The sequence below is a fragment of the Helicobacter apodemus genome (assembly GCF_003097575.1).
Taxonomy (GTDB): Bacteria; Campylobacterota; Campylobacteria; order Campylobacterales; family Helicobacteraceae; genus Helicobacter_D; species Helicobacter_D apodemus.
In genome coordinates, this window is record NZ_CP021886.1 from 57672 (window position 1) to 113009 (window position 55338).

The 55338-nt window shown below is 33.0% G+C and carries 70 protein-coding genes and 2 pseudogenes (2 of these 72 running past the window's edge); 63 read left to right on the forward strand and 9 right to left on the reverse strand.

Annotated elements, in window-relative coordinates; all coding sequences use genetic code 11:
• Together ilvD and CDV25_RS00250 are read left to right on the forward strand one after the other, a co-directional pair.
• Positions 1–653, forward strand: partial view of a dihydroxy-acid dehydratase gene (gene ilvD / locus CDV25_RS00245; protein WP_108910276.1) — the end only. 1120 nt of this gene lie to the left of the window's left edge; the window shows 653 of its 1773 coding nt (coding positions 1121–1773); its start codon lies off the left edge, out of view; its stop codon occupies positions 651–653.
• Between the two features lie 137 nt (positions 654–790).
• Complete coding sequence (locus tag CDV25_RS00250; RefSeq protein ID WP_108910277.1) at positions 791–4573, forward strand: autotransporter outer membrane beta-barrel domain-containing protein; 3783 nt, start codon at positions 791–793, stop codon at positions 4571–4573.
• A gap of 47 nt (positions 4574–4620) precedes the next feature.
• On the opposite strand, the gene CDV25_RS00255 is transcribed toward CDV25_RS00250, so the two are convergent.
• Positions 4621–5682, reverse strand: a complete 1062-nt coding sequence (locus tag CDV25_RS00255; RefSeq protein WP_108910278.1) for an ATP-binding protein — start codon at positions 5680–5682, stop codon at positions 4621–4623.
• 173 nt (positions 5683–5855) lie between these two features.
• Here CDV25_RS00255 and rpsJ point away from each other — a divergent pair, with 173 nt between their 5' ends.
• The 35 genes and pseudogenes from rpsJ (at position 5856) to CDV25_RS00430 (ending at position 24656) form a co-directional block, all read left to right on the forward strand.
• Entirely contained in the window at positions 5856–6167 is a 312-nt protein-coding gene (gene rpsJ / locus CDV25_RS00260; protein ID WP_108910279.1) for a 30S ribosomal protein S10, read from the forward strand.
• A 9-nt stretch (positions 6168–6176) separates the two neighbouring features.
• Positions 6177–6755 (forward strand): 50S ribosomal protein L3, encoded by a 579-nt coding sequence (gene rplC, locus CDV25_RS00265; RefSeq protein ID WP_108910280.1) that lies wholly within the window; start codon positions 6177–6179, stop codon positions 6753–6755.
• A gap of 10 nt (positions 6756–6765) precedes the next feature.
• Complete coding sequence (rplD, locus tag CDV25_RS00270; protein WP_034552065.1) at positions 6766–7380, forward strand: 50S ribosomal protein L4; 615 nt, start codon at positions 6766–6768, stop codon at positions 7378–7380.
• Positions 7381–7382: 2 nt separating this feature from the next.
• On the forward strand, positions 7383–7664 hold the full coding sequence (locus tag CDV25_RS00275) for a 50S ribosomal protein L23 (RefSeq protein ID WP_034552063.1): 282 nt from the start codon (positions 7383–7385) through the stop codon (positions 7662–7664).
• A 10-nt stretch (positions 7665–7674) separates the two neighbouring features.
• The gene (gene rplB, locus CDV25_RS00280) at positions 7675–8502 is read left to right on the forward strand and encodes a 50S ribosomal protein L2 (RefSeq protein WP_034552061.1); all 828 of its coding nucleotides are present in this window, start codon (positions 7675–7677) and stop codon (positions 8500–8502) included.
• A gap of 10 nt (positions 8503–8512) precedes the next feature.
• The gene (gene rpsS, locus CDV25_RS00285) at positions 8513–8794 is read left to right on the forward strand and encodes a 30S ribosomal protein S19 (RefSeq protein ID WP_108910281.1); all 282 of its coding nucleotides are present in this window, start codon (positions 8513–8515) and stop codon (positions 8792–8794) included.
• A gap of 9 nt (positions 8795–8803) precedes the next feature.
• Positions 8804–9133 carry a 50S ribosomal protein L22 gene (rplV, locus tag CDV25_RS00290; protein WP_108910282.1) on the forward strand — a complete coding sequence of 110 codons (330 nt, stop codon included), beginning with the start codon at positions 8804–8806 and terminating at the stop codon, positions 9131–9133.
• The gene (gene rpsC / locus CDV25_RS00295; RefSeq protein WP_034552053.1) at positions 9133–9837 is read left to right on the forward strand and encodes a 30S ribosomal protein S3; all 705 of its coding nucleotides are present in this window, start codon (positions 9133–9135) and stop codon (positions 9835–9837) included. The genes rplV and rpsC overlap by 1 nt, the downstream gene beginning before the upstream one ends.
• A gap of 2 nt (positions 9838–9839) precedes the next feature.
• Positions 9840–10265 carry a 50S ribosomal protein L16 gene (gene rplP, locus CDV25_RS00300; RefSeq protein ID WP_034552051.1) on the forward strand — a complete coding sequence of 142 codons (426 nt, stop codon included), beginning with the start codon at positions 9840–9842 and terminating at the stop codon, positions 10263–10265.
• Positions 10252–10449 (forward strand): 50S ribosomal protein L29, encoded by a 198-nt coding sequence (gene rpmC / locus CDV25_RS00305; protein WP_108910283.1) that lies wholly within the window; start codon positions 10252–10254, stop codon positions 10447–10449. The genes rplP and rpmC overlap by 14 nt, the downstream gene beginning before the upstream one ends.
• Positions 10446–10712: a 30S ribosomal protein S17 gene (gene rpsQ, locus CDV25_RS00310; RefSeq protein WP_034552047.1), complete on the forward strand. Its 267-nt coding sequence runs from the start codon at positions 10446–10448 to the stop codon at positions 10710–10712. Before rpmC ends, rpsQ begins: the two co-directional genes overlap by 4 nt.
• Positions 10709–11077: a 50S ribosomal protein L14 gene (gene rplN / locus CDV25_RS00315; RefSeq protein WP_034552044.1), complete on the forward strand. Its 369-nt coding sequence runs from the start codon at positions 10709–10711 to the stop codon at positions 11075–11077. The genes rpsQ and rplN overlap by 4 nt, the downstream gene beginning before the upstream one ends.
• Positions 11077–11307, forward strand: coding sequence for a 50S ribosomal protein L24 (gene rplX, locus CDV25_RS00320; protein WP_034552042.1), 231 nt, complete (start codon positions 11077–11079; stop codon positions 11305–11307). The genes rplN and rplX overlap by 1 nt, the downstream gene beginning before the upstream one ends.
• A gap of 3 nt (positions 11308–11310) precedes the next feature.
• Entirely contained in the window at positions 11311–11865 is a 555-nt protein-coding gene (gene rplE, locus CDV25_RS00325; RefSeq protein WP_034552040.1) for a 50S ribosomal protein L5, read from the forward strand.
• Positions 11858–12043 (forward strand): type Z 30S ribosomal protein S14, encoded by a 186-nt coding sequence (locus CDV25_RS00330; protein ID WP_034552038.1) that lies wholly within the window; start codon positions 11858–11860, stop codon positions 12041–12043. Before rplE ends, CDV25_RS00330 begins: the two co-directional genes overlap by 8 nt.
• A 10-nt stretch (positions 12044–12053) precedes the next feature.
• On the forward strand, positions 12054–12449 hold the full coding sequence (gene rpsH, locus CDV25_RS00335; protein WP_108910284.1) for a 30S ribosomal protein S8: 396 nt from the start codon (positions 12054–12056) through the stop codon (positions 12447–12449).
• 9 nt (positions 12450–12458) lie between these two features.
• On the forward strand, positions 12459–12995 hold the full coding sequence (gene rplF / locus CDV25_RS00340) for a 50S ribosomal protein L6 (RefSeq protein WP_108910285.1): 537 nt from the start codon (positions 12459–12461) through the stop codon (positions 12993–12995).
• Positions 12996–13004: 9 nt separating this feature from the next.
• Positions 13005–13361 carry a 50S ribosomal protein L18 gene (gene rplR, locus CDV25_RS00345; protein WP_108910286.1) on the forward strand — a complete coding sequence of 119 codons (357 nt, stop codon included), beginning with the start codon at positions 13005–13007 and terminating at the stop codon, positions 13359–13361.
• An 8-nt stretch (positions 13362–13369) separates the two neighbouring features.
• On the forward strand, positions 13370–13810 hold the full coding sequence (gene rpsE / locus CDV25_RS00350) for a 30S ribosomal protein S5 (protein WP_034552029.1): 441 nt from the start codon (positions 13370–13372) through the stop codon (positions 13808–13810).
• Positions 13811–13820: 10 nt separating this feature from the next.
• A complete protein-coding gene (rplO, locus tag CDV25_RS00355) occupies positions 13821–14222 on the forward strand; it encodes a 50S ribosomal protein L15 (RefSeq protein WP_108910287.1) in 402 nt (133 codons plus the stop codon).
• Positions 14222–15480: pseudogene (gene secY, locus CDV25_RS00360) on the forward strand (preprotein translocase subunit SecY). Before rplO ends, secY begins: the two are co-directional and overlap by 1 nt.
• Complete coding sequence (gene map / locus CDV25_RS00365; protein WP_108910288.1) at positions 15480–16238, forward strand: type I methionyl aminopeptidase; 759 nt, start codon at positions 15480–15482, stop codon at positions 16236–16238. Before secY ends, map begins: the two are co-directional and overlap by 1 nt.
• A 2-nt stretch (positions 16239–16240) precedes the next feature.
• The gene (gene infA / locus CDV25_RS00370) at positions 16241–16459 is read left to right on the forward strand and encodes a translation initiation factor IF-1 (protein ID WP_034552019.1); all 219 of its coding nucleotides are present in this window, start codon (positions 16241–16243) and stop codon (positions 16457–16459) included.
• A gap of 217 nt (positions 16460–16676) precedes the next feature.
• Positions 16677–16790 carry a 50S ribosomal protein L36 gene (gene rpmJ / locus CDV25_RS00375; RefSeq protein ID WP_005022299.1) on the forward strand — a complete coding sequence of 38 codons (114 nt, stop codon included), beginning with the start codon at positions 16677–16679 and terminating at the stop codon, positions 16788–16790.
• 12 nt (positions 16791–16802) lie between these two features.
• The gene (gene rpsM / locus CDV25_RS00380; protein WP_034552017.1) at positions 16803–17171 is read left to right on the forward strand and encodes a 30S ribosomal protein S13; all 369 of its coding nucleotides are present in this window, start codon (positions 16803–16805) and stop codon (positions 17169–17171) included.
• Positions 17172–17180: 9 nt separating this feature from the next.
• On the forward strand, positions 17181–17573 hold the full coding sequence (rpsK, locus tag CDV25_RS00385; protein ID WP_108910289.1) for a 30S ribosomal protein S11: 393 nt from the start codon (positions 17181–17183) through the stop codon (positions 17571–17573).
• Between the two features lie 9 nt (positions 17574–17582).
• Positions 17583–18209, forward strand: coding sequence for a 30S ribosomal protein S4 (gene rpsD, locus CDV25_RS00390; protein ID WP_108910290.1), 627 nt, complete (start codon positions 17583–17585; stop codon positions 18207–18209).
• Positions 18210–18229: 20 nt separating this feature from the next.
• Positions 18230–19219 carry a DNA-directed RNA polymerase subunit alpha gene (locus CDV25_RS00395; protein ID WP_034552011.1) on the forward strand — a complete coding sequence of 330 codons (990 nt, stop codon included), beginning with the start codon at positions 18230–18232 and terminating at the stop codon, positions 19217–19219.
• 15 nt (positions 19220–19234) lie between these two features.
• Complete coding sequence (gene rplQ, locus CDV25_RS00400) at positions 19235–19585, forward strand: 50S ribosomal protein L17 (RefSeq protein ID WP_034552008.1); 351 nt, start codon at positions 19235–19237, stop codon at positions 19583–19585.
• A 667-nt stretch (positions 19586–20252) separates the two neighbouring features.
• Entirely contained in the window at positions 20253–20756 is a 504-nt protein-coding gene (petA, locus tag CDV25_RS00405) for a ubiquinol-cytochrome c reductase iron-sulfur subunit (protein WP_108910291.1), read from the forward strand.
• Between the two features lie 10 nt (positions 20757–20766).
• Complete coding sequence (locus CDV25_RS00410; RefSeq protein WP_108910292.1) at positions 20767–21999, forward strand: cytochrome b; 1233 nt, start codon at positions 20767–20769, stop codon at positions 21997–21999.
• A gap of 2 nt (positions 22000–22001) precedes the next feature.
• Positions 22002–22841, forward strand: coding sequence for a c-type cytochrome (locus CDV25_RS00415; RefSeq protein ID WP_108910293.1), 840 nt, complete (start codon positions 22002–22004; stop codon positions 22839–22841).
• Between the two features lie 112 nt (positions 22842–22953).
• Complete coding sequence (fliN, locus tag CDV25_RS00420) at positions 22954–23313, forward strand: flagellar motor switch protein FliN (protein WP_034552004.1); 360 nt, start codon at positions 22954–22956, stop codon at positions 23311–23313.
• Complete coding sequence (locus tag CDV25_RS00425) at positions 23310–23768, forward strand: hypothetical protein (RefSeq protein WP_108910294.1); 459 nt, start codon at positions 23310–23312, stop codon at positions 23766–23768. The genes fliN and CDV25_RS00425 overlap by 4 nt, the downstream gene beginning before the upstream one ends.
• A gap of 54 nt (positions 23769–23822) precedes the next feature.
• Entirely contained in the window at positions 23823–24656 is an 834-nt protein-coding gene (locus CDV25_RS00430) for an energy transducer TonB (protein ID WP_108910295.1), read from the forward strand.
• Here CDV25_RS00430 and CDV25_RS00435 read toward each other — a convergent pair.
• The 8 genes from CDV25_RS00435 to recA are packed head-to-tail and all read right to left on the reverse strand — an operon-like array spanning position 24653 to position 31430.
• Positions 24653–25510 (reverse strand): menaquinone biosynthesis family protein, encoded by an 858-nt coding sequence (locus CDV25_RS00435; protein ID WP_108910296.1) that lies wholly within the window; start codon positions 25508–25510, stop codon positions 24653–24655. The two genes, CDV25_RS00430 and CDV25_RS00435, sit on opposite strands and share 4 nt — an antisense overlap.
• Positions 25511–25539: 29 nt before the next feature.
• Positions 25540–26565: a lipopolysaccharide heptosyltransferase II gene (gene waaF, locus CDV25_RS00440; RefSeq protein ID WP_108910297.1), complete on the reverse strand. Its 1026-nt coding sequence runs from the start codon at positions 26563–26565 to the stop codon at positions 25540–25542.
• Entirely contained in the window at positions 26562–27656 is a 1095-nt protein-coding gene (locus CDV25_RS00445) for a glycosyltransferase family 4 protein (RefSeq protein ID WP_108910298.1), read from the reverse strand. Before CDV25_RS00445 ends, waaF begins: the two co-directional genes overlap by 4 nt.
• On the reverse strand, positions 27653–28144 hold the full coding sequence (locus CDV25_RS00450; protein WP_108910299.1) for a shikimate kinase: 492 nt from the start codon (positions 28142–28144) through the stop codon (positions 27653–27655). The genes CDV25_RS00445 and CDV25_RS00450 overlap by 4 nt, the downstream gene beginning before the upstream one ends.
• On the reverse strand, positions 28131–28847 hold the full coding sequence (locus tag CDV25_RS00455) for an AMIN domain-containing protein (protein WP_108910300.1): 717 nt from the start codon (positions 28845–28847) through the stop codon (positions 28131–28133). Before CDV25_RS00455 ends, CDV25_RS00450 begins: the two co-directional genes overlap by 14 nt.
• Positions 28844–29089 (reverse strand): hypothetical protein, encoded by a 246-nt coding sequence (locus tag CDV25_RS00460; RefSeq protein WP_108910301.1) that lies wholly within the window; start codon positions 29087–29089, stop codon positions 28844–28846. Before CDV25_RS00460 ends, CDV25_RS00455 begins: the two co-directional genes overlap by 4 nt.
• Positions 29086–30366 carry a phosphopyruvate hydratase gene (gene eno, locus CDV25_RS00465; protein WP_108910302.1) on the reverse strand — a complete coding sequence of 427 codons (1281 nt, stop codon included), beginning with the start codon at positions 30364–30366 and terminating at the stop codon, positions 29086–29088. Before eno ends, CDV25_RS00460 begins: the two co-directional genes overlap by 4 nt.
• A gap of 32 nt (positions 30367–30398) precedes the next feature.
• Positions 30399–31430 (reverse strand): recombinase RecA, encoded by a 1032-nt coding sequence (gene recA / locus CDV25_RS00470; protein WP_108910303.1) that lies wholly within the window; start codon positions 31428–31430, stop codon positions 30399–30401.
• 174 nt (positions 31431–31604) lie between these two features.
• Here recA and CDV25_RS00475 point away from each other — a divergent pair, with 174 nt between their 5' ends.
• The 26 genes and pseudogenes from CDV25_RS00475 to CDV25_RS00590 all read left to right on the forward strand — a co-directional run.
• On the forward strand, positions 31605–32891 hold the full coding sequence (locus tag CDV25_RS00475; protein ID WP_108910304.1) for a S41 family peptidase: 1287 nt from the start codon (positions 31605–31607) through the stop codon (positions 32889–32891).
• A gap of 12 nt (positions 32892–32903) precedes the next feature.
• A complete protein-coding gene (gene purC / locus CDV25_RS00480) occupies positions 32904–33626 on the forward strand; it encodes a phosphoribosylaminoimidazolesuccinocarboxamide synthase (protein WP_108910305.1) in 723 nt (240 codons plus the stop codon).
• Positions 33623–33859: a phosphoribosylformylglycinamidine synthase subunit PurS gene (gene purS, locus CDV25_RS00485; RefSeq protein ID WP_108910306.1), complete on the forward strand. Its 237-nt coding sequence runs from the start codon at positions 33623–33625 to the stop codon at positions 33857–33859. The genes purC and purS overlap by 4 nt, the downstream gene beginning before the upstream one ends.
• Position 33860: 1 nt before the next feature.
• Complete coding sequence (gene purQ, locus CDV25_RS00490) at positions 33861–34520, forward strand: phosphoribosylformylglycinamidine synthase subunit PurQ (RefSeq protein ID WP_108910307.1); 660 nt, start codon at positions 33861–33863, stop codon at positions 34518–34520.
• Positions 34517–35818 (forward strand): hypothetical protein, encoded by a 1302-nt coding sequence (locus CDV25_RS00495; RefSeq protein ID WP_108910308.1) that lies wholly within the window; start codon positions 34517–34519, stop codon positions 35816–35818. Before purQ ends, CDV25_RS00495 begins: the two co-directional genes overlap by 4 nt.
• Complete coding sequence (locus CDV25_RS00500) at positions 35802–36506, forward strand: lysophospholipid acyltransferase family protein (RefSeq protein WP_108910309.1); 705 nt, start codon at positions 35802–35804, stop codon at positions 36504–36506. Before CDV25_RS00495 ends, CDV25_RS00500 begins: the two co-directional genes overlap by 17 nt.
• Complete coding sequence (locus tag CDV25_RS00505; protein WP_108910310.1) at positions 36491–37921, forward strand: hypothetical protein; 1431 nt, start codon at positions 36491–36493, stop codon at positions 37919–37921. Before CDV25_RS00500 ends, CDV25_RS00505 begins: the two co-directional genes overlap by 16 nt.
• 129 nt (positions 37922–38050) lie before the next feature.
• Positions 38051–39571, forward strand: coding sequence for a DEAD/DEAH box helicase (locus tag CDV25_RS00510; RefSeq protein ID WP_108911788.1), 1521 nt, complete (start codon positions 38051–38053; stop codon positions 39569–39571).
• A gap of 1 nt (position 39572) precedes the next feature.
• On the forward strand, positions 39573–40697 hold the full coding sequence (locus CDV25_RS00515) for a succinyldiaminopimelate transaminase (RefSeq protein WP_108910311.1): 1125 nt from the start codon (positions 39573–39575) through the stop codon (positions 40695–40697).
• 2 nt (positions 40698–40699) lie between these two features.
• Complete coding sequence (gene murC, locus CDV25_RS00520; RefSeq protein ID WP_204161868.1) at positions 40700–42022, forward strand: UDP-N-acetylmuramate--L-alanine ligase; 1323 nt, start codon at positions 40700–40702, stop codon at positions 42020–42022.
• Positions 42022–42393, forward strand: a complete 372-nt coding sequence (locus CDV25_RS00525) for a hypothetical protein (protein ID WP_108910313.1) — start codon at positions 42022–42024, stop codon at positions 42391–42393. The genes murC and CDV25_RS00525 overlap by 1 nt, the downstream gene beginning before the upstream one ends.
• Complete coding sequence (locus tag CDV25_RS00530) at positions 42383–44590, forward strand: endonuclease MutS2 (RefSeq protein ID WP_108910314.1); 2208 nt, start codon at positions 42383–42385, stop codon at positions 44588–44590. The genes CDV25_RS00525 and CDV25_RS00530 overlap by 11 nt, the downstream gene beginning before the upstream one ends.
• Before the next feature lie 180 nt (positions 44591–44770).
• Complete coding sequence (locus tag CDV25_RS00535; protein ID WP_108910315.1) at positions 44771–45463, forward strand: outer membrane beta-barrel protein; 693 nt, start codon at positions 44771–44773, stop codon at positions 45461–45463.
• 29 nt (positions 45464–45492) lie between these two features.
• Positions 45493–46878 (forward strand): mannose-1-phosphate guanylyltransferase/mannose-6-phosphate isomerase, encoded by a 1386-nt coding sequence (locus CDV25_RS00540; RefSeq protein WP_108910316.1) that lies wholly within the window; start codon positions 45493–45495, stop codon positions 46876–46878.
• Positions 46879–47188: 310 nt separating this feature from the next.
• Complete coding sequence (gene gmd, locus CDV25_RS00545) at positions 47189–48328, forward strand: GDP-mannose 4,6-dehydratase (protein WP_108910317.1); 1140 nt, start codon at positions 47189–47191, stop codon at positions 48326–48328.
• Positions 48321–49229 (forward strand): annotated as a pseudogene (locus CDV25_RS00550) (GDP-L-fucose synthase family protein); the annotation flags it as partial. The gene gmd and the pseudogene CDV25_RS00550, both read left to right, overlap by 8 nt.
• Before the next feature lie 9 nt (positions 49230–49238).
• Complete coding sequence (locus CDV25_RS00555; protein ID WP_108911789.1) at positions 49239–50408, forward strand: DegT/DnrJ/EryC1/StrS family aminotransferase; 1170 nt, start codon at positions 49239–49241, stop codon at positions 50406–50408.
• A 177-nt stretch (positions 50409–50585) separates the two neighbouring features.
• Entirely contained in the window at positions 50586–50924 is a 339-nt protein-coding gene (locus CDV25_RS10355; RefSeq protein WP_239056369.1) for a hypothetical protein, read from the forward strand.
• On the forward strand, positions 50918–51514 hold the full coding sequence (locus tag CDV25_RS10360; protein WP_239056370.1) for an FkbM family methyltransferase: 597 nt from the start codon (positions 50918–50920) through the stop codon (positions 51512–51514). Before CDV25_RS10355 ends, CDV25_RS10360 begins: the two co-directional genes overlap by 7 nt.
• A gap of 1 nt (position 51515) precedes the next feature.
• The gene (locus CDV25_RS00565) at positions 51516–52571 is read left to right on the forward strand and encodes a GDP-L-fucose synthase family protein (RefSeq protein ID WP_108910318.1); all 1056 of its coding nucleotides are present in this window, start codon (positions 51516–51518) and stop codon (positions 52569–52571) included.
• A gap of 54 nt (positions 52572–52625) precedes the next feature.
• On the forward strand, positions 52626–53147 hold the full coding sequence (locus tag CDV25_RS00570) for a dTDP-4-dehydrorhamnose 3,5-epimerase family protein (protein WP_108910319.1): 522 nt from the start codon (positions 52626–52628) through the stop codon (positions 53145–53147).
• Positions 53148–53156: 9 nt separating this feature from the next.
• Positions 53157–53429 (forward strand): hypothetical protein, encoded by a 273-nt coding sequence (locus tag CDV25_RS00575; RefSeq protein ID WP_204161848.1) that lies wholly within the window; start codon positions 53157–53159, stop codon positions 53427–53429.
• A gap of 126 nt (positions 53430–53555) precedes the next feature.
• Complete coding sequence (locus CDV25_RS00580; RefSeq protein ID WP_108910320.1) at positions 53556–54152, forward strand: acyltransferase; 597 nt, start codon at positions 53556–53558, stop codon at positions 54150–54152.
• Positions 54139–54387: a class I SAM-dependent methyltransferase gene (locus tag CDV25_RS10275; RefSeq protein ID WP_204161849.1), complete on the forward strand. Its 249-nt coding sequence runs from the start codon at positions 54139–54141 to the stop codon at positions 54385–54387. Before CDV25_RS00580 ends, CDV25_RS10275 begins: the two co-directional genes overlap by 14 nt.
• Positions 54368–54694: a hypothetical protein gene (locus CDV25_RS10280; RefSeq protein ID WP_204161850.1), complete on the forward strand. Its 327-nt coding sequence runs from the start codon at positions 54368–54370 to the stop codon at positions 54692–54694. The genes CDV25_RS10275 and CDV25_RS10280 overlap by 20 nt, the downstream gene beginning before the upstream one ends.
• A 9-nt stretch (positions 54695–54703) precedes the next feature.
• Positions 54704–55338, forward strand: the 5' portion of a protein-coding gene (locus tag CDV25_RS00590) for a DegT/DnrJ/EryC1/StrS family aminotransferase (protein WP_204161851.1). The gene runs 454 nt beyond the window's last position; only the first 635 of its 1089 coding nucleotides appear in the window; the start codon lies at positions 54704–54706; the stop codon falls past the right edge of the window.

Sequence of the window (55338 nt, forward strand, 5' to 3'; positions counted from 1 at the left end):
TAACCGGTGAGACTTTAGGCGAGAGGATAAAAAACGCAAAAATCACAGATTCTAATATCATTCGCCATAATGAAAATGCCTATTCGCAAATAGGAGGATTAAAAATCCTCTATGGTAATCTTGCCCTTGAGGGCGCAGTATTAAAAGTAGCCGCTGTAGCAGAGAGTATGAAAGAATTTGAAGGCACTGCAGTTTGCTTTAACTCTCAAGAAGAAGCGATTAAGGGTATTGCAGGAGGTAAGGTAAAAGCAGGGAATGTTGTAGTTATCCGCTATGAGGGACCAAAAGGGGGACCTGGAATGCAAGAAATGTTAAGCCCTACAAGCCTTATTATGGGGATGGGCTTAGGGGAGTCTGTCGCACTCATCACTGATGGCAGATTTAGTGGAGCAACCCGTGGTGGTTGTATAGGACACATTAGCCCAGAAGCTGCAGAGGGGGGATTAATAGCATTAGTAGAAGATGGGGATAAAATCGCTATTTCAGTAAGCAAAGGAAGCTTAGAATTACTTGTAGATTCTCAAACTTTAAAATCCCGTAAAAACAAATGGAATCCCATAAAAAAAGAGATAAAAAGCAAATGGCTAAAAAGATACGCTTTACTTGTAAGCAACGCTGCAAATGGTGCAGTATTAAAAACAGAAATTCCTTAGTATTATTGTATTAATTAAGTAGCTTTATACACTTTTTAGAGAAATTTAGATATAAAGCATAAATAACGGAATAATATTATTCAGAGATTAAAAATATTGATTAAGCAAAAATATTTTAATACTAAGGAGAATAACCTATGCAAAACTCTATGCTTACACTTACAACCTTAATACCCAGCGGGGGGGGGGGCAAAATAATGCCTCATTCTACTCCTATAGAGACTATCAAGGTTAATGTTAAAGATTATGTTTTAAACTTAGATTTTAAGAGTAATGTTAAAACATTAGATTCTAAAAGTAATCCTAAACCTTTAGATTCTCAAAGTAATCCTAAACCTTTAGATTCTCAAAGTTTAAATATGAACTTTGATTATAAATATTCTAAACTTTTAAATCCTAAAGTTTTAGATTCTAATCTCAATACAAAAGCTATGAATCCTAAACCTTTAGATTCTCAAAGTTTAATCTCTCAATTATTTAATCCTAAGTTTTTAGATTCTAATTCTAATCTTAAACCTCTATACTCTAGGATTAATGTTAAAACATTAGATTCTAATCCCAAAATAAGAGATATTAATTTTAAATTATTAAATCCTAAATCTCTAAGCCCCTCTTTCCTCTCTTTAATCTGTGCAAGTGTTTTATTAACTATTCCTCATAGTATTAGTGCTAAAGATAATTGGGTAGCAATAGGTAATGATACTTTAGATACAACAACAGATACTAATGCTAATAAAGTAACAAAAGCACTTACTAATAAACAAATTTCTGCTTCACAAACTAAAGAATATAAAAACTTAGAAATTACTAATACTGGGAGTATTACTAATACAAATGCTAACTATGCTATCAATATTCAAAATAATGCTACGATAGAGAGTATTACCAATAAAGGATTAATTAGTGGGAGTGGGAATCATAATATTAGTATTAATACAAGCTCTATCCAATCTTTTGAAAATATTGGAACCATAACTAATACTAATACTGGTAAATTTAACTTTAATATCACTCAAGGAACTATTGATAACTTTAGCAATAGTGGAATAATAGATTCTAAAGGTTATGGTATTGCTTTACAACCTAATACTACCATTACTAATTTTAACAACACAGGAACTATTCTTGCTAAAGAAACAAGTGGTAGAGATGCGGTATTTATTAATAAAGCTACCATACAAACCTTTAGTAATGAGGGATTAATTAAGAGTGAGGGTAACAGAGGAGTAGGGATTAATATTTTAAATGGGACTAGCATTACTAATTTTGAGAATAAGGGGACGATAACTGCTAGTAATAATACTGGTATATATGTTAGAGGAGGAATTATTAAAACCCTTATTAATGAGGGAAGTATAATTTCTGCTGGAGCTAACTCAACATTTTATTCAGGTATCTCGCTAGAAGGTGGAGGAACCATTGAAAATATTATTAATATAGGAACTATAAGATCAAATGGTTTTGGTATTGATGTAGCTTTTAATGGTAAATTTGGAAACCTCATTATGAAAGATGGAGCTGTAGTGCATGGAAATCTTTCAGGTATTGCAGTAGGAGTAAACCAAACTCTAGGAGAACTTGAAATTAGTGGAGCTAATACTAAGATTAGTGGGGGTGAAAATGGTATTAGCTTACAACCTGGATCAAAAGCCCAAAAGATTACTATCAAAGATGGAGCTAAGATAGAGGGAGGTTATAGTGGAATCAACCTTTGGAATAACGCTGACCTTAGTGGAGATATGAACATATCAGGTGTTGGCTCTATGATAAAAGGAGGAAGCGACGCAGGTATTTTTAATGAGAATTCTAATATAACTGGTAACATCACTATATCAGATGGTGCAACTATAACCGCTACTTCAGGTAAAGCCATTTGGAATAATGGGAATGCTACCCTTAGTGGAGGCATTACCATAAGTGGTGCTAATACAAAACTAGAGGGAGATATTGTTAATGCTGATAATGCAAAGATAGGGAGTGAGATAAAGATAGAAAAAGGTGCTAGTGTTAATGGAGGATTAGTAAATAATGGTAATGCTTCTATATCAGGGAATATTACTATTGATGAGAGTAGTAAGCTTAACTCTATTACTAATACTTCAAGTAATGCTAATGCTATTACAGGAAGTATTGAAACTAAAAGTAGCACTCCTTTAGCTATTTCTAATTCTGGAAGTATTGGAGGAGATATTAAAACAGCAGGAAATGCTGAATTAAAAATTAACAATTCAGGAAGTGGTAGCATAGGAGGCTCTATCACTGCTAGTGGTAATGCCCCTATTAGTATTACTAATTCTGATAATGCAAAGGTCGCAGGAAATATTGAAGTAAGTGGAGATGCTCCTATCGTTATTAAAAATGAAGGGAATGCTACCTTACAATCAGATATTATTAACTCTGGTTCTGGAAATCTCTCCCTTAGTAATACAGGGAATGCTAGTATAGGGGCTAATATTAAAAATAATGGAAGTGGTAGTTTAAGTATTAGTAATACAGGTAAAGTTAGTGATACTACGAAAATAGAAAGCAATGGAAGTGGTAAAGTAGAAGTTGAAGAATGGTTAGTCTCTACAAATTCTCAAGGAGAGGTTAAACCTTTAGAAATAACAGGAACTAATTTAAGTGTTGTAAGTGTTTCTAATGTTACCTTTGATGCAGGAAATATTACTAATCTCTCTTCTTTAGTTCAAGATCCTAAAAATGTTATTAATATTGATACTTCTCAAGATACTAATATAAGCAATCCTGCAGAGATTAATTCTAAAGTCTTTGCTAAAGCAGAATTTAAAACCAATGATCCTAGTGTTAATGTTAATGTTGATGCTTTAAGTAAAACTCTAAGCTTTTCTGTTGATGCTGCTAAGACTTCAGCAGCAGCATTAGGAAAAACACTCATTAGTAATACCCAAGCTAGAGCAAACTTTGTAAATGCTGTAATGGGTAATGCTATGAATGCGGTGAATTTAATCCATAATCAAGGAAGTGCTAATGTGTATTCTAACTTTAATAAGGCTTATGAGGAAGGAGCTATTTATGCAAACTTTGATAATTTAGGGAGTGATGCTTTACTTAGATCTAGTGAAACTAAAGATAAGAATCATTTAGCCTTTATGCTTCCTTATATCTCTAAGAGTAATACTTCTTTAAATGGAGGATTAACTTCTAAAGGACATACTAAAGGAGTAATCTTTGGTTATAGTTATTTAAATCCTAACAATAAAGATATTTATGGGATTTATGGAGGATATGATGATTTTAGTTCTAAAACTTATCCTTCAGATATTCTAGCTTTAAATAATAGAACCTATTATGCAGGAGTTAGGTATTATCATCCTTTTAATTATAAAGATTATGAACTCTTTTCTAAATTCTCTTCACAATTTGGTTTAATACAAAATGATATTTCTGAAAGGGTAGGACAAACAGAATTTAAAGGAGAACCTAAATCTTATGCTTATGATGCTAATGTTAATATGGGGATAAATATTAAGCTTAATACTAAGCATACTTTAACTCCAGAGATAGGTTTAGGTTATAATGGAGGATATTCTAAAGCTTATACGATGAGTAATGCCATCAATACTATTACAAGACGCAATTATACCCATAAGATGAATTTATTTAAAACTAAAACCTCTCTTTCTTTTTATAGTGATTGGCATAAACATTTTAAGACTTTAGTGTATGCAGGAGTAGATTGGACTATGAATCCTAATGTAGATAATCCTAAAGGGAGATATTCTAATATAGGGTATTATGGAGGAGGAGAGAGTAAATTAGATAATTTAGAATATGCTTTAGGGACTACTTTAGTTATTCCTTTAAATGATGCTTTTTATTTCTCTTTAAATTATGGAATGAATGGGACTAAGAATACCACTATGCATACAGGGTATGGGAAGTTTAATTATATGTGGTAGGGGATGTGTTAAGGATTTGGAGATAAGGATAAATAAAATAATGCCTTTTAGGTATAGTGGGCTATATTTAAAGCAAAATCTTTAAAAGGTAGTATGGTATAGGGAGTTCCTAAATTTTCTCCTTTACCTTGTTGGTTAAGTGTGAGGATTAAGAATGTATCACAATATTCCCGCTCTTTAGTTATTTTATGGAGTTTTTGTTCTAAAGTTTGTTGTTGGATAAAGGGCATACATAAGATTCCCAAAGAAGAATTTGGTAGATAAAAATTGAGTTTATCGGTAAAAAAGATTTCTTGTTTTAAACCATAAAAAAGCTCTAAAAATACCATATTTTCAAAGAGCGAATGGAAGTTTCTCTCAAAACTAAAGGCATTTTTCAAAGTAAAATCATAAAAATAAAGTTTTTTTGCGGATAGTTTATGCTCAAATTTTTCCACCCAAAAGAGCATTTTGCTTTTTTGTAATAAGGAGCAGTATTCATAAAATCTATCTTTAGAGAGTTTTGTATCTTTTTTGATTTTTAAATAAATTTGGTGCAAAGAGACTTTTAAGCCAAGGTTTAAAATGAGATTTTTTAATATGCAAAAATCTGTTGGATTAGGGTTAATGTTTTGGAGGGATTGTGCCTTGTTGTAATCATTATAAGATTCCCCTTCCCATAAATTGCCATATTTGATAAAATGGCTTAAGGCGTCTTCTAAATGGTATTTATGGATTTGTTGATATTCTTGAAAACTAAGCGGAGGGATATGTATGTAATGAAAGTTTTTTATTGCATAGGGAATTTGTGAAATAAGTGTGAGATTTGGAAGTTTAGGGAGTGTGAAGTATGGTTCATAATTATCAATAATTAAGAGATCAATATTTTCTTTTTGGCAAAAGGATTGAATATCTTGAAAATCCTTATTAGGGTTTAATCTCGCATCTTTTAAGTTTATATACATTTTTTTTAATGAAGGGATATTTTGGTAATAATGAAGGATGAGATTAGTTTTGCCTAACCCTTTGCCCCCATAAATAAAATTAAAATTTTTTAAAGGTAGGGGTAAGTTTCTATTGTTTTTGCAAAATGGCTTAGGGTAGGATTGTAATATTTTTTCTAAAAGCATAATGAGCCTTAATAAAGAAATGAGTGATATATTTTATGCTTTTCCTTTTAAAAAGGAAATAAAATATAAAAAAACTTCAAAAAATATTGCTAAAAATCAAGAATATAAGTATAATCTCAGCTTCCAAAACATTACATCAAGCTTAATTTGGTGAGTTCTTTGAAGGAAATATTATGGAAAAAATTAGACTTAAGCTAAAAGCATACGATCATCGCGTCCTTGATAGGTCGGTTGTTTCGATTGTAGAGGCGGTGAAAAGAACAGGTGCAGAGATTCGTGGTCCTATTCCACTTCCAACAAAAAAAAGACGTTATACGGTCTTAAAATCTCCCCATATTAATAAAGATTCAAGAGAGCAATTTGAGATTCGTGTTCATACAAGGATTATTGATATAGTTTCAGCGACATCAGAAACAGTGGATAGCCTAACAAAATTAGATATGGCACCAGAGGTCGATGTTGAAGTCTGTTCAATGGGTAAATAAGGGGTATTAATGGAATTTTTAGCAGAAAAAATTGGAATGAGTAGAACGATTGCGAAGCCTAGTATTCCTGTAACTTTATTAAAAATAAAACCTATGAAAGTCTGTGAAGTTTTAGAGGATGGAAAGGCTATTGTTGCTTATCATCAAGGAAAATCACTCAATAAAGCTATTGCAGGTCAGCAAAAAAAATATAATCTTGATAAAGAATATAATAAATTTGCTACGCTTGAAGTGGGTAATACACAAGCGGGTGATTTGGATTTATCTTCCTTAGAGAGTGCAAAACGCGTTAAGGTTTCTTTTAATACCAAAGGGAGAGGTTTTAGTGGCGTTATAAAGCGTTGGAATTTTCAAGGGGGTCCTGCAGCACACGGCAGTAGATTCCATAGAAGACCGGGGTCTATTGGGAATCGTGAGTGGCCAGGACGCGTTCAGCCGGGTAAAAAAATGGCAGGGCATTATGGGAATGAAAAAGTAACCGTTCAAAATGAGGTTGTATCTTTTGACAAAGAACATAATTTGCTTGTTTTAAAGGGGTCTATTCCCGGTTTTAATGGTGCATTTGGCAAATTAAAGATTATAGGTTAAAGGTTGTGAAATGAGTAAAGCAATTATTTTAAATAAAGATTTAAACAAGAGTGGGGAAGTAGAATTACCAGAAAGTTATAAAACCATCAATTCTCACAATCTTTATCTTTATGTGAAGTCATTTTTAGCTTCTTTGCGGACTAATAATGCTTTAGCAAAAACCCGTGGTAAAGTCAGTGGTGGTGGCAAGAAACCTTGGAGTCAAAAAGGCGGCGGTAGAGCAAGAGCTGGAAGCATTACTTCGCCTGTATTTGTAGGTGGTGGTGTGGCTCATGGTCCAAGCAATAATAGAAATTACAATTTAAAAATCAATAAAAAACAAAAAAAACTTGCTTTGCAATATGCTTTACAAGAAAAAGCTAATAATAGTAGTTTGTTTGTAGTGGATAAAATTCAAATAGAAAGTGGTAAAACAAAAGATGCTTATGCTATGTTTAAAACATTAAATCAAAGGAATATTCTTTTGGTATCAAAAATTTTTGATGAAAAAACATTTTTAGCATTTAGGAATATCAAGGATTGTTATTTAATTGATGGTGTTGAGCTTAATGCTTACTTGGTAGCAACATTTAAATCTATAGTGATTGAAAAATCACTTTTTGAATCCATTACTAAAGAGGATTAAAAATGGCAAGTATTACAGATATAAAATCCATTATGTATACAGAAAAATCTTTAAAACTACAAGAACAAAGTGTTTTGGTGGTGCAAACCTCTCCAAAGATAAGTAAAACACAACTCAAAGAAGTTTTTAAAGAATATTTTGGCGTAACTCCTTTATCGATTAACTCTCTAAGACAAGAAGGAAAGGTTAAAAGGTTTCGTGGTGTTATTGGTAAAAGAAATGACTTCAAGAAGTTTTATGTCAAGCTTCCTGAAGGTGCTAAAATTGAATCATTAGCGGTTTAAGGAGTAAAAAATGGCAATTAAAACTTATAAACCCTATACTCCGAGCAGGAGATTTATGAGTAATTTAAGCTCAGAAAATATCACAGCTAAACCTAGTGTAAGAAAGTTATTAGTAAAGCTTCCTGTATCTGCAGGTAGAAATAATAATGGACGCATTACAAGTCGCCATAAAGAGGGTGGGGCTAAAAAGCTTTATCGGATTATTGACTTTAAACGTAATAAATTTAATGTTGAAGGTAAGGTAAGTGCTATAGAATATGATCCTTATAGGAATTGTAGAATCGCTCTTATTACTTATCAAGATGGCGATAAGCGGTATATTATCCAGCCAAGTGGTTTAAATGTGGGTGATAAAGTAATCTCTGCAGAGAGTGGGCTAGATATTCGTTTGGGCTATGCGATGAAGGTTAAAAATATCCCTATTGGAACGGTTGTGCATAATATTGAAATGCACCCTGGAGCCGGAGGACAACTTGCAAGGAGTGCAGGTGCTAGTGCTCAACTTATGGGTAGAGAGGGTAAATACTCTATTTTAAGAATGCCAAGTGGTGAGATGCGATATATTTTAGGTGAATGTATGGCAACTATTGGTGTAGTGGGTAATGAAGATTTTGCTAATATCTCTATTGGTAAGGCAGGACGTAATCGTTATTTAGGCATTAGACCTCAAACAAGGGGAAGTGCTATGAATCCTGTTGATCACCCACATGGTGGTGGTGAAGGTAAAACGGGTTCTAGCGGGCATCCAGTCTCTCCTTGGGGTATGCCAGCAAAGGGCTATAAAACAAGAAGAAAAAAAGCAAGTGATAAGCTTATTATTTCAAGAAGAAAAAAATAAAGGAAAGTAAATGGCTAGATCAATAAAAAAAGGTCCTTTTGTTGATACGCATTTGATGAAAAAAGTTATCAAAGCAAAAGAAGCAAAAGAGAATAAACCGATAAAAACATGGTCACGTAGAAGCACAATTATTCCTGAAATGATCGGATTTACTTTTAATGTTCATAATGGAAGAGCTTTTGTTCCTGTATATGTAACAGAAAATCATGTTGGCTATAAGTTAGGAGAATTTGCACCTACTAGAACTTTCAAAGGACACAAAGGAAGTGTCCAAAAGAAAATTGGTAAGTAGGGGGATAGGATGAGTAAAGCATTATTAAGATATATTCGCCTTTCTCCTACAAAGGCACGATTAATTGCAAGAGAAATTCAAGGAATGAATGCTGAATTAGCAATTGCTTCTTTAGAATTTATGCCAAATAAGGCTGCAAGAGTTATTTCTAAAGTGATTGCCTCTGCCGTTGCTAATGGTGGTTATGAGGCTGAAAATGTTGTTGTCTCTTCTTGTAGGGTAGATGCGGGTCCTGTGCTTAGACGTTTCACACCAAGGGCAAGAGGTAGAGCAACTCCAATTCGAAAGCCTACTTCACATATTTTTGTGGAAGTAGCACAAAAAAATAAGGATAAGTAATGGGTCAAAAAGTTAATCCAATTGGTTTAAGACTTGGAATCAACAGAAATTGGGAATCCCGTTGGTTTCCATCATTTACAAGTGCTCCGCAAAATATTGCAGAAGATCATAAAATTAGAAAATTTTTAAAAAAAGAGCTTTATTATGCAGGTGTAAGTGATATTTTAGTTGAAAGAACCGCAAGGAAGATTCGCGTAACGGTTGTCGCTGCAAGACCGGGAATTATCATTGGTAAAAAAGGTGCAGATGTTGAGAAGCTTAAAGATTCTCTTAAAAAAATTGTTAATAAAGATGTTTTTATTAATATTAAAGAGGTTAAGAAGCCCCAAAGCAATGCACAATTAGTTGCTGAAAGTGTAGCAACGCAGCTTGAAAGAAGAGTAGCGTTTCGTCGAGCAATGAAAAAAGTTATGCAAAGTGCAATGAAATCCGGTGCAAAAGGTATTAAGGTTAGGGTTTCTGGGCGTTTAGCAGGTGCTGAAATGGCAAGGACAGAATGGTATATGGAGGGAAGAATTCCTCTTCATACTCTGAGGGCTAAAATTGATTATGGTTTTGCTGAAGCTTTAACGACTTATGGAAATATTGGTGTAAAGGTTTGGGTTTTTAAAGGTGAAGTTTTGCAAAAGGGAATCCAAGTAGAGAAGCAAACTGAAGAGGGCGAAGAAAAAACTCGCTCTACAAGAAAGAGAAGGGGGAAATAACTATGTTGATGCCAAAGAAAACAAAATATAGAAAACAAATGAAAGGAAGAAATAGAGGAAAAGCATCTCGTGGAACTTCCTTAGCATTTGGTGAATTTGGGATTAAGGCTATTGAGCATGGTAGAATTGATTCACGACAGATTGAAGCAGCGCGTATTGCTATGACTCGTGCGACGAAAAGGTCAGGTATGGTTTGGATTCGTGTTTTTCCTGATAAGCCTTTAACCGCTAAACCTCTTGAAACTCGTATGGGTAAAGGTAAAGGTGCTGTTGATAAATGGGTTATGAATATTAAACCCGGTAGAATTATTTATGAAATGGGTAGCGTAGATGAAGCTTTAGCAAGAAATGCTTTATCTTTGGCACAGAGCAAACTCCCTTTTAAAACAAAAATAGTAACTAGAGAGGGTGAAAATGAAATATACTGAGATTAATCAAAAAGATACCACAGAGTTATTAAAACTTTTAAAAGAGAAAGAATCTCTTTTATTTGAATTAAGATTAAAGTTAAAAACTATGCAACTTACAAATTCTAATGAGATAAGGGTAGCTAAAAAAGATATTGCAAGAATCAAAACTGCTCTTAATAGCAAAAGGAGGGTAGAAGTATGAGTGATACACAACCACATAAAAGGATTATTATAGGAAAGGTTGCTACTAAATCTGGTGATAAAAGTGTTACTGTTTTAGTCGAGAGACGCGTGATTCACCCAAAATATAGAAAAATTGTTAAAAGATTTAAACGTTATATTGTTCATGATGAAAATAATAGTGTAAAAGTAGGTGATGTGATTGAGGCTATTGAATGTAAGCCATTATCTAAAAGAAAAGCTTTTACACTTCATAAAGTAGTATCTGTAGGAGTTGAATTATGATTCAAAGTTTTACACGATTAAATGTTGCCGATAATAGTGGTGCAAAAGAAGTTATGTGTATTAAAGTATTAGGTGGAAGTAAAAGAAGGTATGCAACCGTTGGGGATATTATCGTAGCTTCTGTAAAAAAAGCACTTCCAAATGGTAAGGTTAAAAAAGGACAAGTTGTAAAAGCTGTGGTTGTCCGCACTAAAAAAGAATTGCATAGAGAAGATGGGGCACTTATCCGATTTGATGATAATGCAGCAGTAATTTTAGATAGCAAAAGAGAGCCTATTGGAACGCGTATTTTTGGACCCGTTGGAAGAGAGATTCGTTATGCTAATTTTATGAAAATTGTATCCTTAGCACCGGAGGTATTATAATGGTCAAATGCAGGATTAAAAAAGGTGATATGGTAGAGATTATTGCTGGAGATGATAAGGGTAAAAAAGCAAAGATTTTGCGTGTTTTTCCTAAAACTTCTAAGGTTCTTGTTGAAGGTTGTAAAGTAGTGAAAAAGGCTATTAAACCAAGCGATAAAAACCCAAAAGGCGGTTTTATTCAAAAGGAAATGCCTATTCATATTTCAAATGTTAAAAAAGCGGAGGAATAGTCTATGTATCAATTAAAAGCCGCCTATAAAAATGAAATTAAAAAGAAGCTTTTAGAAGAATTAAATATCAAAAATCCTATGTTACTACCTAAGTTAGAGAAAATTGTTATTAGTGTTGGTGCTGGAGAATACGCTAAAGATACTAAAATTATGCAAAATATTGCAGATACTATTTCTTTAGTGGCTGGACAAAAGGCTGTTATTACCATTGCTAAGAAATCTGTTGCGGGATTTAAAATCCGTGAGGGAATGCCAATGGGTGTAAAAGTAACTTTAAGGGGTAATCAAATGTATAATTTTTTAGAAAAATTAATCGTTGTTGCTTTACCTAGGGTTAAAGACTTTAGAGGCATTTCTAGAAATGGTTTTGATGGTAGAGGAAATTATAATTTTGGCGTCAATGAACAATTAATTTTTCCAGAGGTTGTGTATGATGATATTATGGTAAGCCACGGTATGAATATCACTTTTGTTACTTCAACAACAAATGATAAAGAAGCCTTTAAACTTTTAGAATCTTTTGGCTTACCTTTTGCAAAAGGAAGAATAAATGGCTAAAAAATCAATGATTGCAAAGGCTAATAGGAAGCCTAAATTCAAAGTTAGAGCTTATACGAGATGTTCTATTTGTGGGAGACCACATTCTGTTTATAGGGATTTTGGTGTTTGCCGTGTCTGTCTTCGTAAGATGGGAAATGAGGGTTTAATACCAGGACTTAGAAAAGCAAGTTGGTAAAGGGAAGAATATGGTAAATGATATTATTGCAGATTCATTAACAAGAATACGGAATGCTAGTATGAGGCGATTAGATACTACCACTTTATATTATGCCAAAATTGTAGTATCAATTTTAGAAGTTTTTCAAGCAAAAGGTTTTATTGAAGGTTATAAGGTAATAGAGCAGAATAAAAAGCAATCTATTAATGTTGTTTTAAAATATGATGAGAAAGGTTATTCTGTTATTAATGAAATAACCCGTATTTCGAAGCCTGGAAGACGTGTCTATAAAGGTAAAGATGCATTAAAGCGTTTTAAAAATGGTTATGGGACTATTGTTGTTAGCACTAGCAAAGGTGTTATTGCAAATGATGAAGCGTATAAAGCAAATGTGGGTGGTGAAGCCCTTTGCAGTATTTGGTAGGAGTTTTAAATGTCAAGAGTTGGAAAAAAGCCTATTAGCATTCCTAATAATATTCAAGTTAGCATTGAAGGAAGCAAAATAGTTTTTAAGGGTGCAAAACTTACCAAAGAGTTGGAAACTTATGGTCGTGTTGGTATTACCCATAAAGAAAACGAATTAACTTTTTCACTCAATGGAGAAAATGCACAAGCTAGAGCTTATTGGGGAACTTATAGAGCCTTAGCAAATAATATTGTAGTTGGTTTAACAGAGGGCTTTACTAAGCAATTAGAAATTAATGGCGTTGGTTATAAAGCAGCCATTAAAGGTAAAGTTTTAGAACTTGCACTTGGTTTTTCTCATCCTATTAATTATGATATTCCAGAGGGTGTTGAAATTAGTGTTGATAAAAACTTAGTGGTTATCAAAGGTTCTGATAAGCAACAAATTGGGCAAATTGCTGCGGAAATTAGAGAATTTAGACCCCCAGAACCTTATAAGGGTAAGGGTGTGAAATACATTGATGAACGCATTATTCGTAAAGCTGGAAAAACTTCTAAAAAATAAGGATAGATTATGACAGATAAGATTATTAAGAAAAAAAGAAGTTTAAGATTAAAAAGAAAATTAAGAATCCGCTCCCAAATATTTGGTAATGCTAATATTCCTAGATTAAGTATCTTTCGCTCTAATAGATATTTTTATGCACAAGCTATTGATGATATTAAGGGTATAACTTTAGCAAGTGTGGATGGTAAAAAAATGGGTTTAAAAAACAATAAAGAAGATGTGAAAAAAATTGCTATTGCTTTAGCGGATAATTTAAAAAAGATAAATGTTGCAGAAGTAGTTTTTGATAGGAATGGTTATTTATATCACGGAGTTGTTGCAAGTTTTGCGGATTCTCTTCGTGAGAGCGGAATTAGTTTGTAGGGGATAATATGGAAATCAATAGAGAAGATTTTAAAGAAGTTGTTGTAAATATTGGACGTGTAACAAAAGTAGTAAAAGGGGGTCGTAGATTCCGTTTTAATGCTTTAGTTGTAGTAGGGAATAAAGAAGGCTTAGTTGGATTTGGGCTTGGGAAAGCAAAAGAAGTTCCTGATGCTATTAAAAAGGCTATTGATGATGCTTTTAAAAATATTATTAAAATTAATATTAAAGGCACAACCATAGCACACGATGTGCAACAAAAATATAATTCAAGTATTATTTTACTTAAGCCAGCAAGTGAGGGAACAGGAGTTATTGCAGGTGGATCAGTGCGTCCAGTTTTAGAAATGGCGGGGATTAAAGATATTTTGACAAAATCTCTAGGTTCAAACAATCCTTATAATGTTGTTCGTGCAACTATTGATGCCCTTTCTAAAGTAAAGGTATAAGGGAGAAATAATGGCATTAGAAAATTTAGCACCCGCAAAAGGTAGTGTAAAGAAAATAAAAAGAGTTGGACGTGGTCAAGGCAGTGGTATGGGTAAAACCTCTACAAGAGGAGGTAAAGGACAGACTGCAAGGACAGGCTCTAAACAAAAAAGAGGCTTTGAAGGTGGTCAGCAACCTTTGCAAAGAAGATTACCAAAAATTGGTTTTACAAGTAGAGTGGTTAAACCTTATGTTATTAATGTCCAAAAGGTTAAAGCCATCAATGATTTAAATGAAATTACTTTTGAAAGCATTAGGAGTGTTTATAAATTTCCTTCTTATATCACAAGAATTAAATTAATAGGCAAAGAGGCTAGAAACCTTGTATCTAAAATTAAAGATAAGAGAATCTTAACAAGCGGACAGAAATAATGAATAAAGTAATTGTAAATAAGATTCTTATTACTTTAGGCTTTCTTTTTCTGTATCGCGTTTTAGCTTATGTTCCCGTTCCAGGTGTTGATACGATGGTTATTAAGTCTTTCTTTGAGCATAATGCCACTAATGCATTAGGTTTATTTAATATGTTTAGTGGCAATGCTGTGGAACGTTTAAGCATTATTTCGCTTGGGATTATGCCCTATATTACGGCTTCTATTATTATGGAGCTTTTAGCGGCTACTTTTCCAAATTTAGGAAAGATGAAAAAAGAACGTGATGGTATGCAAAAGTATATGCAAATTATTCGTTATCTTACAATTGTAATTACTTTAATTCAAGCAGTAGGGGTTTCTATCGGTTTAAGAAGTTTAGGGACAGGAGCTAATGGTGCTATTATGATTGATATGAATACTTTTATTGTTATTTCTGCTATTTCTATGCTTTGTGGGACAATGTTATTAATGTGGATAGGTGAGCAAATTACCCAAAGGGGCGTTGGAAATGGTATTAGTCTTATTATTTTTGCTGGCATTGTTTCTGGCATACCAAGTGCTATTGCTGGGACATTTAATTTAGTCAATACTAATCAAATTAGTTGGTTTGCTTTATTATTTATTGCTGTGATTATTGTCTTAACAGTGGGTTGTATTATTTTTGTTGAATTAGGAGAGCGGAGAATTCCAGTCTCTTATTCAAGAAGGGTAGTAATGCAAAATCAAGATAAAAGGATAATGAATTATATTCCTATTAAGATGAATCTTAGCGGGGTTATCCCCCAATTTTTGCTTCTGCTATTTTGATGTTTCCTGCTACTATTTTGCAATCCTCTTCTAATAGTGTTGTGATTGAAATTGCAGATTATCTCAATCCTAATGGTTATCTTTATAATGTCTTGATGTTCTTTTTTGTGATTTTCTTTGCTTATTTTTACGCATCTATTATTTTTAATGCTAAAGATATTTCAGAAAATTTAAAGAGACAAGGTGGTTTTATACCCGGCATTAGACCTGGTGAGGGAACGGCAAACTTTCTAACAAGTATTGCTAATAAATTAACTTTTTGGGGTTCTTTGTATTTAGCTATCATTGCTACTTTGCCTTGGGTTTTAGTAAAAGCTTCTGGAATCCCTTTTTATTTTGGGGGAACTACTGTTTTAATTGTCGTGCAAGTTGCTATTGATACAATGAGAAAAATAGAAGCACAAGTTTATATGAATAAATATAAAACTCTAAGTGCGGTTGGTTTGTGATGGCTATTGCGATTCGTAAGGCTTCAGAAATTCAATCCATTGCAGCAGCAAGTAAAATTGTAGCTAAGACACTTAATCACCTTAAAGCTCAACTAAAACCAGGCATTACGCTTAAAGAGATTGATGATATGGGGGAGAAGTTTATCCGCTCTTGTGGAGGAAAACCTTCTTTTAAGGGATTATATGGATTTAGTGGTTCTGTATGCACTTCGGTTAATGAGGTGATTATCCACGGTGTGCCTAATGAATACACCTTAAAAGAGGGTGATATTGTAGGGCTTGATATTGGTGTGGAATTTAATGGTTGGTTTGGTGATGCGGCTATTACTTGCGGAATCGGTAATATATCTGAAGAGGATGAGCGACTTATTGCTTGTTCTAAAGATGCACTTTATTTTGCTATTAGTCAAATCAAAGCAGGAATGCATTTCAAGGAATTAAGTGGCTTGCTAGAGGATTTTATTTTGGATTATGGTTATGTGCCTTTGCTTGGTTTTTGTGGTCATGGAATTGGGAGGAAACCTCACGAGGCACCAGAAATACCAAATTATCTAGAGGGCAAAAAGGCTAAACAAGGCGATAAGATTAAAGAAGGAATGGTATTTTGCATTGAACCTATGATTTGCCAAAAAGAAGGGCAGCCAAAGATATTAGAGGATCAATGGAGTGTTGTTTCTAGTGATGGTATGCGAGGTAGTCATTATGAACATACAGTGGCAGTGATTAATGGAAAAGCAGAAATTTTATCAAAGGAATGAGAGTGGCAAAAGATGATGTGATTGAAGTCGATGGAATTGTTCGTGAGGCTTTGCCAAATGCAACTTTTAGGGTTGAATTAGAGAATGGGCATATTATTTTATGCCATATTGCAGGAAGAATGCGGATGCATTATATTAAAATTCTACAAGGGGATAAGGTGAAAATTGAACTAACCCCTTATAGTCTTGATAAAGGTAGAATTACTTTTCGGTATAAGTAGATTTTAATAGGATTTTTTCTATAATTTAGGCTTTATTTGCAAATTTAATGTGATTTTTTCAATTGCGTTTGCATAGTCGTTTGGGTGATGAATAAGCCTTTTGAGGACTATAAACTCAATGTCTAATGAATAATTAGGAAGCACTTTTAGAGCGATTCAAAAATAAATTTTAGATTCTTAAATGAGAGATTTTATATTTTAAGGTAGGGAATAGATTATGAAAGTTAGACCCTCTGTCAAAAAAATGTGCGACAAGTGTAAGGTTATTAAGAGAAAAGGTGTGATTCGAGTAATTTGCGAGAATCCAAAACATAAACAAAGACAAGGATAAAAAGGAATAAGAATGGCGAGAATTGCTGGTGTTGATTTACCCAAAAAAAAGAGAATAGAATATGCTTTAACCTATATTTATGGTATTGGTTTAAAGAGTGCAAGAGATATTTTAAAGGCTGTAAATATCTCTTATGATAAAAGGGTTCAAGACCTTGGTGAGGATGAAATTTCAAAAATTGCAAAAGAAATTCAAACAAACCATATCGTAGAGGGTGATTTGCGCAAGAAAGTTACAATGGATATTAAGGCTCTTATGGATTTAGGGAACTATCGTGGATTAAGACATCGTAAAGGACTTCCTGTTCGTGGGCAGACAACAAAAAATAATGCTAGAACACGAAAAGGTAAAAGAAAAACTGTTGGTAGTGCATCAAAATAAGGGGTAAAAATGGCTAAGAGAAATATTAATAAAAAAAGAGCAGTTAAGAAAAATATAGCAAGGGGTATTATACATATTTCTGCAGCATTTAATAATACTAGTGTAACAATCACTGATGAGATGGGTAATGTTATTTGTTGGAGTACCGCAGGTGCATTAGGGTTTAAAGGAAGTAAAAAATCTACTCCTTATGCGGCACAACAGGCGGTTGAAGATGCTGTAGCTAAGGCAAAAGAGCACGGAATTAAAGAGCTTGGAGTAAAAATACAAGGTCCAGGAAGCGGTCGAGAAACTGCTGTAAAAAGTTTAGGAAGCATAGAGGGAATTAAAGTTTTATGGTTTAAGGATGTTACTCCATTGCCACACAATGGTTGTCGTGCTCCAAAAAGAAGAAGAGTCTAAGGAGAAGATATGGCTAGATATAGAGGTCCTGTAGAAAAGATTGAGAGAAGATTTGGTGTTAGTCTTGCCTTAAAGGGCGAAAGAAGATTGGCAGGAAAAAGTGCATTAGATAAGCGTCCTTATGGTCCTGGACAACACGGACAAAGAAGAGGTAAAATTTCTGAATATGGGATTCAGCTACGTGAAAAGCAAAAAGCAAAAATGATGTATGGAGTCTCTGAAAAACAATTTCGTGCAATGTTTGTTGAGGCTAATAGGTTGCAAGGGAATACAGGGGAGAATCTCATTAAGCTTATTGAGAGAAGATTAGATAATGTTGTTTATAGAATGGGATTTGCAACTACTAGAAGATTTGCAAGACAATTAGTGGTGCATGGGCATGTATTAGTAGATGGTAAGAGACTTGATATTCCTTCAGCTTTTGTGCATATTGGACAAAAGATTGAAATTTGTGAAAAAACTAAGAATAATCCCCAAGTCCAAAGAGCTATTGAATTAACTAAACAAACGGGTATTGTCCCTTGGGTTGATGTGGATGTAGAAAAGGTTTTTGGAATCTTTACACGATTACCAGAGAGAGAAGAGGTGGTTATTCCTATTGAAGAGAGGCTCATTGTCGAGTTATATTCTAAATAATACTTAAAGAAGGTGTTAGTATGAAAAGTATCAAAATTTCTCCTCATGTGCCAACAAAGATTGAAGTTAAAGAAATTGGTTTAAATAGAGTTCAAATTAGTGCATATCCCTTTGAATTTGGATATGCAATTACTTTAGCACATCCATTGCGAAGATTATTGCTTGGAAGCTCTGTTGGTAGTGCCCCAATAGCACTTAAAATAGCAGGAGTGGCACATGAGTTTGATTCTATTCGTGGTGTAGTGGAAGATGTTTCACATTTTATCGTTAATCTTAAGGCGATTCGTTTTAAAACTAAAGATGATCAAGAAAGCATTACTATAGATTATAAATTCACTGGACCAAGAGTTATTACAGGTGCAGATTTGGAAAATGATACCATTGATATTGTTACTCCAGATACACATTTAGCAACTATTAATGAAGATGCATCACTTAATTTTTCTATCATTATTCGTAAGGGAATTGGTTATGTAGCTAGTGAAGATATACGACCAGATGTTCCAGAGGGATTTATGGCATTAGACGCATATTTTACGCCCGTTACAAATGTTACTTATACTACAGAGAATATTCTTTTAGAAGATGATCCTAATTATGAAAAGGTAATTTTTGATATTCAAACCGATGGACAAGTAGAGCCTTTGACTGCTTTTAAAAATGCGTTAAGTGTTATGCATAGACAAATGGCGATTTTTAATTCAGAGCTTAATATAGAAGTTTCAGAGGTTAGTGATGGAGAAGAGGATATTCCTGAGATAAAAACACTCTTGCAAAGTATCGATAGTTTGAATTTTAGTGCAAGATGTTTTAATTGTTTAGATAGGTCAGGGATTCGTTATTTAGGTGAATTGGTGTTATTAAGTGAAGATCAAATTAAAAATATTAAAAATTTAGGTAAAAAGTCTTTAGATGAAATTACAATGAAACTTGATGAATTAGGCTATCCAGTGAATAAACCAATTTCTAAAGATCTAGCCCTACGTCTTAAGAAAAAATTTTCTAACTAAAATTAAGGATATGAAATGAGACATAAACACGGATATAGAAAGCTTGGCAGAACCTCCTCTCATAGAAAAGCTCTGTTAAAAAATTTATCTATTGCTTTAATTATAAGTGGAAAAATTGAGACAACACTTCCAAAGGCAAAGGAGCTACAAAGTTACTTTGAAAAACTTATTACTAAGGCTAAGAAAAATGATTCTATGGCACATCGTTTAATTTTCTCACATTTACAACATAAAGAGTCTGTGAAAAAGATTATTAAAGAGATTGCTCCAAAATATGTAAATAGAAATGGTGGCTATACAAGAATCATCAAAACAAGATTAAGGGTAGGTGATGCTTCCCAAATGGCTATCATTGAATTAATCTGAACTTATGCGATAAGTTTTCTTATCGCGATTTTACTTCTTTTTTCTGCTATATTTTGTTTGAATTTATTTTTATTAGTATATCAAGTTATCAATATATTTGACTTCAAAGAGTAGAGATAATCTTGCTTTTTGTGTAAGAAATTCCTAATGGAGTTTTTTGAAAAGATTTAAGACTAGGAATTTATGGCAGGCATTAGGTAAAATTATAGTATTTAAGGATGAAGTATATCGGGTTTGTTGTGGGTTATTTAATGCCATTGAATGTTTATCTTATCGGGCAAGATAGAAAATCATAAACCACCAATCATTATTTTTGGAATTACAAAGCAACAAGAATATTTATGCATTAGGATATTTGAAATCATATTAGTTTTTATAAAAAGATTTATCACTCAATTTTTATATTCAATTTCAAGTTTTTTACTAATAGTTTGTGATTTTTTAAGTAGATCTTTGTTTTTTGTTAAAGCTTTTTGGGAATTTTCATATTGTTATTTGTATTGAAGAATTTGTAAATGTAAAAATCTTACTTTCTTTTTGCTGGGTTTTGTTAAGGATTTAAAATATTTTACTTTTTCTCAAATTACTAGAAAAATATTCAGTAATTAAAGTTTTCTTGTGTTAAAATAACAGGTTTTATGTTTAAATTATGAGTTAGGAGGCAATAATGGCAGAAAATATCAATCGTAGAGATTTTCTTGGTATGACTCTTGGAGGAATTGCAGCAGTAGGTGTTGGTGCTTCACTAGTTGCTATGAAATCTTCTTGGGATCCCTTGCCAAGTGTAGTATCCGCTGGTTTTACTACTATAGATTTAAGTAGTATGCAAGAGGGTGAATATAGGCAAGTTGAATATAGAGGAACTCCTGTGTATATTATTAAAAAAACCGTAGCGATGAAAAAATGTGAAGATAGGGATGTTGTTGTAGGTGATATAAATTATAGTGTCGGGATTCAAATTTGTACTCATCTTGGCTGTATTCCCTCTTATAATACAAATTCCGCAGAATTTCATTGTGCTTGTCATGGTGGTAAATTTGATGTATGTGGTAAAAATACTTTTGGTCCTCCACCTAGCCCTATGAAAATTCCACCTTTTAAAATTGATGGGGATAAATTGGTATTAGGAGAAGAGGGTCCTGAGTATTTAAAGTTAGTTGGTAAGGCATAAGGAGGTTTAAATGGCGCAAATACAAAAAGCAAATGGTATTATTGATTGGTTAGATCAAAGAATCGCAATAAGGACTTTAACAAAAGTTTTAATGACGGAATATTGGATACCTAAAAATATTAATTTTCTTTGGGCTATGGGGATAGTTTTAGTTGTTTTATTTACTATTTTGGTAGTTTCTGGATTATTTTTATTAATGTATTATAAACCCGATACTAAATTAGCATTTGATAGCGTTAATTATACGATTATGCAAGAAGTGAAATATGGTTGGCTTTGGAGACATTTACACGCTGTTAGTGCCTCTGTGTGTTTTTTGATTATTTATATCCATATGTTTGTTGGTATTTATTATGGTTCTTATAAACGCGGGAGAGAAATGATTTGGATTACAGGTATGTTGTTATTTATTCTATTTTCTTCAGAGGCATTTAGTGGCTATATGTTACCCTGGGGACAGATGAGTTATTGGGCTGCAGCAGTTATTACCAATCTCTTTGGTGCTATTCCTGTGATTGGTCCTGATTTAGTGATTTGGATTCGTGGTAATTTCATTGTTTCTGATGCGACTTTAACTAGATTTTTCATGCTTCATGTTGTTTTATTGCCCGTGGCTATTATGGCGGTTATTGTGATACATTTTTATACCTTAAGGATTCCTCATGTGAATAATATGTATGGCGAGGAAATTGATTTTGAAAAAGAGGCAGAAAAATTTAAAGTGGGAAATAAAAAAGAATCCAAAGTTATTCCTTTTTGGCCGATGTTTTTATCTAAAGACTTCTTTGTAGCAAGCTTCTTCTTAGCATTTTTATTTTATTTGACTTGTTATCATTATAGTTTTGCCCTTGATCCTATTAACTTTGATCCTGCTGATCATTTAAAAACCCCTCCTCATATTTATCCAGAATGGTATTTTTTATGGAGTTATGAAGTTTTAAGGGGATTTTTCTTTAGTGCGGATTTAGGTTTAATAGCTTTTGGTATTGCTAATGTTATTTTTCTTTTCCTTCCTTGGCTTGATAGGAGCAATGTTGTGGCTCCTGCGCATAAGCGTCCAGCATTTATGGTGTGGTTTTGGTTATTAGTAGCAGATATGATTATTCTAACAATATGGGGTAAATTGCCTCCGACAGGAGCTAATGCTTATATTGGTTTTGTTGCTTCTATATCATTTTTAGCTCTGTTGCTTGTTGTGTTGCCAATTATTACAAAAATCGAAGATAAAATAGCTAAGGAGTAAAAATGAAAGAATTCTTAACCTTAATCATTGTCGTTATTGTTACAGCGATTATTTATTGGGGAGTTGAGCCTTTTGCACATAGCCAAATGCACCCAAAAGTTACTCCTGCTGATTATAATTTTTCGGATTTAACACCAATAAGTGCTAATGGAAATGCCGCAAATGGAAAAGAACTTGTCTTTGCGAATTGTATAGCTTGTCATAGTATTAAGAAAGAAGGGGTGGAATCTCCTTTCTCTGATACTGATGCATTAGCTGCTTATGGGGTGGTTCCCCCAGATCTTTCTAGTGCAGGTTTTATTTATGAGAAGAATTTTTTAGGGAATGTTATTAAAGATATAGCGGTGGCAACAAAGCAAACTCATAAGTTTGATGGTAATCACCCGATGCCAAATTATAATTGGATGAGTGATCAAGAAATTGCTGATATGGTTGCTTATTTACAAAGCATCGCACCTAAAAGTATGAGTAATAAGAAAGTATTTATTGATGCTTGTGCAAGATGTCACGATATAAAATATGACAAAATTTATGCAGCGGGTGGTTTGAAAACTTACCTTGAGACAAAAGTTCCAGATTTATCAATGATGATTAGAAGTCGGGATATAGAGTATTTGCATACTTTTATCAATGATCCACAGAAGCATTTAGCAGGAACTGCTATGCCTAGAGTTGGTTTAACTAAAGAAGCAGAAGATCAAGTTATAGCTTATATGGAGAGCGTTGGAGATAGCAAAAAACCTGAACGCGAATCTTTGGGTTATAAACTTGTGATTTTTATGGTGATTATGGGTGTAGTCGCTTATTTATGGAAACGTAAAATTTGGCGTGATGTCCATTAATTTAAATACTAGCAATGCTAGTATTTAATACTTCTTTATTCTTTAATCCTTGTTTTGTTTTTATTCTTAGATTAGGTTATAATAACTTCTTTAATCAAATACAAGGGATAAAATGTCAGCAGATGAATTTACATTAGCAAAAGTTCAAGTTCCCAAGCAAGAAGATTTAGCACGTTATCTTGAGGGAATTATGGAGAATTATAGTGGGCTTTTAGATATGGAAGTGGTGTTTTGTTCAGAATTAGGTGCAACAAAAATCCCATTATTGGATATTTTACGTTTTGAAAAAGGTTCTATTATTGATTTGCAAAAACCTGCAGGAGAGAGTGTAGAAATATTCATTAACAGAAGAATTATAGGCAAAGGAGAAGTAATGGTTTATGAAAAGAATCTTGCGATTCGTGTTAATGAAATTTTAGATTCTAATGCTATTATTTATTATCTTACAAGGGAAAGTATCAGCACAGTATGAGGATTTTGCTATTTTATTTTATTTTATTATTGAATGGATTAGCACAAGAAAATTCTTTACCATCTTTAAGTAAATCACAAGGCGGGAAAGATAGTTTTCCCTTTGAAATGGCAAAGCCTCCATTAGAAAGTATAGATTTATTCCAGTATGTAGGAGTAATTCTTATTCTAGTGGGTTTATTAATCTTTCTTTGGTATGTGAAGAATCGTGTAACTTCCCATAAGAATCACTCTTTATTGGAACTTTTCAAAAATAAAGAAAATATTAATGATATTAATGTTACTTCGACTATGAGTTTAGGGTTTCAAACAAAACTTATCATTTTTGAAGCTTACGGGATACGTTATTTGGTTTTATTAAGCCCAAATGGGGTAAGTATGGTAGATAAATATAATATTAAAAAATTTGAAGGATTATTACAAGAGGAGCAAGAAAAGCTTTATTGTAAGAAATAAGTGATATATCTTACATTTTAGTATTTAGTAATTGTTTTTCTGTGGATAAATAATATGTTGAAAAATTTAAGAAGTCATTATATAAGAAGTAATAGAACTTTTGATATAAGAAGTATTATTGCATTTTCTATATCTTTTTTTTTACATTTAATAATTGTTATTTGGTTTGTTTGGGATTTTTCAAAAGAAAATTTACAGTATTTAGAAAAGTATGGAAGTCAAGAAAAAGAACGTATTAATATTAAGGATTTTAAATTTGTTCCACCCTCTAAAGGAGAATTAGCTCCTCCACAAAATGAGAAACTTGCAACAAAGCCTCTAAATCAGGATATACCAGTTATCAAAAAAGAGGAGGTAAAACCTAAAGAGAAGAAATTAAAAACAGCAAAGTCTAAACCTGCTCCACAAAAAGTAGAAATAAATCCCAAAAAGGAAGATTTACCTCTAACTCTTGCTGAAGAATTAAAGCCTAAAAGTAACCCTGTCCCTCCCTCTGCTGCTTCCTCTCCCTCTATTTATAGTCTTGGGAAAAATGCCTTTGGTCAATCTAATAAAGAGATGGAAGAATTGTATGGGGAAGACTTGCATTCTTTAAGTTTAGAAGAGCGTAAATTTTTAGAAGATAATTTAAAGGCAATAGGTAAAATCACACAATCTTATTTGAAGTATCCACGAGTAGCAGGTAGGACAGGGCAACAAGGAATAAATGTTGTAGAATTTTATTTATACCCAAATGGTAATATTTCTGATTTGAAGCTTTTAACCTCTAGCGGTTATGCTCTGCTTGATAATAACAGCAAACATACGATAGAGATTGCTTATAAAGATTATCCTTATCCAAGTGTAACAACAAAGATTAGAATTAAAGTTTATTATAGTATTCATTAATAGCGGGATTGTTTATATTCTATAGGAATAAGGCAATCATTAACTTCAAGAGGTTGAGGATAGTAGCCTCTGTCATAGCCAAGTTTAAAAAGTGTATTGATGGCTTTTATTTGTGTGCTAGAGAGCGATAAAGAGTTGTTGTTAGCATAGAGATTTAAATAATGTTCTAGCTTTTGAGCATCCACTCTAATAAGATTCCTCTCTAAGAGCATTTTAGAAAGAAGATTTTTGTGCCTTAAGGCTATTTCTATGGCTTTAGTTAAGATTTCTTCACATTCTATAGCTAAACTTAGAGGGATAGAACGTCTTATACACATTCCTCCAAGAGGAAGGGGTAGTCCTTCTTGATTATAATCACTCCAAATATCCCAAATTTCCTTTTCTACTTCTAAGGTAGAATCATATTCTAAAATGGATTCGTGGATTAAAACGCCCGCATCAACTTCACCACTTAAAACGGCTTTTTCAATCTCTAAAAAATTTTTATAAGAGATTCTAGCTTGTGGATAAGCTATTTTAAAAAGTAGGGCATTAGTCGTATGAGCCCCACTTAAAGCAACTTTAAAATTTTTCTTTAGGGTTACACCCCTTTTTTTGATAAGTTTGGGACCATAGCCTTCACCAAAACTCACTCCAGTCCTTAGAAGGCATTGTTCTTGAAATAAAAGCGGATAGACACCAAAAGAAATAGCGGAGATATCTAATACTCCATTAAGTGCCATTTCATTGAGAGTTTGTATATCTAATGATTGGTTTTGAAAATTTATGGAGCTTCCAACCCAGCCAAATGCGATAGCATAATACATAAAAATATCATCGGCATCTGGAGAGTGCCCTATTTGTATTGTTCTCATTTCATACCTCTTATTAGAGATTATTTTAATTAAATATTACTTATAAGGGATTGAAGTTTTTTGATGATAAAAGTGGGCTTTAAGTCTATCATACAGGCGTGAAAGCCTTTAGAAACTTTAGGGAGGGGACAAATTCTTTTTTTACAAGGTTGGCAGTAGAGGGCTTGATGGAGTGTTTTTAAGGAGATAATGTGGGCGTTTTTTGCATTAAAAGGCGCACTTTCTTGTTCGTTAGTTGGACCAAAGATTGCTAAAGTTGGGATTTCAAATGCTGCTGCAATATGCATAGGACCGCTATCATTAGTTATCAATAAATGGAGTTTTTGAATATAAGCCATAAGGCTTTGAATGGTTGTTTGTCCGCTTAAATTTAAAATATTTTTAGGGTTAGGTGGTAAAAAAGAGAGGATTTTTTCATTAATAGCGTTTTCAGATGTGACTCCAAAAAGGATAATCTTGAAATTTTTATCTAACAAAAAGGCGATAACTTCTGCAAAATATTCCTCTTTCCAACGTTTTGCACTGCCAAAGGCTGCACCTGCATTGATACCCGCTATTTTTTGATTTTGCCAATGTTTGGGTAATGTAATATCTAAAGGAGGCTTTCTTAAATACAATTTTGGGCTTAGGTTGGTATTTGGGATAAGTGTTTTTATAAGGGAGCTAAAATGCAAAACTTCGTGTAAATTTGCCTGTTTTTTGGGGGCTTTAGTAAGTAGGAAGGAACGCATTTCTTTGTTGTATCCTATCCGTTCTTTTGCCCCATTAAAGAATAAAAATAAAGCAGATAAAAAGTTGTTTTGGAAGGTCAAAGCAATATCACAAGGAGGAATTTTCTTAGCTAAAGTATATAAGTAGAATATTCTAAATCTTTGCTTTTTACTATTATCTATTAAAAGCGTGGTATTAGGGTAATGGCTAAAAAGTTCGCAGCTAACTTCACTCCCGACTAAATAAAAATGAGCTTCTGGATAAGTTTGATAAAGAATCTCCACTGCAAAAGTTGCCATTACTGCATCACCTAGCCAATTAGGGATTCTAATAAGGATATTCATAGGTTTTTTATAACCTCTAATGTTTTTTCTAAATGGTTTTGTAGGGTTAGGTGTTGGACTGCTTTTGCACATTTTTTCTGTATTGTAGAGAGGAGTTGTTGATTTTCTAAAAGTGTATTTAAAATTTCACAACCCCTTAAAATATCTTTAGAGTTTTCTAAAATGGTATCACTTAAAAAGAGTTCTCCTGCCCCATTTTGTTTAGTGGTTATGATGGCATTTTCATAGCTTGCTGCTTCTAAAGTAGCATTTGAGCAAGGTTCATAAGTTGTAGGGAATAAGAAAATATCACTTGCTTGATAAAAGGATACTATGTTTTCTTGTGCGTTTAGGAATAAAACATTATTTTCTAAAGATAATGTTTGAGCTAGTTTTTGATAATATGTAATCTTTTTGTCTTTGCCAATAATGAGAAAATGCCATTGTTTGGAAGTAACTTTTGAGAGCATAATAAGGGCTTCTTTTAGTCCTTTTCTAGCATATCCACTTCCTACAAAAAGAATGAATATTTTTTCTTTTAAAACAGGAAATTTATGGATAAGTGATTCTTTAGCTTTGGCTTTATTAATAGCCTTTGGGATTTTAATACCATTATAAATAACTTCAATTTTATGGGGAGGGATATGAAAGTATTCAATAAGAGAATCCTTTATCATTTGGGAGTTAGCAATAATTTTTTTAGCATTTTTGAAAAGTTTTGGCTCTATAAAAGTATAGAGAATATTCATAGGGTTAAAGAAGCTTTTGAATTTTTTAAAAGGGTTATTGTGGGTTTTTATCGCTAACCATTGTTTGTGGATACCATCTCCTGCACGATAAATATCGCAGTGTAAAACCCTCTCAAGACTAAAATAAAGAAAGTTTGGATGAGATTTGTGGAATTTTTCATAAGAATATAAGAAATAAAGAAAAGCTAAAAAAGAGGGAAAAAATCTTGGAATTTTTACAAAAAGTTTGGAATCTTGGGAATAATCACCGCTTGAAAAAATAGAGGGATTTTTATCATAAATGGCTTGTGCTATCCTAGAGAGATAAATTTCTGCACCACCAGTTTTTGTGTTTTTAAAGCGAATAAATAGGGGCTTTTTCATAAAGATTCTAAAATATCTTGAGAGATTTTTTCTAGACTTTGGTTAGCATTAATTATAATATCAGCATTGCTTTTGTAAGTTTCTAATCGCTTTAAATAAAGCTCTAAGGCTTGATTTTTATTTTCAAAGAGGGGACGTTTTTGGATTTCTTTTTTGGAAAGTCTAGAGAGGATATTATCAAAATCTAAGTGCAAAAAGAAAACTTTTCCCATTATTTTAACATCACAAAATAGGGGCATTCCTCCCCCTGTTGCAATAATGCAGTTTTGAATATTTTTGCTTACAAAATAACAAAAATCTTTTTCGCATTTTCTAAAATAGTCTTCTCCTTTGGAGGAAAATATTTCTGGGATACTTAAGTTTTCGTTATTTGTAATGATTTTATCACTATCTAAAATCAACTTTTTAGTTTTTTGGTAAAGTGATTTTGCAACGCTACTCTTTCCACTACCCATAAAACCAATTAACACAAGGTTAATATAAGTCAATTTCTAATGCCTCTTCTTTATCGCTTTTGATAGAATAGTTGTATTGCCCATCAAGGCTTAGGGTAATGCGATAAAAATCTAAATGCGTCTCTAAAGTAACTTCTGTGATAACAGGGAGATTGGTTGTTAAGGATTCGGTGAGTGGTTTATTGGCAATACTTTTAAAGTCTAGTATAAGACGAGTAGGTGAGGTAAGAGTGAAATTTCTTATGAGAGTGAAGGAGGTTTTTAATACAACTTTTTGTTTGTTAATATCAAAACTAAAAGAATCACCTAAAGTAAAGTTTGATTTCGCGACTGTTTGGGTGTTAGGTAATTGGATTTCTTGTGCTAAGATTAGAGGAAGATGCCAATCTATGTTACCATCTAAGACTTTTTCAAAGGTTGTGATAGAACCATCAAGATTTTGATAGTCTATAGTTATTTTTTTGATCTTTCTTGCAGTTGATGGCAAGGTAATTTCTGTTTTTGTAAATAAATTAAGATCTGGTAAATTTAATAATTGTCCGCTTGATTTTGGGGTTACTAAAGCATCAAAGGGGTTGCGTAAGGGTTGTGATGTTTGAGTATTTCCTGTATTATTGGTTGTATCTATTGTTGGGGTGCGATCTGAATCGATATTTAGTGTTGGTATATCTGGTAGTTTTTGTGCTTCATTAGCTAATAATGAAGTTAGGGCAAATAGCAAAATAATTCTTTTCATTGTGGTTCTAAGCCTTTTAATTCAAAAAGTTCTTTTTGTAAGTTTGCGTTTTGGTTTGTCAAAAAATTCACTTCTTGATGTATTTTTTCTTTCTTTTCTTGAAGTTCTAATAAGATACTTAAAGAGTTGCTACCAAAAAGCAAATTGCCAATGTAAATTCCTGCAATGCAGACTATTAGCACAAGGCTAAAAAAAGGGAGCAAATGGAATATTCCTTGATAGTTTATACTCTTATTTTTCATTTTAGCATCTTAAAGAGTGTTTTTCCTAAGTAGACTGAATGAGGAAGTTCATTTTCAATGGTTAATAAGCGATTGTATTTTGCCATTCGCTCACTCCTTGCGGTAGAACCTGTCTTAATTTCTCCTGTATTAAGTGCTACAGCAAAATCTGCTATAAAAGCATCTTCACTCTCTCCACTCCTGTGGCTCATAATACATTTATAGTTATTTCTTTGTGCTAAACGTATGGTTTCCATTGTTTGAGTGATAGTTCCAATTTGGTTAGGTTTAATAAGAATGGCATTTGCAATATTTTGTTCAATGCCCTCTGCAAGTATTTTAGCATTTGTTACAAATAAGTCATCACCTACTAGCTGAATCTTGCTCCCTAATTTTTGCGTAAGTTTTCTCCAGCCCTCCCAATCATCTTCGCTTAAGCCATCTTCTATAGAGATAATAGGATATTTTGCGATAAGCTTCTCATAGTATTCAATAAGTTCTTCTGCACAAAGTTCCTTTCCCTCACCTTTGAGAGAGTAAATGCCTTTTTGATTAACAAATTCACTGCTTGCTACATCAAGAGCTAGGAATATTTGCTCTCCCTCCTTATAACCAGCCTTTTTGATGGCTTCAGAAATAATTTGTAGGGGCTCTTCATTGTTTTTAAGATTGGGAGCAAATCCACCCTCATCACCAATACTTGTAATATGTTTAGAATGATTGAGGATTTTTTTTAAATGTTGGTAGATTTCTGCACTAGCCCTTAGTGATTCACTAAAAGTATCAAAACCAAGAGGCATAATCATATATTCTTGAAAATCTACAGTGTTATCAGCGTGGCTTCCTCCATTAATAATATTAAGCATTGGGATAGGGAGTGTTAAAGCATTAGCTCCGCCTAAATACCGATAAAGTGGTATATTTAGACTTTTTGCTGCAGCCCTAGCAACAGCCATAGAAACACCAAGTATTGCATTAGCTCCTAAGTTAGAGAAGTTTTCTGTATTATCTGCTTGTATTAAGAGATTATCAATCCTAGTTTGTTCATAAGGGTTTAATCCGCTAATAGCGTCATAGATAGTTGTTTGTATATTTTCACAAGCTTTTAAAACCCCCTTCCCTAAAAAACGCTCGTCCCCATCTCTTAATTCTAAAGCCTCTCTTTTTCCCGTGCTTGCACCGCTAGGGACAATAGCACTTCCTACACTACCATCACTTAAAATAATAGTTGCTTTAATGGTAGGATTCCCTCGACTATCTAAAACTTCTTGCGCATAAATTTCATCAATAAAAGTCATTATTTCTCCTTACATTTTAGATTATTTAGGGCTTATTCGTCATCTTCTGAAGTATTAGATAAATCATCAGAGATAGAAATAGAGGATTTAATTTTTTCCTCTATTTCTTGAGAGATTTCTGGATTTTCTTTTAAGAATATCTTAGCATTTTCTTTGCCTTGCCCTAGTTTTTTATCTCCATAGCTAAACCAAGCACCACTTTTATCGACAATATCAAGCTTTACTCCATAATCTATTAATTCTCCCTCTTTGCTAATACCCTCTCCAAACATAATGTCGAATTCTGCTCCTCTAAAAGGAGGTGCAACTTTGTTTTTTACAACTTTTGCTTTAACGCGATTTCCTATATTTTGTTCTCCTTGTTTTAAACTTGCAATTCTTCTTACATCAATTCTAACGCTTGCATAAAATTTTAAAGCATTACCACCTGTCGTTGTCTCTGGACTTCCATATCCCATTACACCAATTTTCATACGAATTTGGTTGATGAATATAACGGTGGTATTCATTTTATGGATAATACCTGTAACTTTTCTTAATGCTTGACTCATTAATCTTGCTTGAAGTCCCAAATGTTGATCTCCCATATCCCCTTCAATTTCACTTTTTGGGGTAAGTGCTGCAACAGAATCAATAATGATTAAATCCACGCCACCACTTCTTGTAAGTGTTTCTAATATCTCTAAAGCTTGTTCCCCAAAATCAGGTTGTGATACAAGGAGGTTTTCGACATCTACGCCTAATCGTTTGGCATAGGTAACATCTAAAGCGTGTTCAGCATCTATAAAAGCACAAATTCCCCCATTTTTTTGACATTCTGCAACAACTTGTAATGCGAGTGTAGTTTTACCAGAGCTTTCAGGACCATAAACTTCAATGATTCTCCCCTTTGGGATGCCTCCAATACCAAGTGCAATATCTAACCCTAAAGAACCTGTGCTAATACAATCAATTTTTTCAACGGGTTTATCCCCAAGTCTAATTAAAGCACCTTTGCCAAAAGCTTTATCAATTTGCTTGATGGCAAGTTCTATGGCTTTTTGCTTACTTTCATCTAATGCCATTTTTTCTCCCATTTTTGTCTTAGGTTTAAAATTTAAATTGTATCTAAAATAACATAAAAAATATATTTTTACTTCTGCATCTTGTTTTATGTATTTAAAAAATAAAATTATGTTTATTTCAGAGATGATAGGTTACAATTGCTAGTTAATAAATTAAAATTTTAGGTTGAGAGAATGAAGATCACACGAACTTGTTTTAAAATGATTTTAACAATATTGTTTTTTGGGCTTAGCATTCAGGTTTTAGCAGCATCTAAAGATTCAGAAAATTCACGTCTAGATTCTTATAATAAATTAAGAAAAGTCATTGGAACGATTGAGAATTACTATGTTGATGAATTAACACTTGATGAGATTGTTAATAAAGCTATTGAAGGGCTTTTAAGCAATCTTGACCCACATTCTGCCTATTTAGATGAGAAAAAATTTGAAGAGCTTAGGATACAAACTAATGGAGAGTTTGGCGGGGTAGGTATTACTATTTCTTTGAAAAATGGGGGAATTACTATTATCGCTCCTATTGAGGGTAGTCCGGGTGATAGAGCAGGTTTAAAGAGTGGTGATATTATTTTAAAAATCAATGATGAAAGCACTTTGAGTATGAGCTTAGATGATGCTGTCAATAAAATGCGTGGAAAGCCTAATACAAAAGTGCAATTAACCATTGTTAGAAAAGATAATCCTAAACCTTTAGTTTTTGATATTGTAAGAGATAATATCAAAGTTGAATCGGTTTATGCAAAAAAAATTGAGGATACGGATTATGTTTATGTGCGAGTAACTTCTTTTGATAAAAGGGTGGCACAAAGGGTTGAAGAAGAACTAAAGAAATTTAAAAAAATTGATGGAATAGTTTTAGATTTGAGAAATAATCCTGGTGGGCTTTTAAATCAAGCTGTGGAGCTAAGTAATTTATTTATTAAAGAGGGCACCATAGTTTCACAAAAAGGACGCGTAAAAGATGAGGATATTGTCTATGAGGCTACTTCAAGAACTCCTTATGCAAGAATCCCTTTAGTAGTGCTTGTTAATAATGGAAGCGCAAGTGCAAGTGAGATTGTAGCAGGAGCATTGCAAGATCATAAAAGGGGAATCCTTATAGGAGAGACAACTTTTGGTAAAGGAAGTGTGCAAGTTGTATTGCCTACTGAGAAGAAAGAAGCTTTGCGTTTAACGATTGCTCGTTATTATCTGCCAAGTGGTCGCACGATACAGGCTGTAGGGGTAACACCTGATATTGAAGTCTTACCTGGTGTGGTTCCTAATGATGAAAATGGATTTAGCATTAAAGAGGCAGATTTAAAGAAACATTTAGAGGGTGAATTAGAAAAAATTAATCCTAAAGACAATACTAAGGCAAAATCAAAAGAAAATGAAATATCTTCTACCCAAATTATGAATGATATTCAACTTAAAAGTGCTATTGATGTATTAAAGACTTTAACGATTATTCAAAAGTAGAGGAATGCGTTTATGCAAGTAGAGAAAAAAGAAAAATTATATGAAGGAAAAGGAAAAAAGCTTTATAAAACTAGTGATGAAAACCTCCTCTTAGCAGAGTTTAAAGATGATTTGACTGCCTTTAACGCTCAAAAAAGAGGGAATGAAGAGGGAAAAGGCACTTTAAATTGTAAAATTTCTTCTGAAATTTTTAAACTTTTAGAGACAAAGGGTATTAGGACGCATTACAAAGAAACTTTAGCAGATAATCTAATGTTATGCCAATTTGTTGAAATTATTCCCATTGAAGTTGTAGTAAGAAATATCGCAACAGGATCATTAACGAAAAGATTAGGGATTAAAGAGGGAGAAAAGCTACCCTTTACTTTAGTGGAGTTTTATTATAAAGATGATTCTTTAAGTGATCCGCTTATCAATGATGAACACGCTTTGATTTTAAATTGTGTGAAATCTGTAGAAGTGTTAGAATATTTAAGAAAAATTGCTCGTGAGGTTAATGAAGTCTTGCGTGAGTTCTTTGATAGCAGAGATTTGATGTTGGTGGATTTTAAATTAGAATTTGGTTTAAATAAGGAAAAGGAAATTTTAGTAGCGGATGAAATTACGCCTGATTCTTGTCGTTTTTGGGATAAAAACACAAAAGAGAAATTAGATAAAGATAGATTCCGAGAGGATTTGGGTAATGTAAAAGTGGCTTATGAAGAAATATTAAAAAGGATTTTGCTAAGTTTATGAGAGTTGAAGTGATTGTGCGGTTAAAAAATGGTGTTTTAGATCCTCAAGGTAAGGCTATACATAATGCTTTAGAGTCTTTAGGGTATACAAATATTCAAGAAGTGAATGTGGGTAAGGCTATTATTTTAGAGATAGATAGCAAAGAAGTAGAAGAGGTAAAAAAACAGGTGCATCTTATGTGTGACACTCTCTTAGCAAATACGGTCATCGAAGATTACCAGATAAAGCTATAAAATGGGTGTAGCGATTTTACAATTTTTAGGGACTAATTGCGAATATGATATGGAGTATGCTTTCTCTCTTTTAGGTGTTAAAAGTCAAATTATTTGGCATCAAGAGAGGGCACTGCCTAAGCATACCAAATTAGTTGTAATTCCTGGTGGCTTTAGTTATGGAGACTATCTAAGAAGTGGAGCCATTGCAAGGTTTTCACCTATTATGCACTCTGTTATAGATTTTGCAAATAATGGTGGCTATGTGCTTGGGGTGTGTAATGGATTCCAAATACTTTTAGAGAGTGGATTATTACCTGGTGCTATGAAGCATAATGAAAATTTGCATTTTATCTCAAAAAATGTAGATTTAGAGATTGTGGATACCCATAATATTTTTTTGAAAAATTTTTGCACAAAAGCAATTATTAATATTCCTATTGCCCACGCTGAAGGAAATTATTATATTCATAAAGAAGGGTTAGAACAATTAAAGGAAAATGGACAGATTTTGTTAAAATATACTCAAAATATTAATGGTTCTTTAGAAAATATTGCTGGGATTTGTAATAAAAATAAAAATGTTTTTGGGCTTATGCCTCATCCTGAAAGGGCTGTGGAGGAAGTTTTGGGTGGCACTGCCGGATTAAAGATGTTAGAGGGATTTTTAGAAATTTTATGAAATTTTTTTTCTATAGTATTTTAGTACTTCAATTATTTGCTAAAGATGGGTTTGTATTTCCCGCCTCTAAAGATAATACTTTTAATTCTACTATTACGCAGAAAGAAACCTCTAAAGATGTTGTTTTGGTTGAGGGGAATATAACAAGAGAAAATATTTTACCTGAAGTGGTGATAGAAGAAAGTTCTTCTCCTTTGGATTTTAATACCTCACAAGAGAGCCAAGAAAATGAGAAAAAAAATAAACAAGAAGCTTATGAAGAGGAAAAATTAAAACTCCAAGAGGCAACAAAGCAAAATCTTATTACTAAAAATGTTTATTTAGATATAGTGAATCCTCCTTATAGTATTTTGTATGTTCATCAAATTATTCCTATTACTTTGAAGTTATTAGTATTAAGTCAATATTCTACCATTGAAACAAAATTTATTTTAGATAATGCGAGTGTTGAAGTATTAAATCCAAAAGAAACCTGGACTTTAAATCAAGATTCTAGTCTTAGCAATACCTTTTATTTTAAAATTAATCAACCTAACTTTACTATTCCTAAAGTTGAAGTTATGGTTAATACTATAGAGGGGGAATTTCAAGAGAGCACAGATTTTATTACTGGTAGAGCCATTAAGTTAGAGCGAAAAGGCGGATATTCTCAAGTCTTAGCTAAAGATTTAAAAATTTTAGATTCTAAAATTACTAATTATGATTCTGGGCATAATCTTGTTGTTTTGCAATTACAAAGCAATTTAGGGAATCTTTTTGACTTTTATTTGCAATCTTACCAACAAGGTATTGAAAGTAAGAGTGGGGATTATAAAGAGGCTGTTGCGTTTTATTATGCGATTGTGCCAAAGAGCTTAGGGGTTATCTCTTTTGAATATTTCAATACAGAAAAATCTCAATATATTGAATTACAAGTCGATAATATTCCACAAGATGAACGCGTTAGCACACAGAGCGATATAAAGCCTAAAAATAATATCCAATTTTATCAGGTTTCTTTGATAGTTTTTTTGGCGCTTATATTTTTTGGTTTGTATTTTTATAAACGAAAATGGATTTTTATCCTTTTAGGGATTCTTCTTTTAGTGCTTTTATTTTTCTTACTTTCAGTTAGAACCTCTGCAGTTTTAAAGGTAAATACTGCGATACATATTCAGCCGACTTTTAACTCCACGATTATTTTAATCACGCAAGAACCAATGAAAGTAGAAGTTTTATCCGATGTTAGGGATTATTATAAGGTAATGTTAGAAGATGAACGTATTGGGTGGGTAAGAAAAAATGATATCCAAGATTAGGGCTTTTAGTGCAGTGCTTTATGTGTTGCTTGTAATACCTTGGAGCATTTTATTTATGTATCTATTCCCTAAATACCATAGAAAGGTGAGGAGGGTTACCGCTTCTGCCTTTTTTAAACTTTTTGGGGTTAGTGCTAAAATAATAGGAGAATTAGATAAAACTGCACAAGTTTTAGTGATGAATCATCAAAGCTTTATGGATGTAGTTTATTTTGAAGCATTTCACCCTAATGATTTATGTTGGATTGCAAAGAAAGAGTTGGGTGAGCCTTTTTTATATGGACATGCCCTCAAAGCTCCTAAGATGATTTTAATTAATCGTGAAAGTAAGAGAGAGAGTGTATTTTTACTTAAAGAAGCTAAAGATAGATTGTCTAAAGGGAGGGTTTTATGTATCTTTCCAGAGGGGACTCGATCTTTGGGAAAAGAGAAATTCTTACCCTTTAAAAGCGGGGCTAAATTTTTAATTGAGCATTTTCATCTAAAGGTTCAGCCTATCATTTTTTGTGGAACTAGAGATTGTTTAGATATAGGTTCTATGAAGTTTGATAATCATCCCTTTAGTATAAAATATCTTCCTGCATTTACGCCTAATGAAGAGAATTGGTATGAAAGCTTAAGAGAACGAATGCAGCAAGAGTATTTAAAGATTTATCAAGAGAGAAAAAATGTATGCATGGTAGAATAGTTAGATATTTTAGTAGTAATGGTAAAGGGGTGGTCATTAATGCCTCTAAAATGCTTTTTGAATTTACCAAAGAGGCTTGGCACGATAAGAAAGTTATCCCTATGGAGGGTATGTTTGTAGAGTTTCGTTGTGATGAGAACAATCAAGTTGCAGATTGCAAAGCCTCTAAATTTCAAGAGTTTGATGGAAGTACTTTTATTAGTGAATCAGATTTTTGGCGTAACCAAACAGATGAACAATTAGAAGCAATCCAAAGTAATAAACGTGATTTAGCTATTGCAGAAATTTATAAAACTACTAATTATGATGCAATTAAAAATATACCTTTAACTCTTAGTATTGATAGTGTCATTAAAAGGTATTTTCAGCAACATTTCCTAGCCGTAAGTTTTCTAAATGATTTGTGTGTCGTAGAGCAAAAAGTCTTATTAGAATTTATTTATACTAAAAGATTTGTTTTTAAGGCTTTGGATAATCTTCTTTTTAATGATAAAACACTTAAAAAAGATGATTTTGTCGAGGAATTAAGTGTAGTTGTAAGGCTTGAAAACTTTTTATCAGACTTCGATCATAAGGTAAATGTTGAGAATCTTTTTTTAGAGTATTTTATTAAGTATCAATTACATTATCAAGCATTAAATGCTGCCTTAGAAAATGCAAAAGATACTTTAAAAATAATTCAGCGAAGAATCCAAGCTTGTAATACAGAATTAGCAGCAATTGTGCGTAAATTAGAATCTCTAGCAAAAAAACCTCAAGAAATATTACAAAAGCAAGAAAAACTTGAAGGAGAATTACAAAGATTAGCAGAAGAAAACAAAATTATTTCCCAAAGAATATCCAATCTAAGTGTTATTAAAGCGGCATTTTATAAAGGTTATTATCAAGGTTTTCAAAAATCTTTTCAAAAAGTCCATAAAATGCTTTATAAAAAAATCAAAAATGGGTTAGATATTTGTATTACGATTTTAGATAATAAGATTTATCAAAAATCTTTGCAGTCTAAAGCTATGAAAAATTGTTATTTTAAGTATCCAGAAAATCAGCTAGCCCCAGTATCTATTAGTTTTATGGAGCAATATTTAGACAGGTTGAATAAAGAGCGATTAAGTGAGGGTGATAAAAATATTTATCTTTATTGCCAAAAACTTAAAGAGAGTGCTAAAAAATTTTTTCTTATTCTAAGCACTAATGAAAAAGACACAATAGATATGAAGATGAAGATTTTAGGAGAGGGAAAATTTCATTGTGTCAAGATCGCCCATAAACAAATTATGTTCTCAAGTATGATGCGAGATTTTGTATTTGATACTATTTATATTGACAAAAAATCTTTATGGACAAATTTACAAGAATTAATTACGGAAATAAAAAGTTTTAAAGGCATTAATAATCCTAAAATTGTTGTCTTTTGAGATAAAAGTTTATGGGCTTAAAGTAGGGTTTGTTTGCGAATGTTGTGTTATAATTGAAGAATATATTTAGGAATTTGGTTAAAATTTATGGAAAACAAGGTAAATAAAATAAAAAGTAGTAAAAAATCTATGGCAAAAGATTTTGCTGATGAGGTTTCAGACTTTTTGAATTTTGGGTTTAAAAAAAGTGTATTGAGAGGTATTAAAGAGTTGGGTTTTATTCAGCCAAGCCCTATTCAAAAAGAAGCCATTCCGGCTATTTTAGATGGGCTTGATGTGATAGCACAGGCTCAAACAGGGACAGGAAAAACTGCAGCATTTGGGCTACCTTTAATTAATAGTTTAAAACATAATGGAAGTATTGAAGCATTAATTATCACCCCCACACGAGAGCTTGCTATGCAAGTAAGTGATGAAATTTTTCAATTAGGCAAATATAACAAAGTCCGCACGGTTTGCTTTGTTGGCGGACAGTCTGTTTTTAAACAATTAGAACTCTTAGATAAAAAGCCACAAATTGTTATCGCAACTCCGGGAAGATTATTAGATTATCTTCGTAATCATAAGTTAAAAAGTTTTTCTCCACGCGTTGTTGTGTTAGATGAATCTGATGAAATGCTTGATATGGGATTTTTAGACGATATTGAAGAGATTTTTCAATATCTCTATAAAGACCATCAAACTTTACTTTTTTCAGCAACTATGCCTATTCCTATTAAGCATTTAGCCCAAAAGATTCTTAATAATCCAAAATTTATTAAAATCACACCAGAAAACACTACTAATGAAGATATTTCACAGCGGTATTATATTATTAATGAGGCAGAACGCGAAGAAGCTATTGTGCGTTTAATTGATAGTGAGATGCCCTCTAAAGCTATTATCTTTACGCGTATGAAAAAAGAAGCCGATATTTTAGCTAAGCGACTAATAGAGCGTGGATATAAGGCGTGTGCAATGCACGGAGATATGGAGCAGAGGGAGCGACATAGGTCTATTAAAGCCTTTAAAGATTCTAAGAGTAATATTTTAGTTGCGACAGATATTGCAGCGCGTGGGCTTGATATTAGTGGAGTTAGCCATGTTTTTAACTTCCATATTCCCCTAAATCCAGAATCTTATGTCCATCGTATAGGTAGGACAGGTAGAGCAGGCAAAAAAGGGGTTGCTATTACACTTGCAACACCTTTAGAGTTTAAAGAATTGCGTAGAATAAAAGAAAATACTAAGGCTACCATTGAGCTTTATGAAATACCTAATATTCAAGATACCATTAGCAAAAAAGATACGCAATGGATAGAAAAAATCTTAAAATACCCAATTAGTGATGAGGCTTTGCGTCTTTATGAGCAGGTAAGAAGTAGTGCGGATATGACTCAATTAGTTTGTAAATTACTTTCAATGTTGCTTGAAGAAGTGAAAGTTTTAGGTCCTAATAAGATTGGTTTGAGAAAAAAGGATTTGCAAAAATTCCAAAGAGAATTAAAACAAGAAGAGAAAGCTACTTATAAAAAACAAAAACCAGATCATCCTAAAAAAAACGATTATAGTAAAAAACAAAATCAAAAAGAAAGAAAAGTAGGTCAAGCAAAGAAGACTCATAAAACCTCTAATTCTACAAAGACTAAAAGAAATTCTAAAAGGAAGTAAAATGGATTTTCAGCCTTATCCTTTTGAAAAATTAAATACTCTCATTCAATCTATTCCTACAACAGGACAAAGAATTTCTTTAAGTGTTGGGGAGCCACAATTTAAAACCCCCGATTTTATTACCAAAGCCCTTGGAGATAATGCACCCTTGCTCAATAAATACCCTAAAACAGGTGGGGAGGAGAGCTTAAAAGTAGCTTTGCAGGGCTTTATCCATAAGCGATTTAATGTAAATTTGCGTTTAGAGGAGATTGTTCCTAGTTTTGGGACAAGAGAGGTTTTATTTAATTTTCCACAATTTTATCTCTTTGGCAAGGATTCTAAAGTTATTGCCCATCCTAATCCCTTTTATCAAATTTATGAAGGTGCTGCGATTGCTTCAGGGGCAAAAACTATTTATATGAATCTCTTAGAAGAAAATGCTTTTAAACCTCAATTAACCAAAGAGCAAATGCAAGAATGTGATTTAGTTATTTTGAATTTTCCTAACAATCCAACAGGAAGTAGCCTAACTTTAGAAGAGTTAAAATTATGGGTGCAATGGGCGTTAGAATATGATTTTTTAATCTTAAATGATGAATGCTATAGCGAGATTTACACAGGATTAAAGCCATCTTCTATCTTAGAAGCTAGCATAGCGGTAGGTAATACAAGTTTTAAAAATGTTTTGGCGTTAAATTCTATTTCTAAACGTTCGAGTGCTCCGGGGCTTAGGAGTGGATTTATCGCCGGAGATAGTGCGGTTTTAAAAGATTATGCACGGTATAGAACCTATGTAGGTTGTGCCTCTCCTTTGCCCCTTCAAGAAGCAGCTGCTTTAGCGTGGAGTGATGAAGCCCATACGCAATATTTTCAAAGGCAGTATGCCAAAAACTTAAAATTAGCAGAGGAGATTTTAGGTGTTGAAGTTCCTAAGGAGACCTTTTATGTATGGTTATATGTAGGCGATGACTTGGCTTTTAGTAAAAAACTTTTAGAAAAAGAAAATATTTTAGTGCTTCCAGGAAGCTTTTTATCAAGAGTTGATAGGGGTATTAATCCCGGTAGTGGGTATGTCCGTTTAGCACTTGTTTATGAAGAGGAAATTATTAGGGAATCTTTATTAAGGATTAAGCAGTGTCTATAAAAATGCCACAAAGCGTTCATTTTATCGGCATTGGAGGGATTGGAATTTCTGCACTAGCTAGATTTTTGTATGCACAAGGTATAGAAGTAAGTGGTTCAGATATTGCAGAGGGCACTATGACAAAAGAGTTAAAAAAAATAGGCATTAAAGTAACAATTCCTCATAGCATTCAATCTTTTAAAGATCCAGAGTTAGTAATCCATTCAGCAATTATCAAAGAGGATAATATAGAAATACAAGAGGCAAAAAAAAGGGGCATTAAGATTTTATCCCGCAAAGAAGCTTTATCTTTGATTTTGAGAGAAAAGCAGGTTTATGCGGTTGCAGGAGCACATGGTAAAAGCACTACCACAGCGATTTTGAGTGCCATTTTACAAGATTGTAGTGCTTTAATTGGTGCAGAAAGTAAGGAGTTTCATTCTAATACACGGGCACTAAAGAGTGAGAAGGTTGTTTTTGAAGCTGATGAATCGGATAAGAGTTTTTTAAATTGTAACCCTTATTGTGCCATTGTAACTAATGCCGAGCCAGAACATATGGAAGCTTATGGGCATAATTTAAAGATGTTTTATCAAGCCTATGAGGATTTTTTAGGATTGGCTAAAAGACGTGTTATTAATGCTGAAGATAGTTTTTTAGGGGGATTAGAGTTAGAGTGTGTGCGTCTTTATCCTTCTAAAGAAATTTGTGAGATTGAATATTCTTTATGCAACAATCAACCAACAACGAGATTTAGATTATTCCATAACCAACAAGATTATGGTTACTTTGAAGTTTATGGTATTGGGGAACATATCGCATTAGATGCCTCTTTAGCTATTTTGAGTGTTTTAGATTCTGTGGATTTAGAGACTATTCGTAAAAATATCAAGAATTTTGTTGGGATTAAGAAACGTTTTGATGTTTTAGAGATTGGCAATTGCATTATTATTGATGATTATGCACATCACCCAACAGAAATAAGAACAACACTGCAAGCACTTAAAAAATACCAAGAATTAACAAAGAAAAATAAAATTTGTGCGATTTGGCAACCCCATAAATATTCTAGAATCTGTGATAATTTAGAGGATTTTGTAGAATGCTTTAGGGGTGTTGATGAGCTTGTGATTTTACCTGTTTATTCTGTGGGTGAGACAAAAAGGGAGATTGATTTTTCTTGGCTTTTTAAAAGTTATAATCCTATTTTTGCAGATCGTATTCAAAGAGATGGAAATTCTTTGATTTTATATAAAAACCAACAACCCATTAGCAAGATACAAGAAGGGATTGCTATTGGATTTAATGCGGGGAATTTGACTTATCAATTAAGGGGTGGAATTTAATGTTGAAGTATGGATTGATTGTCGTTTTGCTAGGTTTTTTGTTGTTTTTACTTTTGCAGTTACTAGCTTCTTATAATATTATTAGTGCTAAGGGAAAAATTTTTATAGCAGGATTTTTAGTTGTGATTGCTATGGGTATTGGAGTTTTTACAATAATTCAAGATAAAAGTGATGATAAGCTAACTTCTTTAGCACAGATCTTTTTACAAGGTAAAAATCTTGAGTGCCAAATAGGTGCAAAAACCCTTGAAGCTAATAGTGAGATTTTTAATTTTGTAAGTGGAACTTTAACTTTAGTGGGTAAGGAAAATACCCCATATTTTAGAATGGTTGTTCCGCTAAAAGATTGCGTCTTTAATAATGTTGATTAAACAGCTTGATTTAGTTGATTTTATTAAGCATTATGAAGCGTTTTTATCGCGTCCTAAAGCCTTATTTTTAGAGGGTGATTGCAAAAACCATTTGCGTTATATTCAGGCTTTAGAATCTATTCTTTTTACACCTCCTCAAGCCGTTAAACCTTTAGAATCTCAATTGCAATTATTGAAAAAGTTTGGCTATTTAAAGCTTGATGAAATTTTTGAATTTATAAAAATCATTCGCTATTTTATGTATCTAAAAACCCTAAAATGTGAGGGAATTTTACGAGAATGGTTTGATAATATTTTAATTCCAGAGTCTTTATTGGAATGTGTTAAGGCTTTTGAAAACAATGGTGTGATTAAACAAGGTGTTTATTTAGAGTTTGATGGGTTGTGTCAGAAGATTTTAGAGCTTAAAAAAGAAATTTCTTTCCAAATGCATCAAGTCTTATTCCAAAATAAGCTTGCCCCTTATTTGGTTGATAGACAAATTCACCTTATCAATAATGAAGAATGTTTATTGCTTAAAGCAGGATTCCATTATGTTTTAAAAGGGCAAATTATCCATCGCTCTAACACAGGATTTTTTTATGTATTGCCCCAAAGCATTATAGATTTAAAAGATAGGCTTAATCATTTAAACAACCAAAAAGAAGAAGAACTTTTTAAAATCTGCAAGGAAATCTCTTCGCTTTTTACGAAACATTTTTTATTTTTGAAATTTATTAATAAAGAATTTGATAGATTTGATTCTTACCAAGCGCGTTTAATGTTTGCTAAAGATAGGGGATTAGAGTTTTTATCCCCTAAGGGTAATGCAGGAAATATTCAAATTTGTGAATTTAAGCATCCTGCTTTAAAAGATCCTAAGCCCATTAATCTTGATTTTAAAGGAAATGTTTTAATTTTAACAGGAGTGAATGCAGGGGGTAAAACGATGTTTTTAAAGTCGGTTTTAAGTGTAGTTTTTCTTGCAAAATATTTACTTCCTATGCCGATAAATGCTCTTAAATCTAATGTGGATGTGTTTGAATTTATTCACCTTATTTTAGAGGATCCCCAAAATAGCAAGAATGATATTTCCACCTTTGGTGGGAGAATGCTTGAATTCTCTCAAATGATTCACCAAAAAGGCGGAATTATTGGTATTGATGAGATTGAATTAGGCACAGATAGTGATGAAGCAGCAAGTTTGTTTAAGGTGCTTTTGGAACATTTAATGGAGAAAGAGAATAAGATTATTATTACTACACACCATAAACGGCTTGCAGCATTAATGGCAGGGAATCCAAAAGTGCAACTCCTTGCTGCACTTTTTGATGAAGAGAAAGAAATGCCAACCTTTAGTTTTCTTGAGGGCACAATTGGTAAGAGTTATGCTTTTGAAACTGCCTTGCGTTATGGGATACCTAAAATCTTGATTAATGAAGCCAAAAAAGTTTATGGAGAAGATAAAGAAAAGCTTAATACATTAATTGAGCATTCTTCACATTTAGAGATGAAACTTCAAAGGGAAATAGAAGTAGTGCAGCAAAAACAAAAAGATTTAGAGTATAAGAGGTTGCGATTAAAAGAAAAAGAAGAGGAGATACAAAAAGCCTACAAAAAGAGAATGAATGCCTTAGAAATGCTTTATTATCAAGCAATTAATGAAGCAAAGAAAGCGGTAAAATCGCAAAACTCTCAAGAGATTCATCGCCAGATGAATAATGCCAATAAAATTTTTTATCAAATTAAAAAGGATTATGAAGAGAAATCTTTAGAGAAAATAAAGGAATTTAAAATAAAAGATAGGGTAAAATATGGTTGTTCCAAAGGAATAATAATCGGCATTCAAAGACAAATGGCAGTAGTGCAACTTGATGATGGGATAAAATTAAAAGTGCCACTAAATGAATTAAAACATAGTAGTGGAAATATTTTAGATACACCTAAAGTAAAAGTTGATGTGAAAATGCCTCAAAATGCTAATGTATCCCTAGATTTACATGGAATGAGAGTAGAGGAAGCTTTAGAAAAACTTGATGAGTTCATCTCTAATAGTTTAATAGCTGGATTTGATGAGGTTTTAATCTATCACGGCATTGGAACAGGTCGGTTATCAAGTGTGGTAAGAGATTTTCTAAAGCAACATCCAAAGGTTGTGGAATTTTTAGATGCTCCACCAAAATTAGGTGGCTTTGGTGCTAAGATTGTAAGATTATAGAATCGTAAAATTATATTTTAAGGATAAATAATGAAAAAATATTTGATTTTAATTGGGCTTGTGGCTTCAGTTTTTGTTTTTAGTGCGTGTGAAAAGAAAGAGTATCAGCATCCCGCACATAGAAGTGGAGGATTAAGGTAACCTTTGGTTACTTTTTAAATTTTATTATAGGTAGGTTTGATGATGAAGTTTGTAAATAGGCTAAGTATTGTAGTAGGCTTATGTATTGTAGCCTTTAGTGTTAATGTATTGGCAAATGAAAGTCGAGGATTTTTTCTAGGTGCAGATGCAGGATATGGAAAGACGAAATTTCAACAAGACGATTTTCGTATAAATGTTAGAGATAATGTATCAAATCTTGGATTAAGAGCGGGGTATAGATTATCTCCTAAACATAGAGCCTATATTGGTTATTACCATCAATCTAAAATAAAAGATACGGGTAAAGTGCCTGTAACGTTTGCTGGAAACCTAATAGATAATGTCTCAGTAGAAACTAAATATCGAGCACATAGAGTGATTGCTGGTTATGACTTTACACCTATCCTTGCTGAGAATATACGCGGCGTTTTAGGCGTATATGGTGGATATTCTTTTCTACGTGCTAATACAGAGTCTAATTTCTTTGGGAATGTTTTTTCTCTACCAAGTGCCTTTGATGGATTTATGTATGGGACTAAAATAGGACTTTTATATGAAATAGCTAAAGTAGAAGTAGAATTGGGTGTTAAATTAGAGCAGATTAGATATAAGACAAGAGATTTAAAATTAAATTTTAATGTAGGTGGGACACAAACAGATGTATTAAGTGAGGATGTTAGACCTATACAAACTACAGGTGGAGTGTATCTAGGCTTTAACTTTAAATTTTAAATTCAATTTAGAGTTTTTAGAGGAGTATTATGACAAATGTAATTCTTTGTGGTGGCAGTGGAACAAGACTTTTTCCTTTAAGCAGAACATTTATGCCAAAACAATTTGTTTCATTTTTTAATGGAGAATCTCTTTTTGAGCTTACCTTGAAACGCAATTTTGCTCTTTGTGATAAAGCTTTAGTTGTCTGTAATGCCGAGCAATATTTTTTAGCATTAGATAAAATAGAGCAGATAAAAGCACATAAACTCCTTACAAACATTTCTTATCTTTTAGAGCCTATAGCTAAAAATACAGCACCAGCTATTACCCTAGCGTGTTTGGATTTACCATTAGATGAAATTGTGCTTGTTACTCCAAGTGATCATTTGATTAAAAATATGGATTCTTATGGGGAGGCTTTACAAAAAGCTAAAGAATTAGCAGGTAATGGCTCTTTGGTAACTTTTGGTATTACCCCAAAGTCTCCTCATACAGGATTTGGATATATCCAGATGGGAAAGGATTTTAATGCAGAATCTTTTATTGAGAAACCTAAATTAGAAATAGCACAAGATTTTTTAACAAAAGGCAATTATTTTTGGAATTCGGGTTTATTTTGCTTTAGGGTTGAAGTTTTATTGCAAGAAATGCAAAAGTATAGTCCGGATATTTTTAATCAGTGTAAAGCTGCATATACTAAGGTTATTAAGGATAAAAATCTTAGGAGAATCCCTTTAGAAGCAATGGAAGAGATTTCCTCAAATAGTATTGATTATGCTTTAATGGAAAAATCAAAATGTGTTAAAGTGCTTCCTTGCGATATAGGTTGGAGTGATGTAGGGAGTTTTGATACACTTTATGAAGAATTACCTAAAGGTAAGGATGGAAATGTTATTTTAGGCAATTCTTTACCATTAAATTCTAAAAATAATCTTATTATTAGCCATAAAGATAAATTGATTGCTCTTTTGGGAATAGAGGATTGTATGGTGATTGATACTGGGGATGTTTTATTGGTGGGTAAGAGAAGTGAGTGTCAAAGCGTAAAGGCTTTGGTAGAACATTTAGGGGATAATGAAGTTTGCAAAACTCATCTAACCACACACCGCCCTTGGGGAAGTTATACGATTTTAGAAGATTCTGCAGGGTATAAGATTAAAAAAATTATCGTAAAACCGGGTAAATCTCTAAGTTTGCAAAAACATTTTCACCGCAATGAACATTGGATTGTCGTAAGTGGTAGTGCGAGTGTGCAGGTTGGTGATGAGAAAAAGCTAGTGCGTCCTAATGAATCTACTTATATTAAAATGGGAGAAGTGCATAGGTTAAGTAATGAAGGTAAAATTCCTGTTATTTTGATTGAAGCACAAGTAGGTGAATATACAGGTGAAGATGATATTGTTCGGCTTGATGATGTGTATGGGAGAAGTTGAAGGTTATAGAGTATGGAGATGATTAAAGGAGATTAATGAAATATTTTGTTGTCTTTAATATTTTACTTCAGGGAGTTTAATCTTTTGTATAGTTTATCAGTTTTAGTTAAGGATGGCAAGTATTGACAAATTTTTTAATATAGGTGGAATAATTATCTTAAGAGAAGATGCTAATTTAGATTCTATTTTAAAAACTTCTTGTAAAGAAGATTATGAAAGTTACTTAGAGGTGATAGGAGCTAATTGTTATTATTTATTTGGGTTATAATGGTAGAAAACAAAATTTTAGAAACTATTAAAGAGGGAGAAAATGGCTAAAATAGCGTTAATTACTGGTGTTACAGGACAAGATGGGGCGTATTTATCGGAGTTTTTACTAAGTAAGGGTTACGAGGTGCATGGAATTAAAAGGAGGGCGTCTCTTTTTAATACGGATAGGATTGATCATCTCTTTGAGGGGCATCACTGCAAGCATAATAATTTTTATTTGCATTACGGAGATATGACAGATTCTATGAATCTTACGCGATTAATTGCTGATATTTGTCCTGATGAAATCTATAATCTTGCTGCTCAAAGTCATGTGGCTGTTAGTTTTGAAACACCAGAATATACGGCTAATGCTGATGGTATAGGAACGCTTAGAATCTTAGATGCGGTAAGATTTTTAAAACTTATTGATAAATGTAGGATTTATCAAGCTTCTACTTCGGAACTTTATGGTAAGGTGCAAGAGATTCCCCAAAATGAAAAAACTCCTTTTTATCCTCGTTCTCCTTATGCGGTGGCTAAAATGTATGCGTATTGGATTACGGTGAATTATCGGGAAGCTTATAATATGTTTGCTTGTAATGGGATTTTATTTAATCACGAATCTCCTGTGCGTGGAGAAACTTTTGTAACAAGAAAAATCACAAGAGCGGCTTCTAAGATAGTCCTTAATTTGCAAGATAAGCTTTATCTTGGGAATTTAGATGCTAAAAGGGATTGGGGACATGCTAAAGATTATGTAAAAATGATGTGGATGATTTTACAACACAAAGAACCAGAAGATTGGGTGATTGCTACAGGTCAAACAACGATGGTAAGAGATTTTGTAAAACTTGCTTTTGAGTATTGTGGGATTGTTTTAGAGTTTGTAGGGCAGGGGATTAATGAAAAGGGAGTTATTACAAAGCTAGATATAAATAGAGCTAGAGAACATCATCTTGATTTATCGCATCTTAAAATCGGGCAAGAATTAGTTTGTGTAGATCCCCAATATTTTCGTCCTACAGAAGTAGATTTGCTCTTAGGTGATCCTAGTAAGGCTGAAGAAAAGCTAGGTTGGAATCGTGAATTTAATTTAGAGGATTTAGTTTGTGATATGATGCGAAGTGATTTGAAGCTAATGAATAAAGATAAATATTTACAAGAAGGTGGATATACCATTATGAGGTATTATGAATAAAATCTTAATTACAGGATCTTCTGGAATGGTTGGGCGTAATATTGTAGAATACAAAGAAGCTCAATTTTATGAGATTTTAGCCCCTAAAAGAGAGGAATTAAATTTATTAGATAAAACACAAGTATTGGCTTATCTTAAAAGTCATAAGCCTGATATTATTGTGCATTGTGCTGGGCTTGTAGGTGGGATTAGTGCAAATATTGCAAATCCTGTTGAATTTTTAAGCCAAAATGTTTCTATGGGTTTGAATATTATAATGGCTGCTTTAGAGTGTGGGGTGGAGAAGTTTTTAAATATCGCAAGCTCTTGTATGTATCCTAAAGAAGGCAAAAATCCTTTAAGTGAAGATTTGATTCTAAGCGGAGAATTAGAGCCTACCAATGAGGGTTATGCACTAGCTAAGATTGTTTCTACCAAGCTTTGTGAATATATTTTGGATTCTAAAAATAAGCTTTATAAAACAGCCATACCTTGCAATTTATATGGTAAATACGATAAATTTGAGATTAATAAAGCCCATATGCTTCCAGCAGTGATTGCAAAAATACATAATGCTAAAAAGAATGGGGCTAAGGAAGTGGAGATTTGGGGAAGCGGAAAAGCTAGAAGAGAGTTTATGTATGTGGAGGATTTGGCAGATTTTGTATATTATGCTTTAAAGAATTTTGAGAGAATGCCAAAGGTTCTTAATGTTGGCAGGGGTGAGGATTTTAGTATCACAGAGTATTATGAAGCTATAGCGGAGGTTATAGGTTATAAAGGAGATTTTGTTTATAATACACAAAAGCCAGAAGGAATGGCACAAAAACTTGTTGATATTACCCATTTAAAAGAATTTGGTTGGAGTTCTAATACAAGTTTAAAAGATGGTATAGAAAAGACTTACAAATATTTTTTAAAAGGAGTAACGATGCAATATTATTCTTTAGCTTCATCAACTTGGGATTATAAAGAATTACAAGCTATAGAGGAGGTTATAAAGAGTGATATTTTTACTATGGGGATGAGGGTTGCAGAGTTTGAAAAAAACTTTGCTGCTTATGTAGGTGCTAAATATGCGGTAATGACAAGTTCTGGTTCTACTGCAAATTTAATTGCAACTGCTGCCCTATTTTATACAAGTAAGCCTAAACTACAAAGGGGTGATGAGGTTATTGTCCCAGCAGTTTCTTGGGCTACAACTTATTATCCTTTATACCAATATGGTTTGAAATTGAAGTTTGTTGATATTGATTTAGAAACGCTCAATTATGATTTAGAGGCTCTAAGTGGTGCCATTAGTGAAAAAACCAAAATGATTATGGTAGTAAATTTACTTGGGAATCCTAATGATTTTGACAAGATTCAAGAAATTATTGGGAATAAAGATATTTTGCTATTAGAGGATAATTGTGAATCTATGGGGGCGGAATATAAGGGTAAGCAAGCAGGTACATTTGGGATTATGGGGACATTTTCTACCTTTTTTTCCCACCATATGGCGACGATGGAGGGAGGGCTTGTCGTAACAGATGATGAAGAGCTTTATCATATTTTACTTTGTTTAAGAGCGCATGGTTGGACTAGAAATTTACCAAAAGATAATAAGATAGTCCCTAAAAGCGAGGATAGCTTTAGTGAATCTTTTCGCTTTGTCTTGCCCGGATATAATGTTCGTCCAGTAGAAATGAGCGGTGCTATTGGGATAGAGCAGTTAAAGAAATTGCCAAATTTTTTAAAACATCGCAGAGAGAATGCAAAGATTTTTAAGCAATATTTTCAAAACCATCCGGATTTTATGATACAAAAAGAAATATCTTCTAGTTCGTGGTTTGGCTTTTCACTGATTATCCGCAAAAATTCTGCACTTAATCGCCAAGAGATAATCCAAAAACTTCAAGCTAACAATATAGAATGTCGCCCTATTGTTACTGGGGATTTTACGCAAAATGAAGTAATGCGGTTTTTTGATTATGAAGTGTTTGGAATACTCAAAAATGCACAGCATTTGCATAAAAATGGATTTTTCGTAGGGAATCATCAAGTAGATATTAAAGATTCTATCCTCTTGCTTGCTGAAGTGTTGGGGGGGGGGAATTAAATAGATATGTATTAATTAGATATTTATTTGCCGAATTATTATTTACTGCTTTTATTATTCTACAAATATATTTTATTTTCTTAAGAACTTCTTTTTTGTTGTTTTTCAATGTTGCCAATCTTGCAAGGATTGGACTAAGGACTTTCATTTTAAAATCTTATTATTTAAGGAGTAGTTATGAAAAAACTTGAAGAGGCTATAAGGCAAAATACGCAAATTCATTACAATCTTTTAATGTCTAATATTATTATTCATTCTTTTATAAAAGAGGAGGATAAGCAAATTTTACTTTTGCTTTTGCAAGATAGGGATAGGAATTACATTCGTATCAATCCCAATGAGCAGTGTTTTGAAAATATCCAGAAGTATTTAGAGTTATTAAGACCTATCAAAGTGGATTCTAAAGATTTAGTGCGAGTGGGCGGTAAAGGTGATGGTGGATATGTAATGTATAAGCCCAATCTTATGGATTCTCCTCTTATAGATTCTTCGGGGGGGGGGATTATCCAGTGTTAAAAGCTATTTCATTGGGTGTTAGTGAAAGCTCTCCTTGGGATTTAGAGATGGCACAAAGGGGTTATAAAGTGATTGAGTATGATGGTAGTATTGAGCAATGCCCTTATAGTCATCCTAATATTACTTTTTATAAAGCTTTTGTGGGAGTGGATAAAGATTGCATTTCTTTAGATTCTATTATTAAGAGCAATCATTTAAAAAAGGGTGCAAATATTTTACAAATTGATATTGAAAATGCAGAATGGGAAGTTTTAGAGCAGTCCGATATAGGCTTATTAGCAGAATATTTTACACAAGTAATTTTTGAATTTCATGGGTGTAATCCTGAAGAATATGAGGGAGTTAAAAGACGATTAAAAGTCTTAGAGAGGATTAAGGAATATTATGAGCCTTTTCACCTCCATTTGAATAATCACGGAAAGATTTTCTACTCACAAGGACTATTTTTTAGCACAACTTTGGAGGTTAGTTATATGAAAAAAGGAGAAATTCCATTTTCTAAAGAAAAAGTAGTAGAGGGTATATTAAAGGGATTAGATTATCCTAATCACCCCTCAAATCCAGAAATACCTATTTATTTTAAGGAATAGAATGAAAAAGGATTCTAAAATCTATGTTGCAGGGCATAGAGGACTTGTAGGGAGTGCGATTATCAAAGAGCTCCAAAGGCAAGGTTATACTAATATAGTCGTTAAAACACACCAAGAGTTAGATTTAACCAACCAAAGTGAGGTAGCAGAGTTTTTTGCTTTAACAAAGCCAGATTATGTTTTTTTAAGTGCTGCAAAAGTGGGTGGAATCCTAGCAAATAATACTTATCGGGCAGAATTTATTTACCAAAATTTGAGTATTCAAAATAATGTGATTCACGCTTCTTATGTCAATGGGGTAAAAAAACTTTTGTTTTTAGGTTCCACTTGTATTTATCCCAAAAACGCCAAACAACCTATATGTGAAGATGCTCTCTTAAGTAGTGAGTTAGAATACACTAATGAACCTTATGCAATTGCAAAAATTGCGGGATTAAAAATGTGCGAGTCTTATAATTTGCAATATGGGACAAATTTTATTTCTGTAATGCCAACTAATCTCTATGGAGAAAATGATAATTTTGATTTAGAGAAATCCCATCTTATCCCGGCATTGCTTAGAAAAATGCATTTAGCAAAGCTACTGCATCAAAACAAAAGAGAAGCTATTTTAAAAGATTTAAATCTCAAAGATTGGGGGAGTGCAGAGGCATATTTAGCAAAGTTTGGTATTAAAAAAGATTCTGTAGAGATTTGGGGTAGTGGGAAGCCAAGGAGAGAGCTTTTATACTCTCAAGATATGGCGAGTGCGTGTGTATTTATAATGGAAAATGTGGATTTTAAAGATTTATGTTTTTATAAGCCCATTAGAAACACTCATATTAATATCGGCACGGGTGTGGATTATACAATTGCAAATATTGCTTTAATCATCAAAGAAATTGTAGGTTTTGAGGGAGAGTTTGTGTTTAATACCCAAAAACCAGATGGAACGATGCTTAAAAAAATAGATTGTTCAAAGATGAATAATTTAGGTTGGAAATACCAAATAACACTACAGCAAGGAGTAAAAATGATGTATGAATGGTATAAACCTCTATCGGGGGGGGGGGGGTAATATCTCTTTAGTAAGATTCTTATGCAACCTTAATGATAATTTGGAGGTTGCATAATGGAATTTATAATTAAAGAGAGCCAAAAAATACAAGGTGTTTATATCATAACTCCAACTATTTCACAAGATAGACGTGGGGATATTTGGACTTCATTTTTAAAAGAAAGAATAGAAAATCTCTTACCCTCTAATCTACATTTCAAACACGATAAATTTTCACAATCTGTCCATAATGTCTTGCGTGGAATTCACGGCGATAATAAATCTTGGAAATATGTTACTTGTGTGTATGGAAGCATTTTTCAAGTGGTTGTAGATTGCCGCAAAGATAGCCCGACTTATCTTCAATGGGAAGGCTTTGAAATACATAGAGAAAAACAAAAGATGATTCTTCTCCCCCCTAATATGGGGAATGCTTATTATGTGCGAAGCCAAAGTGCGGTTTATCACTATAAACTAGCCTATGAGGGGGAATATTTTGACGCCCCTCATCAATTCACCTATGCGTGGAATGACAAAACAATTGGAATTGAATGGAATTGTAAAAAGCCTATCTTATCAGATAGGGATTATTATTAAGGAGATACAATGAAAGAAATAATAAAAGATGGGATAACCCTAGCAAAGCATATTAGTGCAAAAGAGTGGGGAGAGGGATTGCGATTTTTCTCTAGTGATGATGAGTTTATTCAAGTAGGGACTTGGTGCTATGATGAGGGAAAGGAGCTTTTAGCACATATCCACAATGAGGTGGAAAGAAAGGTATTTTGGACGCAAGAAGTCTTATATATCAAGCAAGGTGCCATTAGGGCGAGAGTGTATGATGTTAATGAAGTTTTTATAGAGGAGATTTATCGCTAAAGAGGGAGATGTTTTGGTAATGCTACGAGGAGGGCATAGCTATACCATCTTAGAGAATAATACGCAAGTGTTAGAGGTTAAAAATGGACCTTATGTAGGGGCAGATAGAGATAGGAGGAGATTCTAATGGCAGTAGATAGGAGTGGGGGGGGGGGATTTTATTCAAGAGAGGAGTTATTAGCTATGAATTTTAGAAATTTAGGTGAGAATGTGTTAATAGATAGGCTTACGCCTATTTATTGTCCTGATAAAATCTCCCTAGGAAGCAATGTCCGCATAGGGAGTTTTTGCATTTTATCGGGGGATATTTGTATAGGGAATTATGTTCATATAGCCTCTTATGTGTTTTTAAATGGTGGAGCTGGTATAGAGATGAGAGATTTTTCAAGCGTATCATCGGGTGTAAAAGTTTTTACACAATCATCAGACTTTAAAGGAGAGGGATTAGTCGTGCCTTTAGTAGATGAAAAATATCGAAAAGATATAAAAAGCAAAATTATTTTTGAAAAACATAGTGTTGTAGGGGCAAATTCAGTAATTTTGCCCGGGGCGTATTTGGCTGAAGGGGTGGCTGTTGGTGCTATGAGCCTACTTATGCAACCAACAAAACCTTTTGGAATCTATTTTGGTATTCCTGCAAAGAGAATAAGTGAGAGAAGTAGGAATATTTTAGAATTAGAAAAAGCAATTTATAAGGATGGAATAAAATATGGTGAAGCTTAATTTAGGGTGTTGGCATAGGAATATACCGGGTTTTATTAATGTTGATTTATGTGATATGCCACATATTCATTATAAAACAAGTATAGATAAGTTAGATATGTTTGAGGATGGAAGTGTTGATTTAATCTATAGTAGCCATTCACTTGAATATTTTGATAGGATTGAAGTAAAGGCTCTTTTGCAAGAGTGGTATAGAGTCTTAGCGGGGGGGGGTATTGCGTTTAGCGGTGCCTAATTTTGATAAATTAGTTGAAGTTTATAAAAAGAGTGGGGATTTATCGACTATTTTAGGACCCCTTTATGGGAGGATGGAAATACAAACCCAAGGGGGAGAGAGGGTGATTTATCACAAGAGTGTGTATAACTTTGATTCTTTAAAAGCAGTGCTAGAAGAAAATGGATTTAGCAATGTCAAACTTTATGATTGGAGAGAGAGGATTCATAAAGATTATGATGATCACTCACAGGCGCATTATCCGCATATGGATAAAGAAAATGGGATTTTAATTAGCTTAAATGTGGAAGCACAAAAATTATTATAAGGAGTTTAAATGGATTTTATTATGCAGATGAAACCTTGGTTTGGCAAGGAGGAAAAAGAAGCTTTGTGTGCTTATATGGATGAGGGAGGATTCTTAACAGAGTTTAAAAGAACAGAGCAGTTTGAGGGGATGATAGCGGATTATACAAAAGCAAAGCATTGTATAGTCGTAAATAATGGGACTATTAGCTTAACATTAGCAGCTTTAGCTGCTGGTGTGGAGGCTGGAGATGAAGTAATAGTGCCAAATTACACGATGATAGCGACCCCAAATTCTGTTAAGCTCTTTGGTGCAAAGCCTGTGTTTGTAGATGTGGAAGAGGATACTTTGTGTATGGATATACAAAAGGCAAAAGAATCCATCACTTCTAAAACGAAAGCTTTGATTTTAGTTAGTGCAAATGGCAGGTATCCAAGAGCAGGTATTGAAGCATTTGAAAAGCTATGCCAAGAACATAATCTAGCTTTGATTGAAGATGCAGCACAATCTTTAGGTTCTTTTTATCCTAATGGTAAGCATATAGGAAGTGTTGGGCTAGTGGGGAGTTTTTCATTTTCTGCGCCTAAGATTATTTCTACTGGGCAAGGTGGTGCATTGATTACTAATGATGATAGAATCGCTAAAACTTTAAGGAAATTAAAGGA

What these genes read in the sequence shown, in the direction of transcription:
- CDV25_RS00250 (WP_108910277.1), top strand. Translation starts at nt 791, where the DNA reads ATGCAAAACTCTATGCTTACACTTACAACCTTAATACCCAGCGGGGGG.
- CDV25_RS00255 (WP_108910278.1), bottom strand. Translation starts at nt 5,682, where the DNA reads ATGCTTTTAGAAAAAATATTACAATCCTACCCTAAGCCATTTTGCAAA.
- rpsJ (WP_108910279.1), top strand. Translation starts at nt 5,856, where the DNA reads ATGGAAAAAATTAGACTTAAGCTAAAAGCATACGATCATCGCGTCCTT.
- rplC (WP_108910280.1), top strand. Translation starts at nt 6,177, where the DNA reads ATGGAATTTTTAGCAGAAAAAATTGGAATGAGTAGAACGATTGCGAAG.
- rplD (WP_034552065.1), top strand. Translation starts at nt 6,766, where the DNA reads ATGAGTAAAGCAATTATTTTAAATAAAGATTTAAACAAGAGTGGGGAA.
- CDV25_RS00275 (WP_034552063.1), top strand. Translation starts at nt 7,383, where the DNA reads ATGGCAAGTATTACAGATATAAAATCCATTATGTATACAGAAAAATCT.
- rplB (WP_034552061.1), top strand. Translation starts at nt 7,675, where the DNA reads ATGGCAATTAAAACTTATAAACCCTATACTCCGAGCAGGAGATTTATG.
- rpsS (WP_108910281.1), top strand. Translation starts at nt 8,513, where the DNA reads ATGGCTAGATCAATAAAAAAAGGTCCTTTTGTTGATACGCATTTGATG.
- rplV (WP_108910282.1), top strand. Translation starts at nt 8,804, where the DNA reads ATGAGTAAAGCATTATTAAGATATATTCGCCTTTCTCCTACAAAGGCA.
- rpsC (WP_034552053.1), top strand. Translation starts at nt 9,133, where the DNA reads ATGGGTCAAAAAGTTAATCCAATTGGTTTAAGACTTGGAATCAACAGA.
- rplP (WP_034552051.1), top strand. Translation starts at nt 9,840, where the DNA reads ATGTTGATGCCAAAGAAAACAAAATATAGAAAACAAATGAAAGGAAGA.
- rpmC (WP_108910283.1), top strand. Translation starts at nt 10,252, where the DNA reads ATGAAATATACTGAGATTAATCAAAAAGATACCACAGAGTTATTAAAA.
- rpsQ (WP_034552047.1), top strand. Translation starts at nt 10,446, where the DNA reads ATGAGTGATACACAACCACATAAAAGGATTATTATAGGAAAGGTTGCT.
- rplN (WP_034552044.1), top strand. Translation starts at nt 10,709, where the DNA reads ATGATTCAAAGTTTTACACGATTAAATGTTGCCGATAATAGTGGTGCA.
- rplX (WP_034552042.1), top strand. Translation starts at nt 11,077, where the DNA reads ATGGTCAAATGCAGGATTAAAAAAGGTGATATGGTAGAGATTATTGCT.
- rplE (WP_034552040.1), top strand. Translation starts at nt 11,311, where the DNA reads ATGTATCAATTAAAAGCCGCCTATAAAAATGAAATTAAAAAGAAGCTT.
- CDV25_RS00330 (WP_034552038.1), top strand. Translation starts at nt 11,858, where the DNA reads ATGGCTAAAAAATCAATGATTGCAAAGGCTAATAGGAAGCCTAAATTC.
- rpsH (WP_108910284.1), top strand. Translation starts at nt 12,054, where the DNA reads ATGGTAAATGATATTATTGCAGATTCATTAACAAGAATACGGAATGCT.
- rplF (WP_108910285.1), top strand. Translation starts at nt 12,459, where the DNA reads ATGTCAAGAGTTGGAAAAAAGCCTATTAGCATTCCTAATAATATTCAA.
- rplR (WP_108910286.1), top strand. Translation starts at nt 13,005, where the DNA reads ATGACAGATAAGATTATTAAGAAAAAAAGAAGTTTAAGATTAAAAAGA.
- rpsE (WP_034552029.1), top strand. Translation starts at nt 13,370, where the DNA reads ATGGAAATCAATAGAGAAGATTTTAAAGAAGTTGTTGTAAATATTGGA.
- rplO (WP_108910287.1), top strand. Translation starts at nt 13,821, where the DNA reads ATGGCATTAGAAAATTTAGCACCCGCAAAAGGTAGTGTAAAGAAAATA.
- map (WP_108910288.1), top strand. Translation starts at nt 15,480, where the DNA reads ATGGCTATTGCGATTCGTAAGGCTTCAGAAATTCAATCCATTGCAGCA.
- rpmJ (WP_005022299.1), top strand. Translation starts at nt 16,677, where the DNA reads ATGAAAGTTAGACCCTCTGTCAAAAAAATGTGCGACAAGTGTAAGGTT.
- rpsM (WP_034552017.1), top strand. Translation starts at nt 16,803, where the DNA reads ATGGCGAGAATTGCTGGTGTTGATTTACCCAAAAAAAAGAGAATAGAA.
- rpsK (WP_108910289.1), top strand. Translation starts at nt 17,181, where the DNA reads ATGGCTAAGAGAAATATTAATAAAAAAAGAGCAGTTAAGAAAAATATA.
- rpsD (WP_108910290.1), top strand. Translation starts at nt 17,583, where the DNA reads ATGGCTAGATATAGAGGTCCTGTAGAAAAGATTGAGAGAAGATTTGGT.
- CDV25_RS00395 (WP_034552011.1), top strand. Translation starts at nt 18,230, where the DNA reads ATGAAAAGTATCAAAATTTCTCCTCATGTGCCAACAAAGATTGAAGTT.
- rplQ (WP_034552008.1), top strand. Translation starts at nt 19,235, where the DNA reads ATGAGACATAAACACGGATATAGAAAGCTTGGCAGAACCTCCTCTCAT.
- petA (WP_108910291.1), top strand. Translation starts at nt 20,253, where the DNA reads ATGGCAGAAAATATCAATCGTAGAGATTTTCTTGGTATGACTCTTGGA.
- CDV25_RS00410 (WP_108910292.1), top strand. Translation starts at nt 20,767, where the DNA reads ATGGCGCAAATACAAAAAGCAAATGGTATTATTGATTGGTTAGATCAA.
- CDV25_RS00415 (WP_108910293.1), top strand. Translation starts at nt 22,002, where the DNA reads ATGAAAGAATTCTTAACCTTAATCATTGTCGTTATTGTTACAGCGATT.
- fliN (WP_034552004.1), top strand. Translation starts at nt 22,954, where the DNA reads ATGTCAGCAGATGAATTTACATTAGCAAAAGTTCAAGTTCCCAAGCAA.
- CDV25_RS00425 (WP_108910294.1), top strand. Translation starts at nt 23,310, where the DNA reads ATGAGGATTTTGCTATTTTATTTTATTTTATTATTGAATGGATTAGCA.
- CDV25_RS00430 (WP_108910295.1), top strand. Translation starts at nt 23,823, where the DNA reads ATGTTGAAAAATTTAAGAAGTCATTATATAAGAAGTAATAGAACTTTT.
- CDV25_RS00435 (WP_108910296.1), bottom strand. Translation starts at nt 25,510, where the DNA reads ATGAGAACAATACAAATAGGGCACTCTCCAGATGCCGATGATATTTTT.
- waaF (WP_108910297.1), bottom strand. Translation starts at nt 26,565, where the DNA reads ATGAATATCCTTATTAGAATCCCTAATTGGCTAGGTGATGCAGTAATG.
- CDV25_RS00445 (WP_108910298.1), bottom strand. Translation starts at nt 27,656, where the DNA reads ATGAAAAAGCCCCTATTTATTCGCTTTAAAAACACAAAAACTGGTGGT.
- CDV25_RS00455 (WP_108910300.1), bottom strand. Translation starts at nt 28,847, where the DNA reads ATGAAAAGAATTATTTTGCTATTTGCCCTAACTTCATTATTAGCTAAT.
- CDV25_RS00460 (WP_108910301.1), bottom strand. Translation starts at nt 29,089, where the DNA reads ATGAAAAATAAGAGTATAAACTATCAAGGAATATTCCATTTGCTCCCT.
- eno (WP_108910302.1), bottom strand. Translation starts at nt 30,366, where the DNA reads ATGACTTTTATTGATGAAATTTATGCGCAAGAAGTTTTAGATAGTCGA.
- recA (WP_108910303.1), bottom strand. Translation starts at nt 31,430, where the DNA reads ATGGCATTAGATGAAAGTAAGCAAAAAGCCATAGAACTTGCCATCAAG.
- CDV25_RS00475 (WP_108910304.1), top strand. Translation starts at nt 31,605, where the DNA reads ATGAAGATCACACGAACTTGTTTTAAAATGATTTTAACAATATTGTTT.
- purC (WP_108910305.1), top strand. Translation starts at nt 32,904, where the DNA reads ATGCAAGTAGAGAAAAAAGAAAAATTATATGAAGGAAAAGGAAAAAAG.
- purS (WP_108910306.1), top strand. Translation starts at nt 33,623, where the DNA reads ATGAGAGTTGAAGTGATTGTGCGGTTAAAAAATGGTGTTTTAGATCCT.
- purQ (WP_108910307.1), top strand. Translation starts at nt 33,861, where the DNA reads ATGGGTGTAGCGATTTTACAATTTTTAGGGACTAATTGCGAATATGAT.
- CDV25_RS00495 (WP_108910308.1), top strand. Translation starts at nt 34,517, where the DNA reads ATGAAATTTTTTTTCTATAGTATTTTAGTACTTCAATTATTTGCTAAA.
- CDV25_RS00500 (WP_108910309.1), top strand. Translation starts at nt 35,802, where the DNA reads ATGATATCCAAGATTAGGGCTTTTAGTGCAGTGCTTTATGTGTTGCTT.
- CDV25_RS00505 (WP_108910310.1), top strand. Translation starts at nt 36,491, where the DNA reads ATGCATGGTAGAATAGTTAGATATTTTAGTAGTAATGGTAAAGGGGTG.
- CDV25_RS00510 (WP_108911788.1), top strand. Translation starts at nt 38,051, where the DNA reads ATGGCAAAAGATTTTGCTGATGAGGTTTCAGACTTTTTGAATTTTGGG.
- CDV25_RS00515 (WP_108910311.1), top strand. Translation starts at nt 39,573, where the DNA reads ATGGATTTTCAGCCTTATCCTTTTGAAAAATTAAATACTCTCATTCAA.
- murC (WP_204161868.1), top strand. Translation starts at nt 40,700, where the DNA reads ATGCCACAAAGCGTTCATTTTATCGGCATTGGAGGGATTGGAATTTCT.
- CDV25_RS00525 (WP_108910313.1), top strand. Translation starts at nt 42,022, where the DNA reads ATGTTGAAGTATGGATTGATTGTCGTTTTGCTAGGTTTTTTGTTGTTT.
- CDV25_RS00530 (WP_108910314.1), top strand. Translation starts at nt 42,383, where the DNA reads ATGTTGATTAAACAGCTTGATTTAGTTGATTTTATTAAGCATTATGAA.
- CDV25_RS00535 (WP_108910315.1), top strand. Translation starts at nt 44,771, where the DNA reads ATGATGAAGTTTGTAAATAGGCTAAGTATTGTAGTAGGCTTATGTATT.
- CDV25_RS00540 (WP_108910316.1), top strand. Translation starts at nt 45,493, where the DNA reads ATGACAAATGTAATTCTTTGTGGTGGCAGTGGAACAAGACTTTTTCCT.
- gmd (WP_108910317.1), top strand. Translation starts at nt 47,189, where the DNA reads ATGGCTAAAATAGCGTTAATTACTGGTGTTACAGGACAAGATGGGGCG.
- CDV25_RS00555 (WP_108911789.1), top strand. Translation starts at nt 49,239, where the DNA reads ATGCAATATTATTCTTTAGCTTCATCAACTTGGGATTATAAAGAATTA.
- CDV25_RS10355 (WP_239056369.1), top strand. Translation starts at nt 50,586, where the DNA reads ATGAAAAAACTTGAAGAGGCTATAAGGCAAAATACGCAAATTCATTAC.
- CDV25_RS00565 (WP_108910318.1), top strand. Translation starts at nt 51,516, where the DNA reads ATGAAAAAGGATTCTAAAATCTATGTTGCAGGGCATAGAGGACTTGTA.
- CDV25_RS00570 (WP_108910319.1), top strand. Translation starts at nt 52,626, where the DNA reads ATGGAATTTATAATTAAAGAGAGCCAAAAAATACAAGGTGTTTATATC.
- CDV25_RS00575 (WP_204161848.1), top strand. Translation starts at nt 53,157, where the DNA reads ATGAAAGAAATAATAAAAGATGGGATAACCCTAGCAAAGCATATTAGT.
- CDV25_RS00580 (WP_108910320.1), top strand. Translation starts at nt 53,556, where the DNA reads ATGGCAGTAGATAGGAGTGGGGGGGGGGGATTTTATTCAAGAGAGGAG.
- CDV25_RS10275 (WP_204161849.1), top strand. Translation starts at nt 54,139, where the DNA reads ATGGTGAAGCTTAATTTAGGGTGTTGGCATAGGAATATACCGGGTTTT.